The sequence below is a fragment of the Pseudomonas sp. GL_093 genome, from assembly GCF_057837605.1.
Genome location: NZ_CM174448.1, coordinates 3,260,484 through 3,318,154, shown reverse-complemented (window position 1 = coordinate 3,318,154; position 57,671 = coordinate 3,260,484). Strand labels below are relative to the sequence as shown.

Sequence of the window (57,671 nt, the reverse complement as noted above, 5' to 3'; positions counted from 1 at the left end):
GAAGAGTCGCATGCGCTATGACCCTCGCAGCATGGCGGCGGCCCAAGGCATGGTGAGCCACATTTTCCGACACTACGGCTGGGATACGCCGGACAGCCCCTGCAATTATTTGCTCCTGAGCTACGAGCCCGAGGCGGCCATCACCTTGGGCACCGCTTACACCGACCAGTTTCTTTGCGGCTATGCACCCATCAATCGAGTCGTCTACGGATTGCGCCTGACGGGTAACGGACACGAGTTCGACCTGTTTGGTGTTGTTCGCGCCTTGCAAGAGTTTGCCGACGAGGGCTTACCTGTGCGGATTCTCGGATTTCCTGCGTTCCTTTCCCATGCGCTACAGCACATGGAAAACACCAGCGCACCGCATCTCAAGCTGCCCGCCCAGTCATTGGTGTTTCTGGGTGGTGGCTGGAAAACCCAGGCAGCACAAGAGATTCCCCTGCTTGAGTTGTATGCCCGAATCAATCGGCAATTGGGTATCGACCTGTCCCGCTGTCGGGATGGTTACGGTGCCGTCGAGCATGCCGTGCCCTATATCCAATGTGCCCGCCATCATTTTCATGCCCCCATTTACTCGAAGGTTTTCGTGCGCAACCCATCCGATTTCACTGTCCAGCCATACGGCCAGCGCGGCTTGCTGGAGTTCGTCTCCCCGTACATTTCGTCAAGCCCTGCTCACGCTGTGGTCATGGGCGATCTGGCGACATTACACCCAGGTGCAAGCTGCGGATGCGGTCTGACGACCGATTGGTTCGAGCTGCACGGACGCGCTGGCACCACCGCCAGTCGCAGCTGCGCCATGGCGGCTTCCGAATTGCTGGGAGGGGCTTGATATGTACCTCATCAATGGCCAGCTGCGTGACGACGTCACCCCGGAAAGCGCCCTCGACCGTCTTCAAAAACAATTACCCGGGTTGCTTTCTGCACCGATCGACAGCGAGACCGTCATCGAAACCGCGGCTCGTTTCGCCACCCAGCTACAGACTCGCAGTCTGAACCTGCCCCTCGACGACGATCAATGTCAGGGGCTTATCGATTTCTGCCAGCACAGCAACCTGAGCACGAAGCTTGAGCGAGAACTGGGTTCGCAACCTCGTTCGCTGAGGCGTATCGACTACCGGCAGCCACACTTTGAAAGCTGGCACCCGTTGGGACTGGTGGTGCATGTGACGCCGGGCAATGCGCCGATGCTCGCGTTCTGTGCGGTTCTCGAAAGCCTGCTGGCCGGGAACATTAACTGGTTACGCCCCAGCGCCAGCGATGCGGGTTTGACTGCGCAATTGCTGGCGGCCTTTGTGAAGTGCGACACCAGTGGCAGGCTTGCCGAATTCGTCGCGGTACTGCCTGTGGGCACTTCCCGGATAGCCGAACTCTGTGCTCAGGCCGATGGCGTGTCAGCCTGGGGCGGTGAAAAGGCGCTCAAGGCGATTCGTCAGCAGATCCCCGCCGGATGTCGCTGGATCGATTGGGGGCACAGGATCAGTTTCGCTTATCTGTCGCCTGACGCGGCCAGCCCTTCGACGCTGGATGCGTTGGTGGATGAGGTGTGCAGTCTGGATCAACAAGCGTGTTCCAGCCCGCAATGGGTGCTGGTGGACAGCAACGACCCGGCCATCCTGCTGGATCTGGGCGAGCGTTTGAGCGAAGCCTTCAAACGTCGCGCGTCGCACTGGCCGGCGCTAGTGCCCACGGACCAGGAAGCGTGCGAAATCACCACCCGCACCGCCATGGCGCAACTGGATTATTGTTTTGCGAACCAGACCGGCCAGGTATGGGCCGGCCACGGATGGCGGATCATCTGGGAACACCATCAGACGCTCGCGCCGTCGCCGCTGTTTCGTACGGTGCTGCTCAAACCCGTGCCGCAACACTTGATCACCGAGACGCTGTTGCCCTGGCGCACGGTCCTGCAAAGCTGCGCGCTGATTTGCTCTGCGGCAGAAACGCCAGGCCTTGCTCGAGCGCTGGTCAACGCTGGGGTCACCCGTATTGCAGCGTGTGGCGGGATTCACGACGGCTACGCCGGTGAGCCGCATGATGGCGTCTACGCGCTGCCGCGTCTGAGTCGCCGCCTTTCGGTGAGTCTGGCACCTGATGTGCTGACGGGCCGGGCAACGCTCGACCCGGTCCCGCCCGCCCTCGACACCGCCCATGAGCCGATCATGGACAAAAATGCTTTCACGACCCAGCCGATGGGCACCGCGGCGCAATTGTATTTTCGCTCTGGAGGAAGCAGCGGCACTCCGGCCCTCGCCGGTTTCAGCTATCGCGACTTTCAACGGCAAATGCGCGCAGCAGCCGACGGCCTGTTCGCCGCCGGGCTTGATCCTTCACAGGACCGGGTCATGAACCTGTTTTACGGCGGCAGCCTGTACGGAGGGTTCCTCAGTTTTACCAAAATACTGGAACAGATGGGCGTCACTCATTTCCCCATGGGCGCACCCCAGGACGATGACTTCAGCGAGATCGCCCAACTGATCGTCGACCAGCGTGTCACCGTGCTGATCGGCATGCCGAGCACCTTGCATCGTCTGTTTTTCAACGAGCAGACCCGGCTCCGCGCGTACGCAGGTATCAGCAAAGTGTTCCTCGGTGGCGAGCATTCGGGGCAAACCAGTGTGAGCCTCATGGAAAGCTGCGGGGTCTCGATGATCCGCTCGGCGATCTATGGTTCCGTCGACGCCGGTCCCTTGGGGCATGCGTGCGCAGCCACCGCGAACGGGGTGTTTCACTTGATGTGCGACACCCAGCATCTGGACATTGTGCAGATCGAACAGGATGAACCGGTTCTGGCCAATGAGATCGGTCGCCTGTTGTTTACTTCACGAGCGCGGCAAGGCCAAACCGTGCGCCGATATGACGTGGGCGACACCGGTCGCTGGATACCCGGAGCCTGTCCGTGCGGGCTGGACTCACCCCGATTCGAACTGCTCCAGCGCCACGGCAAACTGGTGCGAATGGGCACGGAGTTCATTTCGCCGTCGGCTCTGCAGGATAGCGTCGGCGCGCCCATTCAGATTGTTCTGGACCACACCTCTGATGGTGTCGAGCGACTCAACGTTCTAACGGATGCAGACATCAACCAGGTTCGCAACGCATTGCTGAGCCATGAAGCGCTGGCTAATGCCGTAAACGCCAATCTGTTAACTGTCGAAGTTCAAGTGTGCACGGAGCAAGCGTTCACTCGAAACAAACACAGCGGCAAAACACCGTTGGTTATTGATAAAAGAAAATAAAAAGACCGCCGACTACTCACAACTTGTTTTTAACCGTCTACACGACTGATATAAAAAAGAGAACCCAGTGAAAACAACTTATTCGCTCGAACAACTGCTGCCTTATATACGGCAACATTCAAACTTCTACCGCCAGCAACTGGAACACTTACCGCCGCAGGGCATTACGTTACACGATCTACCGCTGACCAACGTGGCGGACTATTGGGCTGACAGCCATGACTTGAGTCATTGGCCGGTCCTGACCGGAAAGGTCGACGATGCGCTGGTGTTCAAAACCGGCGGATCGACCAGCCAGGGCAAACTGACGGTGTACACCTATAACGAATGGCAGGAACTGGTCAGTACGTTCGGAGTCAGTTTCTCCTCTCAGCTGAACGACGGCGACCGTGTCGCCAATCTGTTTTTTTCCGGTGATCTTTACGCCAGTTTTCTGTTTATCCATGACTCACTCGCGCACGTCAGGCGATCGATCTGCGAGTTTCCATTTACCGGGCACGTCGAGCTGGACGTACTGGCCGATGCGATTGATCAGCATCGGATCAACGTGCTCGTCGGCGTACCGGCACAGCTGCTGCGATTCGCTGCCTACCTGAACCAGCATCGACGAGTACTGTGCGGGGTTGATACGTTGCTGTATGGCGGCGAAAGCCTGTTTGCCCCGCAGTTGGCAATCCTCACCGACGTGTTTCCCAACGTGCGCATTGCTTCCATTGGCTACGCCAGCGTAGACGCCGGCCTTATCGGGGCCAGCGACCGCGACTGCGCCTTGGGCGAGCATCGGGTGTTTGAACCACAAACCTTGCTGGAGATCGTCGATGAACTCACCGGTGAAGTCATAGAAGAATGCGATCGCACCGGATTATTGGTGGTGACCAATCTGACTCGCCGGCTCATGCCACTGCTGCGTTATCCGGTGGGCGACCGCGCGTGCTGGCGCGAACCCGGCGCAACCCCGAAGCGCAAATTCGCCCTCAAGGGACGTAGCGCACACAGCCAGCGAGTGCGAGTCGGGGTGCTGTCGCTGCTGATCGATGACATCCAGCAGATCGTCCAGCGCATTGCCCACAACGACCAATGGCAATTGCTGATCGAACATGACGGATACAAGGATATTTTGAGTGTGAAGTGGGTTCCCTCAGCGCTATCAAAGGCCACCGTACCGGTGTGCCGAGCGTTGTACGAGGCGCTGGTTGAACACTATCCCGCCATCGAGGAACTGAGCCGCGAGGGTCTGTTGGAGTTGCGAGTATTGTCCTGTGCGGTCACCGCATTGAAGCTTCACCCACGCTCCGGCAAACAACTGCGGGTCCTGGACTTGCGCGTGTATGACGCACCGTCGCCGGAGCCCGCATGATGCCGCATCTGATTTTTCGACCCTATCGGCCATCCGACGCACGTGCCGTGAGCCAGTTGTTTCGCGAGGTCTATGGCGATCATTACGTTCAGCCGGATGTTTACTTGCCGAATATGATCAATCAGAACAATGCCGAGGGGCGCTGGAAGTCGATGCTGGCGGTGGACGACGTACGCGTTCTAGGGCATGCCGCGTTGTGCCATGACACCCCTGCGGACACCACCGAGCTGGCCCTCAGTGTGGTGCATCCCGCCGCGCAGGGGCAGAGTATCGCGACCGGTCTGGGACGGGAGTTGCTGTCGCGGTCAGGTTCCATGGGGTTCAACAGCGTCTCGATCAAACAAGTGACCCACCATCCCTACACGCAACGCATGGCAGCAAACATCGGCTTCCACAGCACGGGTCTGCTTCCTGACTACGTCCCTTCGCCCTTCGCTGAGCCGCTGCCGGAAACCATCGTGATGGGTTGTTACGTCGTCGAAGGACATACGCGTCCACTCCCAGACATCCCATGGCCTGACAGCTGCCGGGGGTTTATGCAGCATGTGTGTTCCGTGTTCGGGACTTATCCGGACACAACGCCGTTGTCTTCCCGGCCCTTGCAACTCACGCAACACCATCAAAGATTCGACATGGTCATTCAACGTTTGACCAAACGTCTGCTGGACCAGATCCGGCAATTGCCGAGGCACTGGCTCATTTCGGCCAAACTTCAGTTGTCACGGCACTTTTCCGGGGACTTGCGCAATTTGGCAGCCCTTGGCTTCGCCTTTACCGGGCTGATGCCTACATCAAACACCAATGGGTGGTTCGCACTGTTTCATCGAGGGGCGCAGTCTCGACACCTCAACCTGCACTGCCCGCACATGCAACGCTTGCATGACGATTTACAGCAAAACGCCAACACGCAGAGTAGCGCCGAAGCACTGAACAGAACCCGCTCAGCCGCGTGAGTCTTTTCGATAAAAGTCATTGCCCGGCTGCGCGCAAAGCTCCACCAACCAATCAACAAACACCCTCACCCGCCGGGACAACTGGCGGTGTGGCGGGTAGAGCGCCGTCAGCGGCATCCCCGGTGTCGGCACTGTCCTGAGGACTTCACACAAACGGCCTTCGCTCAGCTGGCGGGCGACGTGGTAATACGGGGTCTGGACCAGACCATATCCCGCCTCACAAGCGGCCAAATAACCATCGGCGCTGTTGACCGAGACTTGCTTGGGTAGATTTATGGCCTGAACCTGATCATTGACCATGAATTCCAGCCCATAACGCTTGCCATTGCTGCTGGAGAAGTACTCCACCATCTGATGGCCTTCAAGGTCAGCCATACACAGGGGCGTTCCGAATCGCTTCAAGTAGTCGGGGCTGGCACACGTGACCTGGTCCAGCATGGCCAACGGCCGCGCCACCAGTGAATCGTCCAGTGAGTCGCCGCCCCGCAGCACGCAATCGACGCCTTCGCGAATCAGGTCGACAGGCCGGTCATTCAAGCCGATTTCCAACTCGATCAAAGGATATCGAGCAGTAAATTGCGGCAATGCCGGGATCACCATCAAGCGTCCCACGCCCGCCGGCATGTCCACGCGCAACAGCCCCTTGGGGTTATTGCGTGCAGCGCTGAACACCGCTTCGGTTTCCTCCAGGTCCGCCAGCAACCGTACACAACGAGGGTAATAGGCCGCACCGTCGAGCGTCAGGCTGATCTGCCGCGTCGTGCGTTGCAGCAGCTGCACACCGAGATGCGCCTCCAGCTGTTTGATCAGAATGGTCACTGAGGCCCGAGGCAATTGCAGGCTGTCCGCCGCCTTGGCAAAGCCGCCCAGTTCGACGATTCGAGTGAACACGCGCATGGCGTTAAAACGGTCCATTGTTTTTGCTTACCGGCTGATTATTTAGAAATTACGAACAGTGATAGCAGTTTTAGCCGGTTTATCTTGTTTCTGTCGAGGTCAACAATAGGTTTCACATTCACAGGGAGCTGATTTCATGCAAACACGTCAACTGGGCAAAAACGGTCCGCGAGTGAGCGCGATGGGTCTGGGCTGCATGGGTATGACCGATTTCTACACGACTGGCGTGGACATCCGCGAAGCCACGGCCACTCTGCACCGCGCGCTGGAGTTGGGAATCAACCTGCTCGACACCGCTGACATGTATGGCCCGCACACCAATGAAGAACTGATCGGCAAGGCCATCGTCGGCAAGCGCGACCAGGTGTTTCTGGCCAGCAAATTCGGGATCGTCCGCGACCCGGGCAATCCGGTTGCGCGGGGCGTCAACGGCCGACCGGATTACATTCACGCCTCTATCGACGGCACCCTCAAGCGCCTCGGTGTCGAGACCCTGGATTTGTACTACCAGCACCGCATCGATGCGCAGGTGGCCATCGAGGAAACCGTCGGCGCCATGGCCGACCTGGTGAAAGCCGGCAAGGTTCGGTACCTGGGTTTGAGCGAGGCCTCGGTCGCAACGCTCGAGCGGGCACACAAGGTTCATCCGATCAGTGCACTGCAAAGTGAGTATTCGTTGTGGAGCCGTGATCAGGAGGAAAACGGTTGTCTGGCCGCGTGTCAGCGCCTGGGGGTCGCCTTCGTCCCCTACAGCCCGTTGGGTCGAGGCTTTCTCACCGGAGCGCTGAAAAGCCCTGATGATTTCGCGGCAGACGACTACCGTCGTTTCAGCCCGCGTTTTCAAGGCGAGAACTTCGCGAAGAATCTGCTGCTGGTGCGGCAAGTGCAGGACCTGGCCGCCGAAAAAGGCGTGACCGCCGGCCAACTGGCGCTCGCGTGGGTGCTGGCTCAGGGCGATTACGTGATCCCGATTCCGGGAACCAAACAGCGTAAATACCTGGAAGAAAATGTGGCCGCGCTGGACGTGAAATTGAGTCGCGAAGAGTTACTCGCTCTGGAAGCGATATTCCCGGCCAATGCCACCGCAGGTTTACGTTACCCGGAGGAAGTCATGAAGTTGCTCGACCGGTAAATCATTGCCTGTCGACCTGCTCACACCCGTGGCAGGTCTGACAGGCGATGCTGTCATGCTCGCGTGTTGATCGACTTCTTCTTGACGGTCTGATCGGCAGCGTCGCCGTAGTCCTTCAAATTCTGCAGTACATAGATAGCTTGCTTGTACTCGGGAATCAGGTAATTGGCGTACTTGTTGCCTTTGAGGTTGTTGGTCTCGATGCCATTGAGTTGAGTGGCGAAGTACTCCAGCGCATCGAACTTTTGATCAGGTTCCGCCTGAACACCAAAACGATCGAACTTGTCGCCGGCGTTGGCAAACATCGCGGCCGTGACGCCGCTGATCAGCCCCCTCTCGACGAGAAAAGCACTCAATTTGCCCAACTGGGTGGACGTGACATTCTCCGGATCAAAGCCCTTGATCTGGCTGTGAAGCTTCATCTGATCCATTTTGATGACGTTCAAGGCCAGCGGGTTTTTTCCCACCGCTTGCAACATCTGGTTGGCCTTGAGGCTGCGAGTGTTCTGCGGCTGCGGGGCATTGTCGCCACGAATCGTCCAATTGGCGATGGGGCCGATGCTCATATCCAGGTTCCTTTTGTATGCCGATATTCAGGTACAGCGGTCATCATTAATCCCTGTTGACCTGACTGAAGTGGGCAGGAGTATCGACGCGGCATTGCCCCCTCTCAAACAACTATTTCTGCTTTTTTACAATTCTTCTACATTTACGATACAAATCGCCAAGCGCCTTGTTCCAGAGGGCTGCACATGCGTTTCGAAATGGGTAAATGCAACGCCCATGGAGGCCGTGGCCAGCCAGCCTGCCTGGCTGTATCAATCAAACCTGACAATCTTGTAATCCTGCGCTCATCCGGCTGACAGCTTTGATCTACGATCATCTTGTTGCCCAGCCTCGTATCACTTCGAAACAATCCCACGATGCCTGGTTGGAAAAACCGGTCAAAATGCGTCTTTTTTGGCCGCAACCCGAGACGAGCCCCCCATGCGAACCCACCTGCGTCTGGCCGCCCTGAGCGCCCTCTTCATCTCCTCCCTGGCCCAGGCCGCCGACCTGATCCCGATTGAAGTCCACCGCGATGCCAATTGCGGCTGCTGCAAAAAATGGATCAGTCATCTAGAGGCCAACGGCTTCAAAGTCGAGGATCACGTCGAAGCCAACATGAGCGAATTCAAGCAACAGCACGGCGTGCCTCCGCGTCTGGCGTCGTGCCATACCGGCTTGATCAACGGCAAATTCGTCGAAGGCCATGTTCCCGCCGATCAGGTGCTGGCCTTGAGCAAGCGCGACGATCTATTGGGTGTTGCCGCCCCCGGCATGCCCATGGGTTCACCCGGCATGGAAATGGACGGCATGAGCGATGCGTATCAAGTGATCGGCCTGAAGAAAGACGGCACTGACGTGGTGGTGGCGGACTACCCTGCCCATTGATGTTCGGTGCGTACATCGGGCTGTTCTTCGCCGCATTCGGCGCAGCCACCTTGTTGCCCCTACAGTCCGAAGCGGTGCTGGTGGGGCTGTTGCTCAGCGGCAAGTATTGGCTCTGGTCACTGCTGGCCGTGGCGACGTTGGGCAATGTTTTGGGGTCGCTGCTGAACTGGTGGCTGGGTCGCGGCATCGAGCGATTTCGCGACCGGCGCTGGTTTCCGGTCAGCCCGCGCCATCTGGAAAAAGCCCGGGTCCATTATCAGCGCTACGGTCATTGGTCGTTGCTGCTGAGCTGGGTGCCCGTGATCGGTGATCCGCTGACCCTGGTGGCCGGCGTGATGCGCGAGCCGCTGGGGCGATTCCTGCTGATCGTGGCCCTTGCCAAAGGCGCCCGTTATGGTGTGTTGACCATGGCCACAGTGGGCTGGATGGGTTGAACGATTATCCACGGCGATTGCCTGTGTTTAATGTCGCCCTAATCATGCCGATCCAGCATCGGCCGATTTCCAATGGAGTTCACCCATGTCCCTCACCCGCTCGCGCTGGCTGCCCGGCCTGCTGCTGACCGCTGCGTTGCCTGTCATCGCCCACGCTGAAGGCCCGGAATATGGCCCGGAACTGCAAGGGTTCGAGTACCCCTACACGGTCAAGCATTTCGCCTTTGAGTCCCAGGGCAAATCCCTGCAAATGGGTTACATGGATGTCGCCGCTCACGGCAAGGCCAATGGACGCAGCGTGGTGCTGATGCACGGCAAGAATTTCTGCGGTGCCACCTGGGACAGTTCGATCAAGGCCTTGAGTGAGGCCGGTTACCGGGTCATCGCCCCGGACCAGATCGGTTTCTGCACCTCCAGCAAACCGGACAACTATCAGTACAGCTTCCAGCAACTGGCGACCAACACCCAGCAACTGCTCAAGGCCCTGGGCATTCAGAAGGCCAGTGTTCTCGGGCACTCCACCGGCGGCATGCTCGCCACTCGCTATGCGCTGCAATACCCCGATCAAGTCGAACAACTGGCACTGGTCAACCCCATCGGCCTGGAAGACTGGAAAGCCCTCGGCGTGCCCTATCGCACGGTTGATCAATGGTACGAACGCGAGCGAAAACTCACGGCCGACGGCATCCGCACCTATGAACGCAACACCTATTACGGCGGCCGCTGGAAACCGGAATTCGATCGTTGGGTAGACATGCTCGCCGGGCTGAATAAAGGACCGGGGCATACGCAGGTGGCGTGGAATTCGGCGCTGATCTACGACATGATCTTCACCCAACCGGTGTACTACGAGTTCAAGGACCTGAAGATGCCGACCCTGCTGCTGATCGGTACATCCGACACCACCGCCATCGGCAGCGACATCGCACCGCCCGAGGTCAAGGCGAAACTCGGTCACTACGACGTCCTCGGCAAGCAGGTGGCGAAACTGATTCCCCGGTCGACGCTGGTCGAATTCCCCGGCATGGGCCACGCGCCGCAAATGGAAGAACCGGCGCAATTCCACCAGGCCCTGCTCGCCTGGCTGAACAAAACCAACCCCGTTCATTGATGAGGTAAGGCTGATGGCAGTGCAGATTGCGGTGATTGATGACTGGCAGGACGTGGCCCGTGACGTGGTGGACTGGTCGGTGCTGGACGACATCGGCCAGGTGAACTTCATCCATGACTACCCTGCCGACAACGAAACCCTGGCGGCACGGTTGGGTGAGTTCGAGGTGATCTGCGTGATGCGCGAGCGCACCCGGTTCGATGAGGACCTGCTGCGGCGCTTGCCGAAACTCAAGCTGCTGGTCACCGGCAGCATGCGTAACGCCGCCCTGGACCTGAAAGCCGCCGCCGCGCAGGGTATCCAGGTCTGTGGCACCGACAGTTACAAGCACGCCGCGCCGGAACTGACCTGGGCGCTGATCATGGCGGCGACCCGCAACCTGGTGGTCGAAGCCAACGCCCTGCGCGCCGGTTTATGGCAGCAAAGCCTGGGTGGCGACCTGCACGGCAAGACCCTGGCGATCCTGGGGCTGGGCAGCATCGGCACTCGTGTTGCCCAGTTCGGTCAAGTATTCGGCATGCGGGTGATTGCCTGGAGCGAGAACCTGACCGCCGAACGCGCAGCCGAAGTCGGCGTGACCTACGTCAGCAAGCAGGAACTGTTCGAACAGGCCGATGTGCTGTCGGTCCATCTGGTGCTCAGCGATCGTAGCCGTGGCTTGGTGGACGCCCAGGCGCTGGACTGGATGAAACCCACGGCGCTGCTGGTCAACACGGCGCGCGGACCGATTGTCGATGAGGCCGCGTTGATCAAGGCGTTGCAGAAACGGCGACTGGCCGGTGCTGCGCTGGACGTCTTCGAGCAGGAACCCTTGCCGCCTCATCATCCGTTCAGAACCCTGGACAACGTGCTGGCCACGCCCCATGTCGGGTATGTCAGCCAGCAGAACTATCACCAGTTTTTCTCGCAGATGATTGAGGATATTCAGGCTTGGTCTGCGGGAGAACCAATCCGTCTACTGAGCTGATACCGAGTCATCGTTCTTCGCGAGCAGGCTCGCTCCCACAATAGATTTTCAGCGACCATAGATTTTTGTGTCCGGCCGAATACCAGTGTGGGAGCGAGCCTGCTCGCGAATGGCCTCCCCACCGATCTAACTGCCCTTCACCGCTACAAACACCGCCGTCTCATAGGGCACCGTCACCACGTCTCTGCCACGCAGGTCAGGCTCCGCCGCAATTAGCGCCCTGATCTGCTCATCAACCTTCGCCCGCTCCTCCTCTGGTAATGCCGCCACAAAACTGGTGGAGCGCACGCGGTTGAAAATCACATCTTCCGGCGAGCCTGTATGCCTATGGCTGAAACACTGTTCCGCCAGCGGTCCGAATGCCACATGCGGAAACGCCTGTCGCCAGGCTCCGGTGTAATAGCGCGGCGTATCGCCCTCCAGCGCATTGACGATCGCATCCAGTTTCGGCACCCAGCTCACCCGGGTATCCCGCAGGTTCCACACCAGCCCCAGCTTGCCGCCGGGTTTGAGTACACGGGCAATTTCGGTCAGTGCTTCGGTGCTGGCAAACCAGTGAAAGGCCTGGGCGCAGATCACCACGTCCACCGAAGCATCCGGCAGCGGCAGGTCCATGGCGGTGCCGCTGACGGCCAGCACTTCGGGGAAGGCTTCGGACAATTTCTCGAGCATCTGCGCCACCGGCTCCACCGCAATCACTTGCGCGCCGGTCGCCACCAGCCGACCGGTGAACTTGCCGGTACCGGCGCCCAGATCAACCACGGCTTTGTCCGCGTTCAAACCAAGGGTACCCGTCAGCCAATCGGCCACTTGCGGCGGATAATCCGGACGACCGCGAACGTAGGTATCAGCGCCGGTTTTATAGCCGGCGGCCGCCGAGTGATGGACCTGATCTTTCATGGCAGTGCTCCAGATCGACAACGAATGCTGTCGAGCATAGCGCCTCGATTTGAGCTTTCCTTGCACAGACCGCCAGAAAGAAATGAATAATTGTTCACCCTGCGGTGTTCACCTTTCATCCCCCCTGAGAGTTCACCATTTCAGCTTGCGTGATAACACTTTGCGCCGCATGTTGCCGGGCATGGCACGAACTGAAGCGAATTAACCTGTGGAGCATCACCCATGAACACCCGTTTCGTTGTGTTAACCGTCCAGTTGCTGCTGGCAGTCGCCTTGTCCAGTTCACTTGCATTCGCCAATGGTGGTGGCGATGACGCCCCCGCAAGACCGAATTGCCCCAAAGGACAGGTCTTCGACTCCCGGTCGCAAAAATGCCTCAAGCAAACCAGCAGCCTGGTACCGGACGCCGACCGCACCGTTTACGCCTATCGCCTGGCCAAGGACGGTCGCTACGAAGAAGCCCTGGCCCTGCTCGACACCCTCAAACAGCCAAACACCGCCGAGGCGTTGAACTATCGCGGCTACGCTACGCGTAAACTGGGGCGTACCGACGAAGGCATCGGTTATTACCTGCAATCGGTCAAACTTGACCCGCACTACGCGCAAGTTCGCGAATACCTGGGCGAAGCGTATGTGGTCAAAGGTCGGCTGGACCTGGCGCAGGAGCAGTTGCAGCAGATCAAAACCATCTGCGGCAGCACCACCTGCGAGGAATACCAGGACCTGGCCGAAGCCATCAACGATTCATCGAAAACCTGACACACCGAGCAGACGGAGGTCGCCATCGCCAGCGATCAGGCAATACGGGCAGAACTGGGCCAGCACCTGGCGCGTTTATGGCGCTACGGCCTGCTGTTGTCCCGGCAACGACATGTCGCCGAAGACCTGGTGCAGGCCACCTGCGTGCGGGCGCTCGAGCGTGCCGGGCAGTTTGTCCCGGGCACCCGCATGGACCGCTGGTTGCTGAGTATTCTGCACTCGATCTGGCTCAACGAAGTTCGCTCCCGAAGAGTGCGTCATGGACAGGGGCTGGTGGATGCCGACAACGCCTTGTCGTTCGATGGTGAATACGCGGCGCAAACCCATGTCCTCGCGGCTCAGGTGATCCGGCGTGTGGATGCCTTGCCCGAAACCCAGCGGGAAACGGTGTTTCTCGCCTATGTCGAAGGTCTGTCCTACCGCGAGGTGGCCGACGTGCTGGACGTGCCCATCGGCACCGTCATGAGTCGCCTGGCCGCTGCACGGGCGAAACTGGCCGAGTACCCGCCATTGCACGCCGTGCCGAACCCTTCCACTGGAGAACGTCGATGAACGATCACGCACGCCCGACGGTACCCTCGGATGAGCAACTGGTGGCCTACCTCGACAACCAGCTCGACAGCGAACAGCGCACCCGCATCGACGCGGCCATTGCCGAGGACCCTACGCTCAATCTGCGCCTGCAATGGCTGGCCCGCAGCAGCCTGCCGTTCAAGGAGGCCTACGACGAGTTGGGCCGACAGGCGCCCGTGGACCGCTTGCAATCGATGCTCGACACCTTGCCTTCACCTGAACGCCCGGCCATGAATCGGCGCTGGTTTCTCGCGGCGGCCGCCGGGTTGGTGGTGAGTGGCGTGTTGGCGGACCGGCTGTTCCTCGGTTGGCAGTTGAGCCAGCAAAAGGAAAACTGGCGCGGGCTGGTGGCCGAGTACATGTCGCTTTACGTGCCGCAAACCCTGGACCACTTGCCCACTGACGAAGCCGCTCAGCGCGCGCAACTGCGGACCATCGATGCACGTCTGGGCCTGAATCTTGTGCCGGCGCAACTGGCCCTGCCACGCTCCGAGTACAAGCGCGCGCAAATCCTCGAGTACGACGGCGTCGCCATTGCCCAAATCACCTACCTGGACCCGACGCACGGCCCCATGGCGCTGTGCGTCACCCGCTCCAACAGCGGCAGCCGGCATTTCGCCCAGGAGCGCCGGTACGGGATGAACATTGTCTATTGGGCTGACATGCAACATGCCTGGATGCTGATCGGGCATAACCCGGTGGCGGATCTGGAGGACATGGCGAAATTGTTGAGAGGCCGGCTGAGCGCGTGATCCGTTTTGTCACTATGCTCGGTGTCTCATTTCCAAGGAGGAAAACCCACCCATGCCTATTTCTTCACGCACAGCCTTGCTGGTCATCGACGTACAGAACGACTTCATCCCCGGTGGCCAGTTGCCGGTACCCGAAGGTGACCTGATCGTACCGCTGATCAACCGCCTCGGCGCCCGGTTCACCCAAGTCATCATTGCCCAGGACTGGCACCCGGCCGGACACGCCTCGTTCGCCTCCAGCCACCCGGGTCGCGCACCTTACGACGTGATTCAACTGCCTTACGGCGAACAAACGCTCTGGCCGGACCATTGCGTGCGAGCCACACCCGGGGCCGAGTTGCACAAGGATCTGGACCTGCCCCACGCCCAATTGATCATCCGCAAGGGCTGCAACCCGGACATCGACAGTTATTCGGCTTTCCTGGAGGCGGATCGTACAACGACCACAGGCTTGGCCGGGTACTTGAAAGAACGCGGTATCGACACGGTTTATCTGGTTGGGCTGGCACTCGATTTCTGCGTGATGTTCTCTGCACTGGATGCGCGGGCGGCAGGGTTTAACGCGTTTGTGGTGATGGATGCGTGTCGGGCGATTGATCTGGACGGCTCATTGGCCGCGGCGATCGAGCGGATGCAGGTGGCTGGGGTTGGGTTGATTTCAGCGGAGGAAGTGCCGGGTTAAGTCTCTGTAGCAGCTGCCGAGCCTGCGAGGCTGCGTTCGGCGGCGAAGCCGTCGCAAACTCAGGTATCGCGGTCTTTCAGGTAAATCGTGTGCACAGAATTGGCGAGGACTTCGTCCTCGGACGCAGCCTCGCAGGCTCGGCAGCTGCTACACAGAGTGCGTCAGGCTGAGGTGGGCAACCACAACCGGAACCGTGCCCCACCCAGCGGCGACGCTTCGACGGTGAGCGTGCCGCCCTGAGCTTCCAGCGCTCGACGACTGATTGCCAACCCCAGACCAAACCCGCCAGTGGCCCGGTCCCGACTGCGATCCAGTCGATAGAAAGGTTCAAATATCCGCTCACGCTCCTCATCCGGAATACCGATCCCGTCATCGTCCACCCAGATTTCAGCCCCCTTGGCACACACCTGCACACCAATCTGAATGCGTTTTTCGCAGTAACGCATCGCATTGCGTAGCAGGTTCTGAATAGCGCGGGCAGTCAGTCTTGGGTCGAGGGCGAAGCGTTCGAGTTGTCCGTGCAAGAGCACATCGATAACGATGTCCGGGGATTCCAGCTCTTCGTCGACGCTGCCGAGGATGCTGTCGATAAATTCATCCAGCGACACCTCGACCCGCTCCGGCAGCCGCGCCGGGTTTTGCAGGCGGCTGTAGGACAACAGTTCCAACACCAGTTCATCGAGTTCGCGAATGTGCGCGACCAGACCTTGCAGACGCTCGCGGCTGGCGGCGGGTAAATCGTCGGACAGTGCCAGCGCCAGGCCGAAATCCAGTCGTGTCAGGGGCGTGCGCAATTCGTGAGAGACGGCATTGAGCAGGTCCCGCTGCTGGTTGAGCAGGTTCTCGATATCGCCGGCCATTGTGTCGAAGACATTGGCCAGGCTGCCGATGTTGGAGCTTTTTGAAATCTGTGTACGCTCGCTCAAGTGGCCCTTGCCGAAGCGTTCAGCCGTACCTTTGAGGCGCTCCAGGTCGTGCCAGTGCGGGCGCAGCCACAGCAACAGGCAGGCGAGCATGGTCGCGCCGATCAGCACGTTGATGCTCCAGTACAACAGGCTGACGTCCATCGGGTCCGGCGGCACGACCATCTCCACCACCGTCCGCTCGTTCAGCGGCGACACCGCCAGGGTGCGCCAGCCCCAGTCGCCAATGCGCACGACGTGCTCGCCACGCTGCAGACGTTTGCGCTCATCAGGGGTGAAATCGGCGTCGTCGTTACCGGTCAGGACGATGTGCAGCGGCTGGAATTCCTTGTCCATCTCCGCGGCCAATGCCGGCCACTGCTCCGGGGGCACCGCGTGAAACTGTTTGACGATGAGGGTTTGCAGCCCGCGCGAATAATCGAGGTTGTAGGTGACAAAGCGCTCCTGGAAGACCTTGATCACCACGTCAGGCACCAGATAGATCGCCGCGCTGTACGAAACGATGGTCACCAGGTACAGGCGAAACAGGATTCTGAACATTGACTCAGCATTCCCACTCGGAACGGCTGAACAGGTAACCCTTGCCCCACACGGTCTTGATCTTGCGCGCCTCGCCGGCGTGGTCGTCGAACTTGCGCCGCAGCTTGGAAATCGCCACGTCCACCGAGCGGTCGGTGCCGTTGAACTCGATGCCGCGCAGGCGTTGCAGAATCTGGTCGCGACTGAGCACCTCGCCGGCATGCCGGGCCAGCACCACCAGCAGGTTGTATTCACCGCTGGACAGTTCGACCAATTGCTCGCGCCAGGTCACGGTGCGCTCGGACAGGTCGATGCACAGATTGCCCATCAGAATGCGGTCGTTGGCGGTCTGCGGCTCGGTGAGGCTGCTGCGCCGCAACAAAGTCCGCACCCGGGCCAGCAACACACGCGGTTCACAGGGTTTGGTGACGTAGTCGTCGGCGCCCATTTCCAGGCCCAGCACCTGATCGTGGCTGTCATCGCGGGCGGTGAGCATCAGGATCGGCAACGTGGCCGAATCGGCGCGCAACAAGCGGCAGACTTGCAGGCCATCGAGCCCCGGCAGCATCAGGTCGAGGATCACCAGGTCCGGCGGATTGACCCGCGCACGCTCGCGCACATGGTCACCACGGCTGATCACGCTGACGCTATAGCCGTTGCGTTCCAGGTAACTGGCAATCAGTTCCGAGAGCGCGGTGTCGTCTTCGACCAGGAGGATGTTGGGCATGTGGGGTGTTCCAGAAAGTGCAGTGGCGTTTGATAGACCGCTTTCGCGAGCAAGCTCGCTCCCACAGGGGAATGCATTTCAAATGTGGGAGCGAGCTTGCTCGCGATGGCGGCACAACAGTCGCAGAAAAAATCAAGTCGCCAAGGATATACGCCCTCGTCCATGCCTGAGTAAAACCCTTACACAATTTCACACAGCGCCTACAAAGCTTCACCGCTACCCTCGTCGCCTCCCCGTAGGATGCTGGGGGTCATTATTGGGGTATCACATGTCAAAGAATCTGCTTGCCAGGCTCAGCCTGATTGCACTGGCGCTGACGCTGAGCGCTTGTGACAAGGCCTCGACAGCCGAAGAACAGGCGCCTCTGGCCACGGTTCGGATCGAAACCATCCAAGCCAGCCCCCTGTCGATCACCAGTGAACTGAGCGGGCGGATTGCCGCGCCACGGATTGCCGAAGTGCGCGCCCGGGTGGCCGGTGTGGTGCTGCAACGGACGTTCCGTGAAGGCAGCGATGTGAAAAAAGGCGAAGTGTTGTTCCGTATCGACCCGGCGCCGTTCAAGGCTGACCTAGACAGCGCTGAAGCGGCGCTGCGCAAGGCTGAAGCCAATGCGTTCCAGGCGCGCCTGCAAGAGCAGCGTTACGCGCAGTTGATCGAAGGCAATGCCATCAGCGGCCAGGATTATGACAACGCCCGGGCCAGTGCCCGGCAAACCGCTGCCGACGTCGCCGCGAACAAGGCCGCCGTGGAACGGGCGAAACTCAACCTGGGTTACGCCACGGTCACGGCGCCGATCTCCGGGCGCATCGGCCGTGCGTTGGTGACCGAAGGCGCACTGGTCGGGCAGAACGAAACCACACCGCTGGCATTGATTCAGCAACTGAACCCGATCCATGCCGACCTCACCCAATCGACCCGCGAACTCAACGACCTGCGCCGGGCGTTCCGTTCCGGCCAGTTGCAGCAGGTCGGTCAGGACCAGGCCAAAGCCACGCTGATCCAGGACGACGGCAGTCTCTATCCGTTGCCGGGCAAGTTGCTGTTCGCCGACATCACCGTCGACCCCGGCACCGGCCAGATCATCCTGCGCAGCGAATTCCCCAACCCGGACCTCGACTTGCTGCCGGGCAGCTTCGTGCGCGTGCGTCTGGAGCAAGCGGTCATTCAGCAAGGCATCAGCGTGCCGCAACGGGCCATCCAGCGTGACAGCGCCGGCATCGCCCAAGTGCTGGTGCTCGACGCCGAACAGCGAGTCGGCCAGCAACCGGTCGAACTGGGCGCCGTGCAGAACGATCGCTGGATCGTCACCGCCGGACTCAAGCCCGGTGACCGCATCGTCACAGAAGGGCTGCAACATGCCCGTCCCGGCGAAAAAGTGCAGATCGACGACACCCCTCTTCCACTTGCCCAGGCTTCTGGTCAGTAAGCAGGACGCTTCTTTATGCCGCAGTTCTTTATCGATCGCCCGGTGTTCGCCTGGGTGGTTGCCCTGTTCATCCTGTTGGCCGGCGCCCTGGCCATTCCGCAGTTGCCGGTGGCGCAATACCCCAACGTCGCGCCGCCGAAAGTCGAAATCTACGCCACCTACCCAGGTGCTTCGGCACAGACCGTGGACGAAAGCGTGGTCAGCCTGATCGAGGAAGAACTCAACGGCGCTGACCACCTGCTGTATTTCGAATCCCAGAGCAGCCTCGGCAGTGCCACCATCACCGCGACGTTCCAGCCGGGCACTGATCCGGAAATGGCTCAGGTCGATGTGCAAAACCGCCTGAAAGTGGTCGAGTCGCGCCTGCCTCAAGCGGTGACGCAGCAGGGTTTGCAGGTGGAGAAAGTCTCCGCCGGTTTCCTGCTGCTGATCACCCTCACCTCCAGCGACGGCAAGCTCGACGACGTGGCGCTCAGCGATTACCTGGCGCGCAACGTGATGAACGAGATCAAGCGCCTGGACGGCGTCGGCAAGGCACAGCTGTACGGTGCCGAACGGGCCATGCGAATCTGGATCGACCCGCAAAAGCTGATCGGTTTCAACCTGACCCCGGCTGACGTCAACGCCGCCATCGTCGCGCAGAACGCACAAGTGTCGGCCGGCAGCATCGGCGACTTGCCGACCCGCACCACCCAGGAAATCACTGCAACCATTCTGGTCAAAGGTCAGTTGTCGACACCGGAAGAATTCGCCGACATCGTCCTGAAAGCCAATCCCGATGGCTCAACCGTTCGCATCAAAGACGTGGCGCGCGTCGAGATCGGCAGTCAGGAATACCAGTTCTCCACCCGCCTCAACGGCAAACCGTCGACCGCCGTCAGCGTGCAATTGGCGCCGGGCGCCAATGCCTTGAGCACTGCCACGTTGGTGCGGGCGAAGATGGACGAACTGGCGCGCTACTTCCCGGCTGGCGTGGAATACAAGATCCCGTACGACACCTCGCCCTTCGTCAAAGTCTCGATCACCAAGGTGGTTTACACCCTCGGCGAGGCGATGTTACTGGTGTTCGCGGTGATGTTCCTGTTCCTGCAAAACATCCGCTACACGCTGATTCCGACCCTGGTGGTGCCGGTGGCGCTGATGGGCACCTTTGCAACCATGTTGGCGCTCGGGTTTTCGATCAACGTACTGACCATGTTCGGCATGGTGCTAGCGATCGGCATCCTGGTGGATGACGCGATTGTGGTGGTGGAGAACGTCGAGCGAATCATGGCCACCGAAGGCCTGTCGCCCAAAGAGGCAACACGCAAGGCGATGAAGCAGATCACTGGCGCAATCATCGGCATCACGCTGGTGCTGGTCGCGGTGTTCATTCCGATGGCATTCATGCAGGGTTCGGTCGGGGTGATTTACCGGCAGTTCTCGTTGTCGATGGCGACTTCGATTCTGTTCTCGGCGTTCCTCGCCCTGACCTTGACCCCGGCGTTGTGCGCGACGCTGCTCAAGCCGATTGCCAAGGGCGAGCATCACGAGAAGCGCGGGTTCTTCGGCTGGTTCAACCGGCGTTTCGAGCAACTGACCGAGCGTTATCAGGGCTGGGTCGCCTATGCGCTTAAACGCACGGGCCGTTACTTGCTGATCTACGGCGTGCTGCTGATCGGATTGGGCGTGTGCTTCAGTCGACTGCCCTCCTCGTTCCTGCCTGTGGAAGATCAGGGTTACACCATCACCGACATTCAACTGCCACCGGGCGCGAGCAAGAACCGCACGGTGCAGGTGGTCGAGCAGATCGAAGCCCACAACGCCACTGAACCCGGCGTCGGCGACAGCACGGTGATTCTCGGTTTCAGCTTCTCCGGCAGCGGGCAGAACGCGGCGTTGGCGTTTACCACGCTCAAGGACTGGTCTGATCGAGGTAGCGACGACTCGGCCAGTTCCATTGCCGATCGCGCCAACATCGCGTTGAGCCAGATCAAGGACGCCGTAGCGTTTGCCGTCCTGCCACCGCCGGTAGATGGCCTCGGCACTTCCAGCGGTTTCGAGTTCCGCTTGCAGGACCGTGGCGGCCTCGGCCATGCCACGCTGATGCAGGCGCGCAGTGAATTGCTCGCTGCCGCCGAGAAAAGTCCGATCCTGATAAACGTGCGCGAAAGCGCGCTGGCCGAAGCACCGCAGGTGCAACTGGTAGTCGACCGCAAACAGGCCAACGCGCTGGGTGTTTCCTTTGCCGACATTGGCAATGTGCTGTCCACCGCCGTCGGTTCGGCCTACATCAACGACTTCCCCAATCAGGGGCGGATGCAGCGTGTGGTGGTGCAGGCTGAAGGCGATCAGCGCAGTCAGGTCGCCGATCTGCTGAAGATTCACGTGCGCAACAACGCCGGAAAAATGGTGCCGTTGTCGGCCTTCGTCCAGGCCAAGTGGACCCAGGGCCCGGCGCAATTGACTCGCTACAACGGCTACCCGGCGATCAGCATTTCCGGTGAACCGTCGCCCGGTCACAGCACTGGCGAAGCCATGGCGGAAATCGAGCGTCTGGTGGCGCAAGGGCCGGCAGGATTGGGCCAGGAATGGACCGGGTTGTCGTTGCAGGAGCGGTTGTCCGGCAGTCAGGCTCCGATCCTGCTCGGTTTGTCGTTGCTGATCGTGTTCCTGTGTCTGGCCGCGTTGTATGAGAGCTGGTCGATTCCAACGTCGGTGCTGCTGGTGGTGCCGCTCGGCGTGCTCGGCGCAGTACTGGCCGTGACCTTGCGCGGGATGCCCAACGACGTGTTCTTCAAGGTCGGATTGATCACCATCATCGGGCTGTCGGCGAAGAACGCGATCCTGATCATCGAGTTCGCCAAGAGCCTGTACGACGAAGGCCATGACCTGATCGACGCCACCCTGCAAGCCGCGCGCCTGCGACTGCGGCCGATTGTAATGACGTCGCTGGCGTTCATTCTTGGTGTGGTGCCGCTGGCGATTGCCACCGGGGCCAGTTCGGCGAGCCAGCAAGCCATCGGCACCGGGGTGATTGGAGGGATGATCACGGCGACGCTGGCGGTGGTATTTGTGCCGGTGTTTTTTGTGGTGGTGATGAAACTGGTGCGCAAAAGCCATAAAGACCTCTAACCAACAACACCGGCCTAATGTGGGAGTGAGCCTGCTCGCGATAGCGGTGTAACCGTCAACATGGATGTTGAATGTTACGACCTCATCGCGAGCAGGCTCGCTCCCACAGGATCAGCGTTTGCCTGATCGTCTGTGGTCACACCCGACCGCGCTGGGCTAAGGTGTTTGCAAAGCCCTGACGTATCGAGTTCACATGCCCTTCCTCGCCCGCACCCACCCTCGCCTGTCCGCCGCTGCCACCCTCGGCGTCGCAGTGGGCATTCTGGCGCCGGCCGACTCGATCATCAGCAAAATCCTCTTCGGCTGGAATGCCGGCGTCTGGACTTACCTGGTCCTGATGCTCTGGCTCACCGCGCGCGCCAAAGCGCCGGACGTGAAGCGCATTGCCGAGGTCGAAGACGAAAATGCCGGGTTGGTGCTGTTTGTGGTGTGTATTGCGGCGATTGCCAGCCTGGCGACCATCACTTTCGAACTGGCTGGCAGCAAAGACCTTGAAACCACTCGCAAACTGTTGCACTACGGTTTTACCGCGTTGACGGTGATCGGTTCATGGCTGCTGATCGGGGTGATTTTCAGCGTGCACTACGCCCGTCTGTTCTACACCTGGGGCGGCAAAGACCCCGCCCTGCGTTTTGCTGAAGGCCTGACAACCCCCAATTACTGGGACTTCCTGTATTTCTCTTTCACCATCAGCGCGGCGGTTCAGACGTCCGATGTTGGCGTGGCGACTCGGGATTTGCGCAAGATTGTCCTGGCGCAGTCGCTGATCGGCTTTCTGTTCAACACGGCCATTCTCGGGTTCTCGATCAACATCGCGGCGGGACTGTTCAACTGACAGATATACATCTGGTTATAAAAAATCGAATTAATGTTCGCCAGTTGTAAATAGAACCCACAAAACAACAACCCCCAAACACAAAACCAGCACTTTGTATAGCTGCTATATCTGACAGTTTACAAGGTATTGATATTGGTCTTATATGAAACATCCAGGCACTTCACATCGAAAGATGCGGCCTGGATTCGCTGCTAATTATATGGAGAGTGTAATCATGAGCAATACCGCCTTGAAAGCTCGCTGTGCCCCTTCAGCTATGAATGAAGTATTTACTGCAAATCTGGAAGATAGCTCTGACTTTATAGCCTCACTGACCGAACTACGAAGCTCGTCAACCCCAGGCCGAGGTGAAATTTGGGTCGTGATTGCGACTGATCGTACAGACAACAAAGCAAAAACGTTCACCATCACATTTTCAAAAGACATTCAAAGTAACATCGGGAAAATCACTGACGGTGATGATGAGGTCTCGCTTTTCTATAATAACTATGAAGACTTGGCCAACCCAACCCTTCAAAAAGCCAGAACAGGGACGATCCAATATACATTGGATCTCGAAAATATGACCTTCATTGGCAATTTCAATGCCGACATAGATAAATCTGATGGGACCGGAAATTATTTGTGCAGAGGGCACTTCGATACAGTTCTTAGTCGTTCCAGCCCGACGCTCATTCGTTAGACCAAAACAAGGGCCTCGGCATTCAACCCAGGCCCTTTTATACCTATTTACACGCCTGGGTATGCGTAACAGCCCTTTACCACTTGAATTGCACGCCCACAGTGCCTCCCATTGGCATTTCAATATTCTTACCATTCATGTATTCAATTTCTGCATGCGCCTGCCAACGTTCCGACAGATTGATTGCAATGCCCGCCCCGACCTCAGCCCTCGACCCTGAAAGATCATTGTTGAACACGTTATTGTTGACCTTGACTTCGTTGTTCGTCGAAAACTCATGGGCGAATGCCCCTCGAACATAAGGCTGTAATTTAGTACCGCCATTCAGCTGCAAATCACGCCCGACTGTGACCCCGGCTTTGCCGAGCAAGGAGCGTGTACGATCGCCTTCGGCCTGCAAACCATTATCCAGTTTGTAATCCTTGCCCTGAATTACCACCGCGGACCACTGAGTGAAAGGTTCAATGAAGTAGCCTTTTTCCAACTTGATATGGCGCCCCACTTCCACAGAGCCACCGATCGCGCTGTTGTCATAGTCGCCTTTGGAACGTTTGCCGTCAGTCATCCCGACCTTGGCATCGTTCTGGAACCGATTGAGTTTGAGCACGCTGTCGACATAGTAGCCACTGACGTCATCCATCCAGGTCAGGTAAGTACCCACGTAGTAGCTTTTAATCGTACCGGATGTGCCAAGGTGCAAATCCAGATCAGCGGAACTATGACCGGCCATTACCCCCAATAACCACTGCCCGTCACCCAAATGCAGGGGAGCATCGGCGCCCAATGTAAAACCTTGCTGGGATTGTCGGTAGCCATCGCCAAAAGCGTCACTGACGTTGTACTTGTTGCCATAGGCTCTGAGCCACGCGCCTGATTTGTCCGGGTTGAAACGCAGTTCCCCCATACGGCTGCGCAATGAGGTCAATTCACCGTACCAAACGGTTGGAGCGGTATTAAACAAAGCCGTCACTGCACGAGTGGAGGGGCTGATCGTGCGACTTTCAGGATCCAGGAACCAGTCATTGCCGGTTCCGCCCTGTTTCAACCCATAGGAAAACGTCCCCAGATCAACTTGACCCTCAGCATTGGCCAACGAGAATCGGGCATCCCCACCTGCGGTGTGAACAACCTGGATGGGCTGGCCGCTGGCTGGTTCGCTGCCGGTACTGGCAATCAGCAATTGATGATCACCGGTTGCGGTACCGGTGACATTTAGAAAATCACTTTGATTTGTCGTGAAGTTGGCCCCCATCTCAAACAAACCGCTTCCGGACAGGTTATGGACACTCAATTGGAAAAAATCGTTATCAGCACCCAGTTTCACCGTGCCACCGTTCAGCACAAGGTCACCGACCTGGCTGTTGCCCGTCAGATTCCACCTGGACGTGGCATCAATGCCAACCGTGCCGACATTATTCATGACACCGCTCAACTGCGAAGCCTGCTGTAGCGCGACAGTCGCAGTGCTACCCGCATCAGCGCTCACATCTCCTATCAGCGAAGCGCGGGTAAAACTCAATGCAGTATTGCTGTTATCAGACACCCGGACACTGCCTGTCAGGGCACTGTGCTCTACGTTAAGTGCAGCATCGCTCGCGCCCCTGACGTCCAGAATCGTTCCGTTACTACCGGTCAGTGTTGACCCATTGAGAACATCAATTCGAGATACGGGCGCCGATATGCCGGCGTTGTCGACTACGATGGCTGCGCCGCTCTTGCCTTCGACACTCGATTGATCCACTCGCAATTGACTGGCCGGTAAACCCGCACCTTCCAATCCCAATGTCACGCCGTTTTGTGCGCCAATAATGTGTGTGCCATTGACCGCAGACGCTGCACCACTGAGCAAAGTGAGACCGGTACTGCCGGTCCCCGTACCCTCTAGCGTCGACTTGTCCAGCGCAAGTGTGCTGAAGGCCGTTACGCGAGCGCCTCCCGTTACACCGATGACGCTGCTGCCTGTCAGTGTGGCACTGGAGCCAGTGTTCGTGCCGACAGCATGTCCCACCTGCAAGCCCAGCCGATTGCCGCTGATTGCACTGCCGCTGATCGTGGCAGTACTGTTGGCGAGTTCCAGTCCCGCACGTGCATTACCTCCAACTACAATCGTGTTGATCAGGCTGACCGTAGACCCGCGACTGGCCGAGATCTGTTGAGTCACTGCACCACTCGCATTCAACGTCGATTCAAACGCGGTGACATTGAGCGTCTGAGCCCCGTCGACGTTCAACGTAGCATTTTGAGAAAGAACCCATTGCTCCACGTTGTAGCCATTTGTAATTGTTTGAGTGCCGCCTACCAATGTTCCGGCGTTTACGGTCTGAGACATCAACAATGAAAAAAAACTCAGCGAGGAACCACCCAACCACATTTTCATCATCGTTATTTGGGTGGCATCTTTTTTTGACCACATAATAGAGTTTTCCGATTTTTTGTTCCCTGAAGAACGAAGAAATGAATGTGCGAACGACCGGATGCCGACCGTAAACGCCGGCACACTACAACTATGCGCAACCCTGGTATGTAGGAATAATCTGGAAAACAGTAGGAATATGTTACCTACTGTAATAGGAAAAATACCGGGAGAGCGTACTCCCCCGGCAAACACTCATTCAGAGTCCATTGGTTGGACTACCCTCACAGTAATTACCACTGTCATTCAGTAACGAAACTTCGTTGAGGAAACTCACTGATGGAGTCGGCACACCAAAAATGGTGACTTCATACCAGATTTTTATATATCCATTAGGCAAGCCGGAGCTGCGCGGTGGCTGAATGGGTTTCAATTTCGTCAAGTATGGCTGGATGTTCTCTACAAAAACACCACCTGTTTCGGAGCCGCTGATTGGGTAATCCTTACTGAAATCGGTACCCGCAATGGGTACCAGGCCTTGTGCATCCTCAGTACCCACAGATTTTAACGTTACGACTGTGCCTGTCGGCATGTAAGTCGGATCAATCGTAACCGTCACTGGCAACTCAAAATTGGGGAAAGCCAGGTACCGGCATGACACGAATCCATTGAACAAACGGACTGTTGGTGGGGGCAGAGAAACCCGAACGTTATCGATGATCACTTCTGTGTCAGGCGATTTGATCACATTACGGCCACCCGTCTCTTCGATCGTCCAATAAGCGATTTTTGTACCTGGACCTGCTGCATCAATCACGGCAGGATCGATCGTAAAGGTCAACGGCGTTGCTGGACCGGCCGGTAGCAACTGACTGTCTACCGCCACCCCGTTGAACCAAAGCCTTGCAGTTTCATCGCCGGTTGGTGTCCAGGTTATGGGGGCAGTAATCATGGGTGTACTAATGTCCGCGTCCTCACCTCGGTCATCCGCAATAATGTGGTTTGGCGTGTTACTCGGACCTACAACGGTAACCTTGGTCATATTGGGGTTTTCCCTTCCAGGGAAAACCGGATTTACCGGACCTCGGTAGCTAAAATCGAGGGCGGAATCGGTGTTGGTAGAGGGCCGTAACGGTTCCAGGCCACGAGAAAATTGATAACTGGCGACAATCGGCACTGCCGCTGTAGCACTGCCCCAAAGTGCCAACAATCGGCTGGTGGAGATCGGGAACTGCAGGGTTCTTGGTGCCGTCCCCAAGGGCTGACTACCCAGAGAAATCGGCAATGTTCCATTGGTGACTGTCGGGATAATCCGATCGTTCTCCTGGCCGTTAGTGGTATATGGCACATTCACAAAAACAGGGGTTTCAAGATCCTCAAGATCAATGACATCTGGCGAAATACCCTTAGGAATTACACAATCGATCAACGAAGGTGGCGGAAGACGTCGAACATTAAATGAGCCCGAAAGAGCGGGGTCACTTTCATTACCCACCACATCACGCAATACGTACCAGATAAAATAAAGCGAATCGAGTTTTGGAAGCTGATCCCGTGGAATATTCACAGTGGACGAGGTCAACGCTTGACTATGGACAGGTGTACCAGCTCCATAGTTAGTGTCGATATAGACATCAATCACATCATCCGGACGATAAAACTCATAACCTGTATTGACGGTTAGAGAAAGCTGCGTGTTATCTCTCAGCCAATCATCGTCAATCGTCCCGCGCGCCGGCAGGTTTTGGAAAAGAACTGCGTCCGGCTTAAACTTGGTACCGGAAGTTTTATCCTGTTCAGGAGCAGTACGATCAATCTCCGCCGTCACCCATGGCAAAAAATCCGGATTACCATCACTGCCTTTATAAAAGATAAACTGATACTGGTAAGTCGTTGAGATCTTTGTCCGATCATCATCGACAAGCGCAGTGGTAGCCACCGGAACATCAAGAAACTCTGGCCGGCTTGTTACTCCCCCAAAGTCATCCTCGCCAACTAATACGGGAGTTCCTGACGTTCCTTTGCGCTGGAAAAGCGCCCATCCATCAAGGTCGTGAGGAACAGCGATTGTTTTAGTGTCGAATCTTACAGTCATCGGCCCCGGATCCAGAATCGCTTTTGGAATCAGATCGTCGACAATCTTTCCAACAATTATTGGAGCATCGGCCATAATGCCTACGTTAACCGTAGACGTGCGCAACGCCAAACGAGCACGCTTGGCGATTTCCTGGGATGTTAACTTTTTTGCTTTACCGAATTTCTCTTGAATAGTCATTTTTCTTCTCCGAACAAAATATCCAAGTCAAATCAATCCCGGCACGCTAACAGCTCGACGAGAACAGCACGAAAACTCATCAATAACTTTCACCAGGAGACAGACCACTTTTCTAGCAATCACAACGGCACAACAAAAACCAATGAAAGGACAATCGTTTTCTATCTCATGGTGCACCACCACAGGGAATGCTCTCACCACTTATAATTCGATCTATTTTCACAAGGCCATCGTAAGATTTCGCAACCGGCACACCGCTTCTAACAATCGTATATCGCGCAATGCCTGAATCATTATCAAACATTGGTCTTACGTAGGGATCGAAAGGTATATCAAAGACAAAACCATTCTCCGCATCGCTTTCACTTAATGTTCTGCGTAGCTCGTGTAATGGGGTTAACGCCGGCGGTGAGCCATTGAGTGTGGAAAAGCCCTGCCATTCCAACACAAACTCGTCAAATTCTCTGAAAATGAGTTCAGCCGATATTTGCAGTCTGATTTTCTCCCAAACAGGCGGGCTTTCCGGGTAACGAGGCGTGCAGTTTATATACCCCCAAATACTGGCATCCGGAAAGCCGGGACTTTTAAGGGACGGTACGAAAGTATGATCAATCGTCAGTGTCTTTATAGGAGATGGATCTTCATTCCCATCAAACCCTTCAAGTACATACTGAATAAAAGCGACCCCATCCACGCTCATTCTTTGCGGAGTCAGTGGAAACGTAAACTCCGGTTTGTCGTCTACCTGTGTGTATGTCTGCGTATATATTTCTTCTTCAACACTGTTTTGTGTCCAATAGATGTGAAGAATCGTAAAACGCCCAGGCCGATCCGGAAAACGATCCCATCGAGGAATCCTGATAGTCGTCCCATTGATCAGTTGCTCCCAGGGGATCCGGCCTGCTGGATCGGATTCGCTGACACCATCTATCCGCAAATCCGCAGCGGTGACTTGTTCATTGGATCGTGGCATCGCAGATTCTCGCTCTGTGTAGTGTTCTCAGTGCCTATTTCTTGTTGAAGGCGTTTTCAGATATTGAGCGCCGATTCCCTTAAACTGCCTACTGTCAAATCTGACAGGTATTGCTACCGCCTGTCGGAAACCGCGTAAAGCTCTAGAGAAGACTTGCTTGACGACAGTCAGGTTTATCGTGTTTCCTGAAACCGGTTTCAGACGCTCCTACAAAAATAAGGTCAGTCCTTTGAACGATTTCTCCGCCGCCCAACGCAGCCGCGTGACGATGCTCGACGTCGCCGAACATGCCAAGGTCTCCAAGGCCAGCGTCTCGCGCTTCATCGGCGATGACCGCGCCCTGCTCTCCGATGCCATTGCCTTGCGCATCGAGCAGGCAATCGCCGAACTCGGCTATCGCCCGAACCAGATGGCCCGCGGCCTGAAACGCGGGCGAACCCGCCTGATCGGCATGCTGGTGGCCGATATCCGTAACCCTTATTCGATTGCCGTGATGCACGGGGTGGAAACCGCCTGCCGTCAGCACGGCTACAGCCTGGTGGTGTGCAACACCGATCGCGATGACGAGCAGGAACGCCAGCACCTGGCCCTGCTGCGCTCCTACAACATCGAAGGCTTGATCGTGAACACCCTCGGCCATCACCGCGATGAGTTGCGTGAGCTGCACCGGGAAATGCCGCTGGTACTGGTGGATCGCAAGGTCGAGCAGCTCGACAGCGATCTGGTCGGGCTGGACAATCCTGCCGCCGTTGAAATGGCCCTCGCCCATTTGCAAGAACGCGGCTATCGCGATGTGCTGTTGGTGACCGAGCCGTTTGACGGCACCAGTTCGCGGATCGAACGGGTCAGCAGTTTCAAGGCGCAGATCGAACAACGCCCTACCCTGCGCGGCACCCTCCTCGAAACCGGCAGCGAACTCACCGCCCAGCTGAAAACCTTCCTCGAAACGCCCGGCCCCGGCCAGAAAGCGCTGTTCTGCGCCAACGGAATCGCCGCGCTGGCCAGCACCCATTCGTTGCGTGAACTGAAGTGCAATCTGTTCGAGGACGTCGGCCTGATCGCCCTCGATGATCTGGATTGGTATCCGTTGGTCGGCAGCGGGATCACCGCCCTCGCCCAACCGACGGCCGAAATTGGCGCCAGTGCGTTCGAGTGTTTGCTCAAGCGTTTGCGCGGTGATGACGGGCCGGTGCGGACCCTGGATTTTTCGGCGAAGTTGATTGTGCGTGGGTCGACTCTTGGAGATTTTCAGTGAATGTTATGGCCTCATCGCGAGCAAGCTCGCTCCCACAGGGGATCTGTGGTGTTCACAAAACCTGTGGGAGCGAGCTTGCTCGCGATGGGGACCTAAAGAACGCCGCATCTTTCTGCCATGGATTTTTTTGAACAAAAATGAAACCGGTTTCAGAGGTATACAACAATGAATAAACCACCCGTTTCCATCAGCCTGTCGAGCTACGGCGCCGACCTTGTTCGCCAACGCGGCCAGGGATCGTTTATCGACGTGTTGGCCGCCGCGGGCGCCACGCGCATCGAATGGCGCGAGGAACTGCTGACTGTCGAAGACCCCACGCAACTGGCTGACGCCACTCAGGCCCAAGGCCTCGAAAGCGTGTATTCCTCGCCGATGGAATTGTGGCTGGCCGGCCAGTCCAAACCCAATCCCGAACTGATCTCTGCGTTGCAGCGCGCGCAGGCATTCGGAGCCAAATGGCTGAAAGTGTCCCTGGGTTATTTCACCGACAACAGCGACCTCCAGACCTTGTCCCGTGTGCTGGGCAAAAGCGCTGTGCAGTTGTTGGTGGAAAATGATCAAACCCTGCACGGTGGCCGCATCGAGCCATTCCAGCGCTTTTTCACTGAAATCGAGCAACACAACCTGCCGGTCAAAATGACCTTCGACATCGGCAACTGGCACTGGCAAGACCAGTCCGCCGCCAGCGCCGCGCGGTTGCTAGGTCGTCACGTCGGCTATGTGCACTGCAAAGCCGTCACGCGCCGGGCCGACGGAAAACTGGTCGCCATACCGCCGGCCGCCAGCGACCTGCATCTGTGGGAACAACTGCTGCGGCACATGGCCCAAGGCGTGATGCGGGCGGCGGAATATCCGCTGCAAGGCGACGACCTGGTGCAGTTGACTACCGAGCATGTCGCCACCCTCGCCCGCCTCGGTCAAACCCGGTTGGAGAGCGCTCATGTCTGAGATCGATATTCTCTCGTTCGGCGAAACCATGGCGATGTTCGTCGCCGAACACAACGGTGATTTGGCCGACATTGGCCAATTCCACAAACGCATTGCCGGGGCTGACAGCAATGTCGCCATTGGCTTGTCGCGGTTGGGTTTTAACGTGGCCTGGCTGAGCCGGGTGGGCGCTGATTCGCTGGGACGGTTCGTGATCGACACCCTGGAAAAAGAAGGTCTGGATTGCCGCAACGTTGCCATCGACACCGAGCACCCGACTGGTTTTCAACTCAAGTCACGCACCGACGATGGCAGCGATCCGGTGGTCGAGTATTTCCGCCGTGGGTCGGCGGCGAGTCATCTGTCGCGGCAGTCGATCGCGCCTGAATTACTGAACGCCCGGCACTTGCACGCCACTGGTATTCCGCCGGCGCTGTCCGAAACGGCTCGGGAAATGTCTTTCGAATTGATGACCCGCATGCGCGATGCCGGGCGCAGCGTGTCCTTCGACCCGAACCTGCGCCCGAGCCTGTGGGCCAGCGAGCAACAGATGATTAGCGAGATCAACCGCCTCGCCGCCCTCGCCCATTGGGTGCTGCCGGGGTTGAGTGAAGGCCGCTTGCTGACCGGTTTCGAAGACCCGGCCGACATTGCGGCGTTTTACCTCGATCAAGGCGCCGAAGCCGTGGCGATCAAACTGGGCCCGCACGGGGCGTATTACCGCACTCATCTGGACCAGGGTTTCGTGGCGGGCGTGCCGGTGGAAACGGTGGTCGATACCGTCGGTGCCGGCGATGGATTTGCCGTCGGCATGATCAGCGCCCTGCTGGAAAACCACAGCTTTGCCGACGCCGTGAAGCGTGCCAACTGGATTGGCAGCCGTGCGGTACAGAGCCGTGGGGATATGGAGGGGTTGCCCGATCGATCCGAAATGATCGCCGAATTTGAGGCCGCCTTCGCGAGCAGGCTCGCTCCCACATTGGATCGCATTCCAACGTAATTCCCCTGTGGAAGCGAGCCTGCTCGCGAAGAGGCCATAACAATCACTGAAGATTTAACCCGTTACCTGCTGCGACAAAAACAACAAGCTCAGGAGCACCACTATGAAAACCGCAACACTCGCCGCCCGCCGCTGGTGGTACATCATGCCGATCGTGTTCATCACCTACAGCCTGGCGTACCTGGACCGCGCCAACTACGGGTTCGCCGCCGCCTCCGGGATGGCCGCCGACCTGATGATCACGCCGGGACTGTCGTCGATGCTTGGCGCGCTGTTCTTCCTCGGCTACTTTTTCTTCCAGGTGCCGGGCGCGATCTACGCCCAGAAGCACAGCGTGAAGAAGCTGATTTTCGTCAGCCTGATTCTCTGGGGTGGCCTGGCCACGCTGACCGGGATCGTCTCCAACGCCTACTGGCTGGTCGTGATTCGCTTCATGCTCGGCGTGGTCGAAGCCGCGGTGATGCCGGCGATGCTGGTGTACCTGTGCCATTGGTTCACCCGTGCCGAACGCTCGCGCGCCAACACGTTCCTGATCCTCGGTAACCCGGTGACCATGCTCTGGATGTCGGTGGTGTCGGGGTATCTGGTGCAGCATTTCAGCTGGCGCTGGATGTTCATCATCGAAGGTTTGCCAGCGGTGCTTTGGGCATTTATCTGGTGGCGTCTGGCCGATGACCGTCCCGCCCAAGCCAAGTGGCTGAGCGATCAAGAGAAGCAGGATCTGCAAAGCGCTTTGGCGGCCGAACAGGTCGGCATCAAAGCGGTGAAAAACTACGCCGAAGCCTTCCGTTCGCCGAAGGTGATCATCCTGGCCTTGCAGTTTTTCTGCTGGAGCATTGGCGTCTACGGTTTCGTGCTGTGGCTGCCGTCGATCCTCAAGGCCGGTGCGCAAATGGACATGATCGAGGCCGGCTGGCTCTCCTCGCTGCCGTATCTGGCGGCGGTGATCGGCATGCTGCTGGTGTCCTGGGGCTCGGACAAGTTGCAGAAGCGCAAACGCTTTGTCTGGCCGCCACTGCTGATCGCCTCAATTGCGTTTTACGGTTCCTACGCTTTGGGTGCGGAACACTTCTGGTGGTCCTACACCTTGCTGGTGATCGCGGGTGCCTGCATGTATGCGCCGTATGGACCGTTTTTCGCCATCGTCCCGGAAATCCTGCCGGCCAACGTCGCGGGTGGCGCCATGGCGCTGATCAACAGCATGGGTGCGCTCGGTTCGTTTGGCGGTTCGTATCTGGTGGGCTACTTGAACAGCTCCACCGGCTCGCCGGGTGCTTCTTATCTGTTGATGAGCGGCGCGTTGATGCTCTCGGTGGTGCTGACGATTTTCCTCAAGCCCGGCGCCAGCGACCGGGTCGTGGCCAAGGCCGTTGTGCAACGGTCGACGGCTGCTCATTCCTGAATTGAAGTTGAGATGATGACGATGAAAAAGCAGGTTGTGCTGTACAAGAAACTCTCGCCGCTGCTGATGGCTCGCCTGCACGAGCAGACCGAGGTGACGCTGATCGACAACCTCAATGCCGACGGCCTGGCAAAACTGCGCGAGGCCCTGCCCCGTGCCCACGGGTTGCTCGGTGCGAGTCTGAAACTCGATGCCGGATTATTGGACCTGGCACCTGACCTGGAAGCCATTGCCAGCGTCTCCGTGGGGGTCGACAACTACGACATCGACTACCTGACCGAACGACGGATCCTGCTCAGCAACACTCCGGACGTGCTCACCGAAACCACGGCCGACACCGGTTTCGCGCTGATCCTGGCGACCGCCCGGCGCGTGGTGGAACTGGCGAACATGGTTCGCGCCGGTCAGTGGAAGCGCAACATCGGCCCGGCGCAATTCGGTACCGATGTGCACGGTAAAACCCTGGGCATCATTGGCATGGGGCGGATCGGTGAGGCCCTGGCCCAGCGTGGGCATTTCGGTTTTGGCATGCCGGTTATCTACCACAGCCACTCACCGAAACCGGCGGTGGAACAGCGATTCGACGCGCAATACCGAAGCTTGCCGGAGCTGTTGCAGCAGGCTGATTTCGTTTGCCTGACCTTGCCGCTGACGGCTGAAACCGAAGGACTGATCGGGGCCGAGCAGTTTGCCCTGATGCGCCCCGAAACCATCTTCATCAACATTTCACGGGGCAAGGTGGTGGACGAGGCGGCGCTGATCCAGGCCTTGCGTGACGGGCAGATTCGCGCTGCGGGGCTGGATGTGTTCGAACGCGAGCCGCTGAACACCGACTCGCCGCTGTTGCAGCTGAACAACGTGGTGGCGACGCCGCACATTGGCTCGGCGACGCATGAGACACGGGAGGCGATGGCCACGTGTGCGGTGGACAATCTGCTGGCGGCGCTGGCGGGTGAGCGGCCGGCGAATCTGGTGAATACACAGGCGTGGAAAGCTTAAGAAATTCGGTGCCTGTCAGTCAGCCATCGCGAGCAAGCTCGCTCCCACATTGGTTGTGTGAACACTGGAGATCCAGTGTGGGAGCGAGCTTGCTCGCGATGAGGCCGGCAATGACAACGCAAACTTTCAGGCCCGACGCGCCTCCAGAAGGTCAGCCGCACACAACGCAATCCGCCGGCACGCATCCGCCAGCTTCAGCTGATCCACCACCAACCCCAGTCGAATATGCCCCGCCGCACTCGGCCCGAACGCTTCACCCGCCAGCACTGACACGCCATAACCCTCCAGCAGCCGCTCGGCAAAACTCTGGGCACACAATCCGGTCTGGCGCACATCAATCATCACGAACATCCCGCCATCAGGCCGGATCGGCCGGATGCCCGGGCAATCACTCAGGCTCGCGCACACCAGGTCGCGACGCTGGCGATACTCCTCACGCATCAGCGCCACTTCCGGCAGATCCTCATCCAGCGCCAATTGCGCGGCGTTCTGAATGAAATCCGGAATGCCAAACAGCATGCACAACGACAGGTGCACCAAGTGTTCGGCCAAAGGTTTCGGCCCGATCACCCAGCCCACTCGCCAACCACTCATGGCATGGGATTTGGACAGGCTATTGATGGTCGCCGTACGCTCGGCCATGCCCGGCAGGCTCGCCGGGCTGATGTGCTCGCCTTCGTACAACAGATCGCTGTAGACCTCGTCGCTGATCAGCCACAGGTCGTGACGAACACACAGCGATGCCAGTTCCTGCCAGACCATCAACGGCAAACTGGCGCCGGAAGGATTGTTCGGACTGTTGAGCAAAATAGCGCGGGTCTTGGGGGTGATCAGCGCCGCGACATCCGCCGGATCGACCCGAAAGCCGTTCTCGGGGCGCACGGCCACCGGCACCACTTTGGCCGCGCAGGCACCGAACACACCTTCATAGGTCACGTACATCGGTTCGGCGACGATCACTTCATCGCCCGGGTCGAGCAGGCATTGCGCGACCGAATACACCGCACACTGCGCGCCCGGCAGCACGATCACATGATCCGCATCCACCGCTTGACCACTGCGACGTCGATGACGGTTGGCAATGCTATCGCGCAACCCCCGACTGCCACGTATTGCCGGGTAGTGGGTATCACCGGCCAACAAGCTATCGATGCACGCCTGAACGATGGGCTGCGGCGTATCGAAGTCGGGATCGCCGATCGATAGCAACAGCACATCAACACCCTGCTCGATTAATTCCAGTGCTCGGTCATGAATCTGCCAGGCCGCAGCGCCGTCACCGGCGATTCGTTTGGTCAAGGCTGAATAGCGCATGTAATTCTCCAGTCGCGCGGGTTCCAAGCCTCAACCCTATCTCAAATCACGAAACGCGCCACCATGGCATTTAAATCCACAGCCAGGCGCGACAGTTCGTGCGTCGCGGCGCTGGTCTGGTTGGCGCCAGCGGCGGACTGAGTGGCCAGGTCGCGGATGTTCACCAGGTTGCGATCGACTTCGCGGGACACCTGGGCCTGTTCTTCGGACGCGCTGGCGATCACCAGGTTGCGCTCGTTGATCAATTGGATCGACTGAGTGATCTGCTCCAGCGCAACGCCGGCGGCGCGGGCCATTTCCAGGGTGCTTTGGGTGCGTTGATTGCTTTGCTGCATTGAGGAGACCGCTTGGCCGGTGCCGTTCTGGATGCCGGCGACCATTTTTTCGATTTCCTGGGTCGATTGCGCGGTGCGATGGGCCAGCGCCCGGACCTCGTCCGCCACCACCGCAAAACCGCGCCCGGCTTCACCGGCACGGGCGGCTTCGATTGCAGCGTTCAGCGCCAGCAGGTTGGTTTGCTCGGCGATGGCGCGGATCACGTCCAACACCTTGCCGATGTCGCGCCCCTGAGCGGCCAGGCCTTCGATCATCACCGAGGTGTTTTGTACATCGTGGGTCATGGTCTGGATCGCGCCGACGGTTTCCACCACCCGGTCGCGACCTTCGCGGGCCGCCTGGGTCGACTGGTTCGAGGCTTCGGACGTCGACACCGCGTTGCGCGCCACTTCTTCCACGGCAGCGGTCATTTCGTTGACGGCAGTGGCGGCCTGTTCGATTTCGTTGGTCTGCTGTTGCAGACCACGGGACGCTTCTTGGGTGACCGTGCTGAGTTCTTCAGCGGCGGCACCCAGTTGGGTGGCGGAACCGGCGATCTGTTCGATGGTTTTGCGCAGGCTGGCCTGCATCGCGGACAAGGCACCGAGCAAACGGGCCGGTTCGTCTTTGCCATCGACCTCGATGACGTTGGTCAGGTTGCCGCCCGCAATGGTTTGCGCCGCCTGCAATGCACGGTTCAGCGGTGTGACGATGCTGCGGGTCAGCAGCCAGGCCAGCAGCACGGTCATCAGCGCCGCAATCACCGCCACCACGATGATGCCGGTAATCGCGCTGCGGTACTGCTCGCCTGCTTCGGCCGAGGCGGTTTTCGCATCGGCATTATTCAGCGCCACCAGTTTGTTCAGCTGCTCGCCCATCTGGTCCGTACCTTCCTTGATCCGGGTGTTGATCAGCGTGCGCATCTCATCGAGCTTGTTCTGCCGCGACAGCTCCAGCATCTGGTTCTGGGCTTGCATGTAGCTGTCCAGGGTTGCCGTGAAGGTCTTGTACAGCGCGGCTTCTTCCGGGGTGGCCGACAACGCTGCATAGCTGGATTGTGCGCTGCGAACCTTGTCGACCAGCACGCCGATACGCGTCTGGGCTTCCTGCAACGCAGCCGGATCACGGTTGACCAATACCCGGAACGAGAGAATGCGCAGACGCAGGACGTTTTCCGTCAGGTTGCCGAGAAAACCGACGCTGGGCAGCTGCTTGGTTTCCATGTCGATGGAGGCTTGGTGGATGGTCGTCATGCGGTTCACGGCAAACACACCCAGCACGATGACGAGCAAGGCAATGAAGGCAAAACCCAGGAAAGCTCGAGGCGCGATATTCAGATTACGCAGTGACATAGGATGATTCTCGGGTGATGGGGCTACGAGCATCCTTGCGTGATCGCTGAAGGGCGGGCGGCGGCGCACGCGCTTTCAGTTTGGCGCCACTGTTGGAATAGGTTTGTGTGGGCCTATTGGCTGTATCGGCTGGGGATGAGGTTTTTTGCGGGGAGTTGAGAAATATATTTCAGGAGGTTATGAGTGTTTCACCCATGAAACACTCTGGTTCCATGTAGCAGCTGCCGAGCCTGCGAGGCTGCGTTCGGCGACGGAGTCGTCGTGAAATCAGACGCTGTGGTGTGCCAGGAAAACTGCGTTCGCAGGGTTTACGACGACTTCGTCGCCGAACGCAGCCTCGCAGGCTCGGCAGCTGCTACAGGTGATCGTACGGCTTCAGGCTTTGCGAGCGGCCACCCGCCAAACCCGCGCAATATCACTCGCCCGCTCCCGCAACAACCGCGGAGCCTCGGCACACGCCTGCTCCAGCGTCATCGGTCCACTGGCCAAGGCAAATGCGGCATCGATGCCATGTTCGTACAGTGCTTGATAACCCTCCCCCAGTGTCCCGGCGAGGACAATCACCGGTACGCCGTGCTTCCGTGCAATACGCGCCACACCAAATGGCGTCTTGCCGCGCAGGGTCTGAGCGTCGAAACGACCTTCACCGGTGATCACCAGGTCGGCGCCCTTGACCGCATCGTCCAAACCGACCAGTTCGGCGACCACTTCAACACCGGCCTTGAACTGCGCCCCCAGAAACGCCTTGGCGGCAAACCCCAGGCCGCCTGCCGCACCGCTGCCCGGTTCGTCACGAACGTCTTTGTTCAGGACTTGCGCGCACCGTTCTGCAAAGTGCCCGAGCGCGCGATCCAGTTGCTGGACTTGCTCGGGGGATGCACCTTTTTGCGGGCCGAAAATCGCTGAGGCACCGTGAGGGCCGCACAGTGGATTGTTGACGTCGGCGGCGATGTCGAATCGCACCTCGGCCAGACGCGGATCGAATTCACTCAGATCAATGCGGGCCAGCTGTCCAAGCGCCAGACCACCCGGTGCCAGTGTTCGGCCGTGTGCGTCGAGCAGTTTGACGCCCAAGGCTTGCATCGCACCCGCCCCGCCGTCGTTGGTGGCGCTGCCGCCAATCGCCAGAATGACCCGTTGCGCCCCGGCATCGAGCGCCGCGCGGATCAATTCACCAGTGCCGAACGTGCTGCTGAAGCACGCATCACGCTTGCCCGGCGGAACCAGTTGCAGGCCACTGGCCTCGGCCATTTCGATAATCGCGGTGTGACTCTGAGGCAACCAGCCCCAGGCGGCCTCAACCGTCGCGCCGAGCGGCCCGCGAACTGGGGTGCTGCGCAGTTCGCCCTCGCACGCCGCCAGAATCGACTCGACGGTCCCCTCCCCGCCGTCAGCCATCGGGCATTTGACCAGTTGCGCATCAGGCCAAACCTGCGCCAACCCGAGAGCAATGGCATCAGCCACACCCTGGGCACTCAGGCTGTCCTTGAACGAATCGGGGGCGATGACGATTTTCATGCGAATTCTCCAGTTCCAATGCGCTCCATGCTGCCAGCAGGCAAGCACAATAACGCCGGTCCGCTGCACAAGCGGCCATGACGATTATTGTTCATTTCCACAAAACCTATCTGTCCCTACACATTCCTTGTAGCAGCTGCCGAGCCAGCGAGGCTGCGTTCGGCGGCGCAGCCGTCGTGAAATCATGCGCCGCGGAGCATCAGGTAAACCGTGCTTGCAGAATTTACGACGGCTGCGCCGCCGAACGCAGCCTCGCAGGCTCGGCAGCTGCTACGGGTTGGTGTTCGGTGCATCAGTTTGGGGGAGGAGTTGGACGCCGAGGTAAAGCGCCAGCATTCCGTCCAGTCTTAGCGGATCAACACCACTAAGCTCGGCAATCCGCTCCATCCGATAACGCAGACTATTGCGATGAATACCCAGCGCATCGGCACACGCCTGGCTCTGACCATCGTGATCGCACCAGCAGCGCAAAGTCGCCAGCAGTTGGCCGTTGCCATCCTTGGCGATGACTTTGCGCAGCGGTTTGAGCAACTCGTCCAGCGCGTCATCGTTGCGGTGCCGCCAGAGCATCACCGGCAACCGGTAACGGTTGAGCGTCAGCAAGCGGGAGTGCGGCAACACCTCTCGCCCATAGGCCAGCAAGTCACCGACGCGGCGGTAGCAACGACGCAATCCCGACAGTCCATCGGCCTGCCCGCCCACAGCGATGCGCAGAATGTTCCAGCCGAGGCCGTCGAGTTTTTCCAGCAGCCGATCGTTCTCGATCGCCTGCGCGGCCGGTCGGCACCAGAGCAACGAGGACTTGGCCGAACTCACGCACCAACTGTCCGGGTAGCGCGAGGTCAACCAGGCGCTGAGCGCCTCGACGGTTTGCCCCGGACCGTGTTCCATCCCTAACTCGAACAGGTACGGCACCCGCGTCATCTGCGGCTTGAGCCCCAGTTGTTGCGCTTCATCGATCAACCGCGGCGAATCCCCGGCCTCGCTGAGCAGCAACGCCAGCAGATCGTCGCAACGCTGGCGCCGCCATTGCTGTTCGGCCTGCTGATTACGTTGACCGACCAGCATCTCGGCGGTCATCCGCACCAGTTCGGCGTAGGTGCGCAATTGCTCGGGTTCACCGGTGATGCCCAGCACGCCGATCAAGCGCTGATCAAGCAACAGCGGCAAGTTGATGCCCGGCTGAACGCCTTTCAAATGAATCGATGTCTGGGCGTCGATCTCCACCACTCGCCCGTTGGCCAGCACCAGTTGCGCGCCTTCATGCCGGGTGTTGACCCGCTCAGGTTCGCCGCTGCCAAGAATCAGGCCCTGGCTGTCCATGACGTTGACGTTGTACGGCAGGATGGCCATCGCCCGGTCGACGATGTCCTGGGCCAGGTCGTGATCGAGTTCGAACATAGCGGGGATCCTTGAAAGCGTGATGGAGCGGATTGTTCACCCGCACAGGCCTTGGTGGCAAACCCTGTGCTCAGGCACAAAGACAATGACCCAAGCGGTGGCCGAGACTCACCGGGCGGTCAACGTTACCCTTGCATCGCAAAAAATCATAATAAAGAGAGAGCCCGCCATGTCACAGAGCGCCGCCGCTACCCAGGCCATCGTTGACGAAAAAAACGCCGTCTACAAACGCATTACCCTGCGTTTGATTCCCTTCATCTTCATCTGCTACCTGTTCAACTACCTCGACCGGGTGAACGTTGGATTTGCCAAGCTGCAGATGCTCGACGCACTGAAATTCAGCGAAACCGTGTACGGCCTCGGGGCCGGGATCTTCTTTATCGGCTACGTGTTGTGCGGCGTCCCCAGCAACCTGGCCCTGACCAAATTCGGGCCGCGCCGCTGGATCGCGCTGATGATGATCGTCTGGGGCTCGCTCTCGACCTGCTTGCTGTTCGTCACCACCCCGACCGAGTTCTACACCCTGCGCCTGTTCACCGGCGCGGCCGAAGCCGGGTTTTTCCCGGGCGTGGTGCTCTACCTTTCGCAGTGGTTTCCGACCTTCCGCCGTGGCCGCATCATGGCGTTGTTCATGTCGGCGATCCCGGTGTCCGGCCTGCTCGGCAGCCCGTTTTCCGGCTGGATCCTCAATCACTTTGGCGCAGGCCAGGCGGGTTTGGCGGGCTGGCAGTGGATGTTCCTGCTGCAAGGTATCCCAACCGTGATCCTCGGCGCCCTCGCCTACTTCCTGTTGAGCGACAGTTACGCCAACGCCAAATGGCTCACGCCCTTCGAGCGTTCGGTGCTGGAAGCCGACCACGCCGAAGACCTGGCCAACAAACCGAAAACCACCACCGATTCGCTGCTGGCGGTGTTCAAGAACCCGGCGATCTGGGCCTTCGGTCTGATCTATTTCTGCATCCAGAGCGGCGTCTACGCGATCAACTTCTGGCTGCCGTCGATCATCAAGAACCTGGGCTTCAGCGATAACCTGGTGATTGGCTGGCTCAGTGCGATTCCGTACCTGCTGGCGGCGCTGTTCATGTTGATGGTCGGCCGCTCGGCGGACCTGCGCAAAGAACGCCGCTGGCACTTGGTGGTGCCGATGCTGATGGGTGCGGTCGGTTTGCTGATCGCAGTGAACTTTGCGACTACACCGGCCATTGCCATCCTCGGCCTGACCATCGCCACCATGGGCGCCCTCACCGGCCTGCCGATGTTCTGGCCAGTGCCGACTGCGCTGCTCAGCGCGGGCGCTGCGGCGGGTGGTTTGGCGTTGATCAACTCCATGGGGCAGATGGCCGGGTTCCTGAGTCCGTATCTGGTGGGTTGGGTCAAGGACAGCACCGGGTCGACCGATGCCGCGCTTTACCTGCTGGCGGGCGTGATTGTTTGCGGGAGTTTGTTGGCGTTGCGTATGACGCGGGCGTTGCGGGTGTAAGGTTTGACGACAACAAAAAACGGCCCTTTCGGGTAATGCCGATCAGTTAAGGAACGACACAATCCGTAGCAGCTGGCGAAGCCTGCGTTCGGCTGCACAGCAGTCGTAAAATCAGACGATGCGGTGTTTCAGGAAGACCGCAACCTCAGGTTTTACGACTGCTGCGCAGCCGAACGCAGGCTTCGCCAGCTGCTACGGATCGCGTTTTTTGGCTTTACTGCTCGTCGCTACCCTTGCGGGTCGATGTTATCCAACGCCCGATTCACCGCCAGTTCGCCCAGCATGATGATCTGCGCAATCCCCAACAGTGAATTGCGACTCGCCCCCTCCAAATGGTCCACCAAATCCATGGTCATGACATTCGCTGATGCCAACGACTCGCAAGCATGGCCCAGCAGGGTTTCGGTATCGAGCTCCGGGTTGACGATGAACATGGTGCCAGGTGTGCGCGGGGTGGCTTTGATGTGGGCAGCCAGCTTGAGGTAGTGATCGAGGGCGCGGTCGGCGGCTTCGTGGAGTTTTTTGGAGTCGAGGGTTTCGTGCGGGGAAACGTCGTCGGTTTCTGGCGGATTGGGCGTTACTTTGAACATAGATGAAACTCCTTACGTCATTAAAAGGGAGCCATCACTCTCGCTACCAAACGAGGGTGGCGGCCATGCGCAGGTTGGTAGACCGGGACGTAAGGAAACCGGCGCGCCCGAAGACGCCCTGTGCATGACCACCATAATGCAGATACGAACAAACGCTGCGAATCATGATGCTTAGCACCTTACGATTACCCGGGGCTACCAAACCCCCATCGCTGTTGTTCAGCGACGGGTGAAACGATAGAGCCCAGGCCCAAGGCGCACAAGCCGGCGGATTCTGGCGTAGTCGTAGGCAGCGGCGCAAGGATGTGTAGCCCGAATCAGTATCTGGAGATGTCGATTAAACAACTCAGTCATTGCTCACTTTTCAATCGATAGGAGAGACAGATCTCCTGGGATAAATAGATCTGTCCCCTTAATCTCTCTTTAGCCTTACTCGAGACCGGCTAATGGGTGTCCCTGATTAGACCCTAATCACCGTGACCGTTGCGCGGTTAAAGTTGCAGACATAAACGCGGGTACCGTCCGGGCTGACGGCGAGCCCGTACGGATTCTCGAACCCAATGTTCGTCAGGACTTGATTCGTCGCCGTATCAATCACCGCAACCGTATGGCTAGTATATTTGCCGACATAGGTGCGGGTACCGTCCGGGCTGACGACGATCCCGTACGGAGCGCCCCCGACCCCGATGGTCGTCAGGACTTGATTCGTCGCCGTATCAATCACCGAGACCGTGTTGCTATTTATGTTGCTGACATAAGCGCGGGTACCGTCCGGGCTGACGGCGATCCTGCTCGGATAGTTTCCGACCGGGATGCTCGTCAGGACTTGATTCGTCGCCGTATCAATCACCGAGACCGTGTGGTTACCAGCGCTGCTGACATAAGCGCGGGTACCGTCCGGGCTGACGGCGATCCCGTACGGACTCCCGATCCCGATGTTCGTCAGGACTTGATTCGTCGCCGTATCAATCACCGAGACCGAGTTGCTAGCCACGTTGCAGACATAAGCGCGGGTACCGTCCGGGCTGACGACAACCCCCCTCGGAGTGTTCCCGACCGGGATGGTCGTCAGGACTCGATCCGCCGCCGTATCAATCACCGAGACCGTGTGGCTAGCAGAGTTGCAGACATAAGCGCGGGTACCGTCCGGGCTGACGGCGATCCCGTACGGATTGTTTCCGACCGGGATGGTCGTCAGGACTTGATTCGTCGCCGTATCAATCACCGAGACCGTGTTGCTATTTATGTTGCTGACATAAGCGCGGGTACCGTCCGGGCTGACGGTGATCTCGTACGGACCGTTCCCGACCGGGAAGCTACCGACCGGCCCCAGCCCCGTAACGGTTACGGTTGCGTTGGCGACCTGAGCACCACTCATAGCGCTCAGACTGTAAGAGCCGGGGATGAGAGCGCCTTTGATGCGGCTGACACTGAGCCTGCCGACAGCGTCGGTGATGAACTCGCGCTGGCCGCTGCCGCCATCGGAATACATGAAATTGGCCGGGAGATTCAGACTGAGCTTGCCCCCAGGGACGGGGGTGTTATTGCTGGTACTGAGAAGCAACTCAACGTTCTTCAGCCGGCCAGCCGGGGCGATGGTGTAGGGCGCGTTGATGAAGGTCGGCACGCCATGCTGTCCTGCGGCCTCACCCGTCACCTGCGCCGTCGCCGTTTTGGACGTGGCAATGACCACGCCACTTCTGACCTGCTCATAGATCACCCTCACCACGCTGTCGGCAATGACCTCGGCATTGGGCACCATCAATTTATAGGTGAACGGGAGCCCCGAAACGGTGGCTTCAACGGGATGCGGCACCGCCGGGCCGCCAGGCGGCGTTGACGTGTATTTCACGCGAATGATGTCATCGGATTGCCACTGCGGTGCATCGGCATACACCAACACGGTCAGATCCTTGCTACCGAGTTTGCTGAGGTCGATGGTTTTCGGGTCATCGCTGGGGTCATCCGGGTCTTCGGCAAGTCTGGGTGCCGCCAGCCGATTGGTCTTGAGATACACATCCACCAACAACGAAACCGACCACGGCGAATCCGTATCAGGTCCGTTTCCCACCTGATCGGTCACGGTGTACGAAAACACGAACCGGGGATGATCACCGGCGCGTTCGAAAACGGCTTTGTCGACGGTGACGCAAATCCTTGTCGGCTCGGCAGAAGGAATGGCCGGTGCTTCGTCAGGCGTGACGTACCGGTAGACGTCCTGGCCGTTGCAGTTCAACAAGATTCTGTCGTAGGCCCGGCAGTAAGGGTAAGAGAAACATACCTCCACACCCTCCTCCGCGAGGTCGGCGCCAATGCCGTTTTCTAGTACTTCCTTGGGCAGAATCAGTTTCAGTTCAGAGTGGCCATCGTCGCCATGCTTGCGGTCTTCGATACCGGGGCGGATGGCGTTGTACAAGATCTCCAGCGGTGGCGTGGAGGTGCCCATGTTCTGGCTGCCACGGGTCACCGTATAGGTGAGGCGGTTGACGAACTCGGGCCTCAGCAGATTTTTGGGAATGTACAGGAAGACAGAATCATCCGTGGATGCTGTCTGCGTACTGGCGATGTTTGGTTGGCCGTTCAGGTTCAGCGCAACGGTATCGTTCGGTGCCTGCCCCTGGTACGCATCCACCTTAACCCTGGCGCCCATGGGGGACAGGTCATAAATCCGTATAGAGACACCGCAATGTCCCCCCTCCACCGGTATCGTGCTTTCGAGCACATACGGCAGATACAGCACCAAAACGGTGTTGTCGGACGAAGTTTCAGCGAGTGTATTGGTGGATTCGGTGGTCATGAAAACGCTCCTTCGTGGAACGACCGGGAGGGTCCGGCGGTTGGAGCTATCACACAGGGATCAGGGGCGGACTGGCTACTGTCAGATCTGACAGTGGCGACGAGTGGTTACCCCGACCTTCATTCGAGGTGTTGAAGCGCCCGAACGTTTCTGGGGGTTAGTACCCGCTGGGTTTCTTACGCCATTTCATCACGGCTTGCACCGTCAATCCCAGACGACCAAGCTTTGCCTGGCGCACATAAATGCGCCCCCTTTTTCCGATGAGGAAACGGGTTTGACGGGTTCAACCGATCGGGTTTGGCGAGGGAAACACCCTGCAGTTTAGAACTGCAGGGTAAGCGGACATTTAGTTGACTCGCGATCGGCTAATGGGTGTCCCTGATTAGACCCTAATCACCGAGACCGTTGCGCTACCAGTGTTGCAGACATAAACGCAGGTACCGTCCGGGCTGATGGCGATCCCGCCCGGAGTGTTCCCGACCGGAATGTTCGTCAGGACTCGATTCGTCGCCGTATCAATCACCGAGACCGTGTGGCTATGCACGTTGCAGACATAAGCGCGGCTACCGTCCGGGCTGATGGCAACCCCCCACGGACGGTTCCCGACCGAAATGTTCGTCAGGACTCGATCCGTCGCCGTATCAATCACCGAAACCGTGGTGCTACCAGAGTTGCAGACATAAGTGCGGGTACCGTCCGGGCTGACGACAACCCCCGCCAGAGTGTTCCCGAACTGGATGTTCGTCAGGACTCGATTCGTCGCCGTATCAATCACCGAGACCGTGAAGCTAGCATGGTTGCAGACATAAGCGCGGGTACCATCCGGGCTGAAGGCAACCCCGATCGGTTCGTCCCCGACCGGGATGGTCGTCAGGACTCGATTCGTCACCGTATCAATCACCGAGACCCCGTGGCTAGCACTGGTACTGACATAAGCGCGGGTACCGTCAGGGCTGACGGCAACCCCCCTCGGAATGCCCTCGACCGGGATGGTCGTCAAGACTCGATTCGTCGCCGTATCAATCACCGAGACCGTGTTGCTACTCCAGCTGCAGACATAAGCGCGGGTGCCGTCAGGGCTGACGGCAACCCCCTCCGGATCGCTCTCGACCGGGATGTTCGTCAGGACTCGATTCGTCGCCGTATCAATCACCGAGACCGTATGGCTAATCTGGTTGCAGACATAAGCACGGGTACCGTCCGGGCTGAAAGCGATCCCGAGCGGACCGTCCCCGACCGGGATGCTCCCGACCGGCCCCAGCCCCGTAACGGTTACGGTAGTGTTGGCGACCTGAGCACCACTGGTGGCGCTCAGGCTGTAAGAACCGGGGACGAGAGCGCCTTTGACGCGGCTGACGCTGAGCCTGCCGGCATCGTCGGTGATAAAGTCGCGGTGGCCGCTGCCGTCATCGGCGTACCTAAAGTTGGGCGGGAGAATCAGACTGAGCTTGCCCCCGGGGATGGGGATGTTATTGCTGGTGCTGAGAAGCAACTCAACGTTCTTCAGCCGGCCAGCCGGGGCGATGATGTAGGGCTCGTTGGTGAAGGTCAGCACGTCATGCTCCGCGGCCTCACCCGTCACCTGCGCCGTCGCCGTTTTGGACGTGGCAATGACCTTGCCACTTCTGACCTGCTCATAGATCACCGTCACCACGCTGTCGGCAACGACCTTGCTGTTGGGTATGTCCCAAGAGAATTGCCCCGGCACCTGTTTAATTGGCAGAGTTTGTTCATGGGTGGCAACCGGACTGCCATCCACCAGAGCGGTGAACGTCAGGTGGATCTCATCCCCCACGTCCCAGATCGCATCGATCAGATGAATCAAGGCCCACAACGGCCCGCCGTTCAGCTTGGCGAGATCGACGATGGCCGGGTCGTCATTGTTCTCGGTCAGGATTTCTCGAAGTATTGGCATTGCCAGCGTTATACGATCGAGATGAACATCCGCATTAACAATATCCGACCAGGTCGGTGGCCCGTTCGGATTGGTCAAATTATCGACCACCCGAAACTTGAAGGTGAAATCCGTATCGTTCCCTCCTTGTTCCAACACCTCTCGGGCAATCGGAATAACGACGGTTTGCGGTGCCGCGGAGACTGGCGGTTCAACCTCCGGCACTAATTGATGCCTGACCACAACGCCATTGCAATCGACAAAAATACGGTCATACCACTGAGCATTCTTGTAGGTCACGGTCACCGACACATCGTCCGCCTGATCGGCACCGATACTCTCGTGGCTGACGTTAATGGCCAATACCGGCGGAACGTCACCCGGTGGGGAACTGCGGTAGAGCAGAATCAGGTCCTTGGTGAATTCTTCATTTTGGGAGGGGCGTTTGACACCAAATTTGATGTTGTTGCGGCCCCTCTGAAAACGTTCGGAGGGAATGGTCAGCGTTGTGTTTTCACTTTCCTTGCCTTTGGCGATGGTCACTTCATTTGCAAATTCATCGTTCAGGTAAAGCGTGATCAGGTCATTTTCTGTCTGCCCAATGTAGGCAAACAAAATCACGCTAAAACCATCAACCGCAGTGGCATGAGCAATGGAAGCACCGCCGTGCGCCACGGAGTCGGGGGGCACCAACTCGACCATTTTTGGCGCGTAAGGCAGTGTCAGCGAAAAGAGGTCAATCGTGTGTTCGTTTTCCATCGCACTATCTCCAGGGACACTGAGTTCACGGAAGCGGAATCAGGAACAGCTGGGGTGATGTAACGCGAAATTATTAACGAGCGGCTACTGTCAAATCTGACAGTGGCGACGAGTGGTTACCCCGCCCTTCATTCGAGGTGTTGAAGCGCCCGCCCGTTTCTGGGCAAAAATTGCTGCCAGGCGCTTCGTCGATAAATCAGATTGCCCCGCCCCACCGTTCTGGTATTTGATTGAGCCTTTCTCCCATCGGTAAAAGGATTTCGTCATGAGCTATCGCACGCTGGGTCATTCGGGTTTACAGGTTTCCACCCTGACTGGGCGTGGGAATGCGTCCCCTTTTCTCCTTTTCCGATGAGGAAACGGGTTTGACGGGTTCAACCGATCGGGTTTGGCGAGGGAAACACCCTGCAGTTTGGAACCGCAGGGTATGTGGACATTTAGCCTTGACTCGAGACCGGCAAATGGAGGCCCTGATTAGACCGCAATCACCGAGACCGTGTGGCTACCCTGGTTGGTACCGTGGTTGCTGACATAAGCGCGGGTACCGTCCGAGCTGATAGCGATCCCGAACGGAAAGTTCCCGGCCGGGATGTTCATCACGACTTGATTCGTCGCCGTATCAATCACCGAGACCGTGTGGCTACCAAAGTTGCAGACAAAAGCGCGGGTACCGTCCGGGCTGACAGCGATCTCGGACGGAGCGTTCCCGACCGGGATGTCCGTCAGGACTCGATCCGTCGTCGTATCAAGCACCGAGACCGTGTGGCTGTGATTGTGGCTGACATAAGCGCGGGTACCGTCCGGGCTGAACGCGATCCCGTACGGATAGTTCCCGACCGGGATGGTCGTCAGGACTTGATTCGTCGCCGTATCAAGCACCGAGACCGTCCGGCTACTCCAGTTGCAGACATAAGCGCGGGTACCGTCCGGGCTGACGGCAACCTCCCTCGGATTGATCCCGACCTGGATGGTCGTCAGGACTCGATCTGTCGCCGTATCAATCACTGAGACCGTGTGGTCAGCATAGTTGCTGACATAAACGCGGGTACCGTCCCGGCTGACAGCGATCCCCGTCGGACCGTCCCCGACCGGGATGCTCGTCAGGACTCGGTGCGTCGCCGTATCGATCACCGAGACCGTGTCGTGTGTAGAGTTGCAGGCATAAGCGCGGGTACCGTCCGGGCTGACGGCAACGTCCCACGGAGAGATCACGACCCGGATGTCTGTCAGGACTTGATTCGTCGCCGTATCAATCACCGAGATCGTGTGGCTACCATAGTTGCAAACATAAGCGCGGGTACCGTCCGGGCTGACGGTAACCCTCTTCGGAGTGTTCCCGACCGTGATGCTACCGACCGGCCCCAGCCCCGTAACGGTTACGGTTGCGTTGGCGACCTGAGCACCACTGGTGGCGCTCAGACTGTAAGAGCCGGGGATGAGAGTTCCTTTGACGCGGCTGACACTGAGCCTGCCGACAGCGTCGGCGATGAAGTCGCGCTGGCCGCTGCCGCCATCGTCGTACCTAAAGTCGGGCGGGAGAATCAGACTGAGCTTGCCCCCGGGGATGGGGGTGTTATTGCTGGTACTGAGAAGCAACTCAACGTTCTTCAGCCGGCCAGCCGGGGCGATGGTGTAGGGCGCGTTGGTGAAGGTCGGCACGCCATGCTGTCCTGCGGCCTCACCCGTCACCTGCGCCGTCGCCGTTTTGGACGTGGCAATGACCTTGCCACTTCTGACCTGCTCATAGATCACCGTCACCACGCTGTCGGCAATGACCTTGCTGTTGGGTATGTCCCAAAAGAATTGCCCCGGCACCTGTTCAATTGGCAGAGTTTTGTCATGGGTGGCAACCGGACTGCCATTCACCAGAGCGGTGAACGTCAGGTGGATCTTATCCTCCACGTCCCAGATCTCATCGATCAGATGAATCAAGGCCCACAATGGCCCGCCGTTCAGCTTGGCGAGATCGACGATGGCCGGGTCGTCATTGTTCTCGGTCAGGATTTCTCGAAGTATTGGCATTGCCAGCGTTATACGATCGAGATGAACATCCGCATTAACAATATCCGACCAGGTCGGTGGCCCGTTCGGATTGGTCAAATTATCGACCACCCGAAACTTGAACGTAAAATCTGAATCATCCCCACCTTGTTCCAACACCTCTCGGGCAATCGGAATAACGACGGTTTGCGGTGCCGCGGAGACTGGCGGTTCAACCTCCGGCACTAATTGATGCCTGACCACAACGCCATTGCAATCGACAAAAATACGGTCATACCACTGGGCATTTTTGTAGGTCACGGTCACCGACACATCGTCCGCCTGATCGGCACCAATGCTCTCGTGACTGACGTTAATGGCCAATACCGGCGGAACGTCACCCGGTGGGGAACTGCGGTAGAGCAGAATCAGGTCCTTGGTGAACTCTTCATTTTGGGAGGGGCGTTTGACACCAAATTTGATGTTGTTGGGGCCCCTCTGAAAACGTTCGGAGGGAATGGTCAGCGTTGTGTTTTCACTTTCCTTGCCTTTAGCGATGGTCACTTCATTTGCAAATTCATCGTTCAGATAAAGCGTGATCAGGTCATTTTCTGTCTGCCCAATGTAGGCAAACAAAATCACGCTAAAACCATCAACCGCAGTGGCATGAGCAATGGAAGCACCGCCGTGCGCCACGGAGTCGGGGGGCACCAACTCGACCATTTTTGGCGCGTAAGGCAGTGTCAGCGAAAAGAGGTCAATCGTGTGTTCGTTTTCCATCGCACTATCTCCAGGGACACTGAGTTCACGGAAGCGGAATCAGGAACAGCTGGGGTGATGTAACGCGAAATTATTAACGAGCGGCTACTGTCAAATCTGACAGTGGCGACGAGTGGTTACCCCGCCCTTCATTCGAGGTGTTGAAGCGCCCGACCGTTTCTGGGCAAAAGTGCTGCCAGGCGCTTCGTCGATAAATCAGATTGCCCCGCCCCACCGTTCTGGTATTTGATTGAGCCTTTCTCCCATCGGTAAAAGGATTTCGTCATGAGCTACCGCACGCTGGGTCATTCGGGTTTACAGGTTTCCACCCTGACCCTGGGCACCATGATGTTCGGCGAACAGACCAGCACCGAAGATTCCCTGCGGATCATCGACAAGGCCTGGGATCAGGGCATCAATTTCATCGACACTGCGGACGTTTACACCAACGGCCGCTCCGAAGAGATCGTCGGCGAAGCGATTGCCGGTAACCGCCATGAATGGGTGCTGGCGACCAAGGTAGGTTTCGGCCCGGTGGACGGCGTTCCGAACCGCAGCGGCCTGAACCGCAAGCACCTGTTCAATGGCATCGACGCCAGCCTGACGCGTTTGGGCACTGACTATCTCGACATCTATTACCTGCACCGCGAAGACCACAACACGCCGCTGGAAGTGACGGTGTCGGCGATTGGCGATCTGATTCGTCAGGGCAAGATTCGCTATTGGGGTTTGTCGAACTACCGTGGCTGGCGCATCGCCGAGGTGATTCGCGTGGCCGATCAACTGGGCGTCGACCGGCCGGTGATCAGTCAGCCGCTGTACAACATCGTCAACCGTCAGGCGGAAACCGAGCAGATCACTGCCGCGCAAAACTATGGCCTGGGCGTGGTGCCTTACAGTCCGCTGGCGCGTGGTGTGCTCAGCGGTAAATACGCGCCGGACGTGAAGCCGGATGCCAACAGCCGCGCCGGCCGCGCCGATAAACGCATTCTGGAAACCGAATGGCGCGTCGAATCATTGCGCATTGCTCAGCAGATCCAGCAGTACACCCAAGGTCGCGGCGTGGGCATCGTGGAATTCGCCATCGCCTGGGTGCTGAACAACAGCGCCGTCACCTCGGCCATCGTAGGGCCGCGCACTGAAGAACAATGGGATGCCTACACCAAGGCGCAGGCGGTGAAGATTACGGCTGAGGATGAGGCGTTTATTGATTCGCTGGTTGTGCCTGGGCATGCGTCGACGCCGGGGTTTAATGATGTGAGCCACTTTGTGTCGGGACGCAAATCGCGTTCGGCTTGAGATTGATCGCGAGCAGGCTCGCTCCCACAGGGTTCTGATGTCGATCACGGTCAAATGTGGGAGCGGGCTTGCTCGCGAAAGCGGTGTATCTGTCGACATTGATATTGAATGTGCAGGCCTCTTCGCGAGCAAGCCCGCTCCCACAGTGGGTCGGTGTTGATCGATCGGACAATATTCAGCACAAAAACCACGTATCCTCCGCACCCGTTTCACGTTCAGCTTCGCGAGGACAGTTTGTCTAAAGGTATCGCTCTATCGGTTTCAGCCTCGGTGCTGTTTGCCGTTATGTATTACTACACTTCGTTGCTCACGCCTTTGAGCGGCGTGGAAATCTTCGGTTGGCGCATGCTGCTGACCCTGCCATGCATGACGGTGTTCATGGTGGTCTCCGGTGAATGGAAACGCGTGGTCGCCCTTTTTCGGCGGCTGGTTGGCCAACCAAAATTGCTCGCCGGCCTGATCCTTTCCGCGACGCTGCTTGGCCTGCAACTCTGGTTATTCATGTGGGCGCCGCTCAACGGCTATAGCCTCGACGTGTCCCTGGGCTACTTCCTGTTGCCGCTGTCCATGGTGCTGACCGGGCGGTTCGCCTATGGCGAGCGACTGTCTTACCTGCAAAAGGTTGCCGTGTTTTTTGCTTCCCTCGGTGTGCTCAACGAGCTGTATCAGGTCGGCGGCTTTTCCTGGGCGACCTTGCTGGTCGTCATTGGTTATCCGCTCTACTTCATCCTGCGCAAACGACTGGCGACCGACAACCTCGGCGGTTTGTGGATGGACATGGCCTTGATGTTGCCCGTGGCGTTCTGGTTCGTTCAGGGCGGTGATCAAGGTTTCGCCGTGTTCGATCAACACCCGTGGTTATCACTGCTGATCCCGTTGCTCGGCGTCATTAGCGCATCGGCGCTGGTGGTCTACATCATCGCCAGCCGGTTGTTGCCGTTCAGCCTGTTCGGGTTGTTGAGCTATGTCGAACCGGTGCTGTTGCTCGGCGTCGCGTTGCTGCTGGGGGAAAGCATCAAGCCCGGTGAGTGGCTGACCTACATCCCGATCTGGTTGGCTGTTGTGGTGTTGGTGTTCGAAGGGTTCAAACATCTGGTCCGGCATCGACGGAAATCGATGTAGGACCGGCACGAAAAAGCCCGGTCAGCATTGCTGCTGACCGGGCTTTTTTTACATCTGAAACGGCTTAGTCGGTGGAGAGCACACCACGACGAACCTGGTCGCGCTCGATGGATTCGAACAGCGCCTTGAAGTTGCCTTCGCCGAAACCATCGTCGCCTTTACGCTGGATGAATTCGAAGAACACCGGGCCCATCAGGGTTTCCGAGAAGATCTGCAGCAGCAGACGCTTGTCGCCGGACTCGGACGAACCGTCCAGCAGAATGCCGCGCGATTGCAGTTGATCAACCGGCTCGCCGTGGTTCGGCAAACGACCTTCGAGCATTTCGTAATAGGTTTCCGGCGGCGCGGTCATGAAGCGCATGCCGATGCTTTTCAGGTGATCCCAGGTCTTGATCAGGTCATCGGTCAGGAAGGCAACGTGCTGGATGCCCTCGCCGTTGAACTGCATCAGGAACTCTTCGATCTGCCCGGCACCCTTGGACGATTCTTCGTTCAGCGGGATTTTGATCATGCCGTCCGGGGCGGTCATGGCCTTGGAGGTCAGGCCGGTGTACTCGCCCTTGATGTCGAAGTAACGGATCTCGCGGAAGTTAAACAGCTTCTCGTAGAAGTTGGCCCAGTAGGCCATGCGACCGCGATACACGTTGTGGGTCAGGTGGTCGATGATCTTCAGGCCAGCCCCGACCGGGTTGCGGTCAACGCCTTCGATGAATACGAAGTCGATGTCGTAGATCGAACTGCCTTCGCCGAAACGGTCGATCAGGTACAGCGGCGCGCCGCCGATGCCTTTGATCGCTGGCAGGTTCAGTTCCATCGGGCCGGTTTCGATATGAATTGGCTGAGCGCCCAGTTCCTGAGCCCGGGCAAACGCCTGCTGGGCATTCTTGACGCGGAACGCCATGCCGCACACCGACGGACCGTGCTCGGCCGCGAAGTACGAAGCAACGCTGTGCGGTTCGTTATTGAGGATCAGGTTGATCTGGCCCTGACGATACAGGTGCACGTCTTTGGAACGGTGGGTCGCGACCTTGGTGAAGCCCATGATCTCGAAGATCGGCTCCAGGGTGTTCGGGGTTGGCGATGCGAATTCGATGAATTCAAAGCCCATCAGGCCCATTGGGTTTTCGTATAAATCTGCCATGGTTGGCGCCTCATCATTTTCTTGTCAATTAACGGATCGTTAGTTGCTAGCAATGCTGAGACCGGCGGGTGGCGCGCAGGAGATGCCCCGCACGCTGCGGGCGAGGAAGTCACCGTAGATCAATTGAAACCCAAAACTCTTCATTGTCGACCCAAGGCTATTGCGGGCGAGGCTTCTGCTGCCAGAAGACGATTATTCTTATATGCGTAACCCGATTCTACACAGCGTAAATAGGTTTGTCCGCCTTCTGTATCAAATCCCCTTTTTCCCTGCTCGCGCAAGGGGTTTGTTGCACAGGAAAATCCCCGCGAGGATCAGCCCTCCTCCCAGGCACATCGCCAGGGTCAACTGCTCGCCCAACAACAGCGCACCGAGGATCACCGCAGTCAGCGGGTTCAGGGCGATGAACACGCCTGAACGCGTCGCGCCGATTTTGCGAATGCCGTCGTAATAGCCGATATAGGCCAGCGCCGAACCCAATACGCCCAGGTACATCAGGCTCAACCATTGCGTTGGTCCGAGGCTGGCGAGTGCAGCAACACTCAACTCACCGCGAACAGCACTGGTCACCCACAGCATCAGCGTTCCCAACAGAATCGAGTACGTCACCGTTTGCACCGGGCCTAGCGTCTGGTTCAGATCTTTGGAGAACAGCGAATAAACGCCCCAGCCGAGCACACAGCCGAAGATCAACAGATCGCCGATCCAGGCGTCAGCATTACCGGCCAGCAATTGCGGGTTGCGACTGACGATCACCAGGCTCGCTCCGGCAATACAGATCGCAATTCCGACAACTTTTGCTCGACTCAAGCGCTCCTTGAACAACAGCCACGACGCCAGCCCGATCACGGCCGGGTTCAACGCCACGATCAATGACGCCCGTGAGGCATTGATGTAGTGCAGCCCATAAAAGAAGCACAGGTTGTAGAAAAAGATCCCGAAAAAACCCAGCAGCGCCAATTGCAGCCATTGCCTGGGGCTGGGCCTTGCGAGGGGCACGCGGGCCAGTAGCAGAAACACCAGCAACGCCACGCTGGCCAGCAAGAATCGCAGGCTGGCGGCAAACAAGGGGCTGAGGCTGTCGGCCAAAAACCGCCCGGCGACAAAGGTGCCGCCCCAGATCATGGTGACGGCAGCCAGTTTCAGATAAACCGGGACATCCGAAGGGTTGGACAGGCTCTGCTCACAGGTCGTCATAGGTTTCCAGAACGAGAAATCGGGGAGATGACGTATCATTCGACTAATACCTTCTCATCGTAAAATGAGTAAACACTCATGACCCTTACCCAACTCGAGATCTTTTCTCTGGTCGCCGAGCTTCACGGTTTTACCGCGGCAGCCAATCGCTTGGGGATTTCCCAATCCGCGGTCTCTCATGCCCTCAAGTCGCTGGAACAGGAATTGGGCGTGGAGCTGCTGCGCCGGCATCAATCCCGGGTCGAACTCAGCGACATCGGCCAACAGCTTCTGCTGCGCGCCCGGGCGATGCTGGGCCTGGCCAACACCTTGCGCCAGGAAGCGGCCGATGCTCGCGGAATGAAACGCGGCACGTTGCGCATCGGCTCGTTTGGCCCGACCTCATCGATCAAACTGCTGCCGCTGATCCTGCAGCACTACCGCGCGGCCCACCCGGGCATTGAGGTCCATATAGATGAAGGCCCGGACCGACAGGTGATCCAGTGGCTGGAGGAGCGGCGGATCGATATCGGCTTCGTGGTATTGCCCGAGGAGCGGTTCGACACCTTTGCGCTGATCGAAGACCAAATGGTCGCGCTGCTGCCCGTCGATCATCCGCTGGTCCGTCGCGACAGCCTGACCCTGAGCGATTTGTGCAACGACCCCTTTGTATTGACCGAGGCCGGTTCGTCGGAACTGGTGTCGCGACTGTTCAGTGCCGCTCGGCTGACACCGAACATCCGTTATCGCTGTTCGCAACTACTGAGTACGCTGGACACCGTTGGCCGAGGCGATGCGCTGACGGTCGTCGCCGAAAGCTCATTGCCCGATGATCGCGACGGTCGCTACGTAAAAAAACCACTGTCGCCACCGGTCACGCGCCAGGTTGGTCTGGCGGTGCTCGACCAGCGCCAGTCATCACCCGCGACGCTGGCTTTTATCAAACTGGCCGAGCGCCTGAACTACCGCTAAGCGGCACACTAACCGAGGGCCAGTGGAGCAAAGTGATTACCTGACCACCCACGGCGTGAACTTCTTGCAAGGTTATCTATTCGGCCGGTCGATGCCCGGCGCGGACTTCATTAACGCATTAAGTCACCATTAACTAGCGACGCTCAGCGACGAGACAAGGAGATCGCACCCCAATTTGAATCAAAAGACTACTGTTGTTACATGAAGAAAAAGACAGGATTTACTCTTGGCCAATTAACTACTACAATTTTTCATGCCTGCGCTAGATTGGCAGGTGAGCCATTATCACCGAGTCGCTTCAAGGCTCTTGGCTTATAGCTTTGTTTGCGGTTGGTATCAGCCAAACACACTATTGGAGTAAAGATATTGTCCAGACTCGCTGAATTTCGTGCAGCTGAAAAGGCCCTTCAAGAGCAGCTCAAGCAGCTGGAAACCCTGAAGAATGATGCCGGGCTCAAGAAAGAAATCGAATTCGAAGAAAAGCTCCAGGGGCTGATGAAAACCTACGGCAAGAGCCTGCGCGACATCATCGCCATTCTCGATCCGAACCCGGCAAAATCCGGTCTGCAACAGGCCACGCCTAAAACCCGCCGCGCTCGCGTGGTCAAGGTTTATCAGAATCCGCACACCGGTGAACTGATTGAAACCAAGGGTGGCAACCACCGCGGCCTGAAAGCCTGGAAGGAACAATACGGTGCAGCTACCGTTGATTCCTGGCTGCGTGGCTAAGCACTCGCGGTGACAAAAAAGCCCTGCCAATGCAGGGCTTTTTCATGGACGCCTTCTAAATGCAACGATTGGCGTCGATCAACTCGCTACTTGCTGAATAACTTTGTGCTTAATCCGTTTGGGTATCTAAAAATTTCAGAATGCGCTGAAACCGGTAGCCATTGAAATCTTTAACTAAAGTTTCAAGCTGTTACGGGCCGCGTCTATTTCATCCTGACTTGCTTTATAAACCTCAGCCTGCCCCGCGTAGGAAAGAACATAGGCCTTATCGCCATCCACGGCGGCAACCAATGTTTGAGAGAGCACATGCCTTCCGTTCTGCGTGATCGTGCAGGTAGTTTCCAGCGCTGATAAGCGGCTCAACGTCGTCGGGTGAATCTTGTTGCAGACACTTTGATAACCGCCTTGAAAGAAGTCCTTCTGCACCGACTTGCGCATCTCCAGCAATACGCCCTGCAGATTCACCTGATGAC

At 58.3% G+C, this 57,671-nt stretch carries 46 protein-coding genes (2 of these 46 cut by a window edge); 27 read left to right on the top strand and 19 right to left on the bottom strand.

The features are described 5' to 3' along the window. The 4 genes from AC3IUE_RS15365 to AC3IUE_RS15350 all read left to right on the top strand — a co-directional run. Positions 1-832 carry the 3' portion of a LuxE/PaaK family acyltransferase gene (locus AC3IUE_RS15365; protein WP_489268527.1) on the top strand. Its footprint begins 299 nt before the window's first position, so the window shows 832 of its 1,131 coding nt (coding positions 300-1,131); the start codon falls outside the window, past its left edge; it ends in the stop codon at positions 830-832. Position 833: 1 nt separating this feature from the next. Then, on the top strand, positions 834-3,236 hold the full coding sequence (locus tag AC3IUE_RS15360; RefSeq protein WP_489268525.1) for an acyl-CoA reductase: 2,403 nt from the start codon (positions 834-836) through the stop codon (positions 3,234-3,236). Between the two features lie 67 nt (positions 3,237-3,303). Continuing rightward, positions 3,304-4,593 carry a phenylacetate--CoA ligase family protein gene (locus AC3IUE_RS15355; protein ID WP_489268523.1) on the top strand — a complete coding sequence of 430 codons (1,290 nt, stop codon included), beginning with the start codon at positions 3,304-3,306 and terminating at the stop codon, positions 4,591-4,593. Continuing rightward, the gene (locus tag AC3IUE_RS15350) at positions 4,593-5,546 is read left to right on the top strand and encodes a GNAT family N-acetyltransferase (protein WP_489268855.1); all 954 of its coding nucleotides are present in this window, start codon (positions 4,593-4,595) and stop codon (positions 5,544-5,546) included. Before AC3IUE_RS15355 ends, AC3IUE_RS15350 begins: the two co-directional genes overlap by 1 nt. Here the strand turns inward: AC3IUE_RS15350 and AC3IUE_RS15345 are convergent. Next, complete coding sequence (locus tag AC3IUE_RS15345) at positions 5,535-6,461, bottom strand: LysR family transcriptional regulator (protein ID WP_461998320.1); 927 nt, start codon at positions 6,459-6,461, stop codon at positions 5,535-5,537. The two genes, AC3IUE_RS15350 and AC3IUE_RS15345, sit on opposite strands and share 12 nt — an antisense overlap. Before the next feature lie 118 nt (positions 6,462-6,579). On the opposite strand from AC3IUE_RS15345, the gene AC3IUE_RS15340 reads away from it, so the two are divergent. Continuing rightward, positions 6,580-7,575, top strand: coding sequence for an aldo/keto reductase (locus AC3IUE_RS15340; RefSeq protein ID WP_489268520.1), 996 nt, complete (start codon positions 6,580-6,582; stop codon positions 7,573-7,575). Between the two features lie 53 nt (positions 7,576-7,628). Here the strand turns inward: AC3IUE_RS15340 and AC3IUE_RS15335 are convergent, their stop codons facing one another. Beyond that, a complete protein-coding gene (locus AC3IUE_RS15335) occupies positions 7,629-8,141 on the bottom strand; it encodes a hypothetical protein (RefSeq protein WP_056739921.1) in 513 nt (170 codons plus the stop codon). 421 nt (positions 8,142-8,562) lie between these two features. Between AC3IUE_RS15335 and AC3IUE_RS15330 the strand changes: the two genes are divergently transcribed. The 4 genes from AC3IUE_RS15330 to AC3IUE_RS15315 all read left to right on the top strand — a co-directional run bounded on the left by AC3IUE_RS15330 (position 8,563) and on the right by AC3IUE_RS15315 (position 11,521). Further along, entirely contained in the window at positions 8,563-9,009 is a 447-nt protein-coding gene (locus AC3IUE_RS15330) for a DUF411 domain-containing protein (RefSeq protein WP_461998318.1), read from the top strand. After that, positions 9,009-9,443 (top strand): YqaA family protein, encoded by a 435-nt coding sequence (locus tag AC3IUE_RS15325; RefSeq protein WP_489268518.1) that lies wholly within the window; start codon positions 9,009-9,011, stop codon positions 9,441-9,443. The genes AC3IUE_RS15330 and AC3IUE_RS15325 overlap by 1 nt, the downstream gene beginning before the upstream one ends. An 85-nt stretch (positions 9,444-9,528) precedes the next feature. Then, on the top strand, positions 9,529-10,554 hold the full coding sequence (locus AC3IUE_RS15320) for an alpha/beta fold hydrolase (protein ID WP_489268516.1): 1,026 nt from the start codon (positions 9,529-9,531) through the stop codon (positions 10,552-10,554). Positions 10,555-10,567: 13 nt separating this feature from the next. After that, positions 10,568-11,521 (top strand): D-2-hydroxyacid dehydrogenase family protein, encoded by a 954-nt coding sequence (locus tag AC3IUE_RS15315; protein ID WP_489268515.1) that lies wholly within the window; start codon positions 10,568-10,570, stop codon positions 11,519-11,521. A gap of 126 nt (positions 11,522-11,647) precedes the next feature. Here the strand turns inward: AC3IUE_RS15315 and AC3IUE_RS15310 are convergent, their stop codons facing one another. Beyond that, the gene (locus AC3IUE_RS15310; RefSeq protein WP_489268513.1) at positions 11,648-12,421 is read right to left on the bottom strand and encodes a class I SAM-dependent methyltransferase; all 774 of its coding nucleotides are present in this window, start codon (positions 12,419-12,421) and stop codon (positions 11,648-11,650) included. 222 nt (positions 12,422-12,643) lie between these two features. Between AC3IUE_RS15310 and AC3IUE_RS15305 the strand changes: the two genes are divergently transcribed. The 4 genes from AC3IUE_RS15305 to pncA are packed head-to-tail and all read left to right on the top strand — an operon-like array spanning position 12,644 to position 15,187. Next, positions 12,644-13,180, top strand: coding sequence for a tetratricopeptide repeat protein (locus tag AC3IUE_RS15305; RefSeq protein WP_489268511.1), 537 nt, complete (start codon positions 12,644-12,646; stop codon positions 13,178-13,180). A 54-nt stretch (positions 13,181-13,234) separates the two neighbouring features. Continuing rightward, positions 13,235-13,732 carry a sigma-70 family RNA polymerase sigma factor gene (locus tag AC3IUE_RS15300; RefSeq protein WP_221174556.1) on the top strand — a complete coding sequence of 166 codons (498 nt, stop codon included), beginning with the start codon at positions 13,235-13,237 and terminating at the stop codon, positions 13,730-13,732. Then, on the top strand, positions 13,729-14,505 hold the full coding sequence (locus AC3IUE_RS15295) for an anti-sigma factor family protein (RefSeq protein WP_489268509.1): 777 nt from the start codon (positions 13,729-13,731) through the stop codon (positions 14,503-14,505). Before AC3IUE_RS15300 ends, AC3IUE_RS15295 begins: the two co-directional genes overlap by 4 nt. A 52-nt stretch (positions 14,506-14,557) precedes the next feature. After that, positions 14,558-15,187: a bifunctional nicotinamidase/pyrazinamidase gene (gene pncA / locus AC3IUE_RS15290; protein WP_489268507.1), complete on the top strand. Its 630-nt coding sequence runs from the start codon at positions 14,558-14,560 to the stop codon at positions 15,185-15,187. A 161-nt stretch (positions 15,188-15,348) separates the two neighbouring features. On the opposite strand, the gene AC3IUE_RS15285 is transcribed toward pncA, so the two are convergent. Together AC3IUE_RS15285 and AC3IUE_RS15280 are read right to left on the bottom strand one after the other, a co-directional pair. Beyond that, a complete protein-coding gene (locus AC3IUE_RS15285; RefSeq protein WP_056739903.1) occupies positions 15,349-16,650 on the bottom strand; it encodes an ATP-binding protein in 1,302 nt (433 codons plus the stop codon). A 4-nt stretch (positions 16,651-16,654) separates the two neighbouring features. After that, complete coding sequence (locus tag AC3IUE_RS15280) at positions 16,655-17,356, bottom strand: response regulator (protein ID WP_008155184.1); 702 nt, start codon at positions 17,354-17,356, stop codon at positions 16,655-16,657. Between the two features lie 268 nt (positions 17,357-17,624). Here AC3IUE_RS15280 and AC3IUE_RS15275 point away from each other — a divergent pair, with 268 nt between their 5' ends. The 4 genes from AC3IUE_RS15275 to AC3IUE_RS15260 all read left to right on the top strand — a co-directional run bounded on the left by AC3IUE_RS15275 (position 17,625) and on the right by AC3IUE_RS15260 (position 23,416). After that, entirely contained in the window at positions 17,625-18,782 is a 1,158-nt protein-coding gene (locus AC3IUE_RS15275) for an efflux RND transporter periplasmic adaptor subunit (RefSeq protein ID WP_489268504.1), read from the top strand. 15 nt (positions 18,783-18,797) lie between these two features. Then, a complete protein-coding gene (locus AC3IUE_RS15270) occupies positions 18,798-21,896 on the top strand; it encodes a multidrug efflux RND transporter permease subunit (RefSeq protein ID WP_489268502.1) in 3,099 nt (1,032 codons plus the stop codon). A gap of 193 nt (positions 21,897-22,089) precedes the next feature. Then, entirely contained in the window at positions 22,090-22,731 is a 642-nt protein-coding gene (locus tag AC3IUE_RS15265) for a DUF1345 domain-containing protein (RefSeq protein ID WP_489268501.1), read from the top strand. Positions 22,732-22,948: 217 nt separating this feature from the next. Then, positions 22,949-23,416 (top strand): hypothetical protein, encoded by a 468-nt coding sequence (locus AC3IUE_RS15260; RefSeq protein ID WP_489268499.1) that lies wholly within the window; start codon positions 22,949-22,951, stop codon positions 23,414-23,416. Between the two features lie 76 nt (positions 23,417-23,492). Here the strand turns inward: AC3IUE_RS15260 and AC3IUE_RS15255 are convergent, their stop codons facing one another. The 3 genes from AC3IUE_RS15255 to AC3IUE_RS15245 form a co-directional block, all read right to left on the bottom strand. Continuing rightward, positions 23,493-25,913 (bottom strand): autotransporter outer membrane beta-barrel domain-containing protein, encoded by a 2,421-nt coding sequence (locus tag AC3IUE_RS15255; protein WP_489268497.1) that lies wholly within the window; start codon positions 25,911-25,913, stop codon positions 23,493-23,495. Positions 25,914-26,028: 115 nt separating this feature from the next. Beyond that, positions 26,029-28,044 carry a hypothetical protein gene (locus AC3IUE_RS15250; RefSeq protein ID WP_489268495.1) on the bottom strand — a complete coding sequence of 672 codons (2,016 nt, stop codon included), beginning with the start codon at positions 28,042-28,044 and terminating at the stop codon, positions 26,029-26,031. A 166-nt stretch (positions 28,045-28,210) separates the two neighbouring features. Next, positions 28,211-29,017 (bottom strand): hypothetical protein, encoded by an 807-nt coding sequence (locus AC3IUE_RS15245; protein ID WP_489268493.1) that lies wholly within the window; start codon positions 29,015-29,017, stop codon positions 28,211-28,213. Between the two features lie 229 nt (positions 29,018-29,246). Between AC3IUE_RS15245 and AC3IUE_RS15240 the strand changes: the two genes are divergently transcribed. The 5 genes from AC3IUE_RS15240 (at position 29,247) to AC3IUE_RS15220 (ending at position 34,600) form a co-directional block, all read left to right on the top strand. Next, positions 29,247-30,272, top strand: a complete 1,026-nt coding sequence (locus AC3IUE_RS15240) for a LacI family DNA-binding transcriptional regulator (protein WP_489268491.1) — start codon at positions 29,247-29,249, stop codon at positions 30,270-30,272. Between the two features lie 165 nt (positions 30,273-30,437). Continuing rightward, positions 30,438-31,220 (top strand): sugar phosphate isomerase/epimerase family protein, encoded by a 783-nt coding sequence (locus AC3IUE_RS15235; RefSeq protein ID WP_489268489.1) that lies wholly within the window; start codon positions 30,438-30,440, stop codon positions 31,218-31,220. Further along, positions 31,213-32,199: a sugar kinase gene (locus AC3IUE_RS15230; RefSeq protein ID WP_489268487.1), complete on the top strand. Its 987-nt coding sequence runs from the start codon at positions 31,213-31,215 to the stop codon at positions 32,197-32,199. The genes AC3IUE_RS15235 and AC3IUE_RS15230 overlap by 8 nt, the downstream gene beginning before the upstream one ends. Positions 32,200-32,302: 103 nt before the next feature. Continuing rightward, positions 32,303-33,601, top strand: coding sequence for an MFS transporter (locus AC3IUE_RS15225; protein WP_056739880.1), 1,299 nt, complete (start codon positions 32,303-32,305; stop codon positions 33,599-33,601). A gap of 21 nt (positions 33,602-33,622) precedes the next feature. Beyond that, entirely contained in the window at positions 33,623-34,600 is a 978-nt protein-coding gene (locus AC3IUE_RS15220; RefSeq protein ID WP_489268485.1) for a 2-hydroxyacid dehydrogenase, read from the top strand. A gap of 126 nt (positions 34,601-34,726) precedes the next feature. On the opposite strand, the gene AC3IUE_RS15215 is transcribed toward AC3IUE_RS15220, so the two are convergent. From AC3IUE_RS15215 to AC3IUE_RS15200, 4 genes are all read right to left on the bottom strand, one after another. Then, entirely contained in the window at positions 34,727-35,914 is a 1,188-nt protein-coding gene (locus AC3IUE_RS15215; RefSeq protein WP_056739878.1) for a pyridoxal phosphate-dependent aminotransferase, read from the bottom strand. Positions 35,915-35,955: 41 nt separating this feature from the next. Next, positions 35,956-37,581 (bottom strand): methyl-accepting chemotaxis protein, encoded by a 1,626-nt coding sequence (locus AC3IUE_RS15210; RefSeq protein WP_489268483.1) that lies wholly within the window; start codon positions 37,579-37,581, stop codon positions 35,956-35,958. Between the two features lie 375 nt (positions 37,582-37,956). Then, positions 37,957-39,099 (bottom strand): glycerate kinase, encoded by a 1,143-nt coding sequence (locus AC3IUE_RS15205; protein WP_489268481.1) that lies wholly within the window; start codon positions 39,097-39,099, stop codon positions 37,957-37,959. 270 nt (positions 39,100-39,369) lie between these two features. Further along, the gene (locus AC3IUE_RS15200) at positions 39,370-40,500 is read right to left on the bottom strand and encodes a sugar diacid recognition domain-containing protein (protein ID WP_489268479.1); all 1,131 of its coding nucleotides are present in this window, start codon (positions 40,498-40,500) and stop codon (positions 39,370-39,372) included. A gap of 169 nt (positions 40,501-40,669) precedes the next feature. Here AC3IUE_RS15200 and AC3IUE_RS15195 point away from each other — a divergent pair, with 169 nt between their 5' ends. Then, complete coding sequence (locus tag AC3IUE_RS15195; protein WP_489268477.1) at positions 40,670-41,980, top strand: MFS transporter; 1,311 nt, start codon at positions 40,670-40,672, stop codon at positions 41,978-41,980. A gap of 227 nt (positions 41,981-42,207) precedes the next feature. Here AC3IUE_RS15195 and AC3IUE_RS15190 read toward each other — a convergent pair whose 3' ends face one another. The 4 genes from AC3IUE_RS15190 to AC3IUE_RS15175 form a co-directional block, all read right to left on the bottom strand. Continuing rightward, positions 42,208-42,570, bottom strand: a complete 363-nt coding sequence (locus AC3IUE_RS15190; protein ID WP_489268475.1) for a DUF6124 family protein — start codon at positions 42,568-42,570, stop codon at positions 42,208-42,210. A 460-nt stretch (positions 42,571-43,030) separates the two neighbouring features. Further along, positions 43,031-45,367 (bottom strand): YVTN family beta-propeller repeat protein, encoded by a 2,337-nt coding sequence (locus AC3IUE_RS15185; protein WP_489268473.1) that lies wholly within the window; start codon positions 45,365-45,367, stop codon positions 43,031-43,033. A 382-nt stretch (positions 45,368-45,749) separates the two neighbouring features. After that, on the bottom strand, positions 45,750-48,020 hold the full coding sequence (locus AC3IUE_RS15180) for a beta-propeller fold lactonase family protein (RefSeq protein WP_489268471.1): 2,271 nt from the start codon (positions 48,018-48,020) through the stop codon (positions 45,750-45,752). 474 nt (positions 48,021-48,494) lie between these two features. Further along, positions 48,495-50,780 (bottom strand): YVTN family beta-propeller repeat protein, encoded by a 2,286-nt coding sequence (locus tag AC3IUE_RS15175; RefSeq protein ID WP_489268469.1) that lies wholly within the window; start codon positions 50,778-50,780, stop codon positions 48,495-48,497. Between the two features lie 264 nt (positions 50,781-51,044). Here AC3IUE_RS15175 and AC3IUE_RS15170 point away from each other — a divergent pair, with 264 nt between their 5' ends. After that, positions 51,045-52,058 carry an aldo/keto reductase gene (locus tag AC3IUE_RS15170; RefSeq protein ID WP_489268467.1) on the top strand — a complete coding sequence of 338 codons (1,014 nt, stop codon included), beginning with the start codon at positions 51,045-51,047 and terminating at the stop codon, positions 52,056-52,058. A 234-nt stretch (positions 52,059-52,292) separates the two neighbouring features. Beyond that, entirely contained in the window at positions 52,293-53,180 is an 888-nt protein-coding gene (rarD, locus tag AC3IUE_RS15165) for an EamA family transporter RarD (protein ID WP_056740099.1), read from the top strand. A 64-nt stretch (positions 53,181-53,244) separates the two neighbouring features. Here rarD and hppD read toward each other — a convergent pair whose 3' ends face one another. Both hppD and AC3IUE_RS15155 read right to left on the bottom strand, forming a co-directional pair. Beyond that, a complete protein-coding gene (gene hppD, locus AC3IUE_RS15160) occupies positions 53,245-54,321 on the bottom strand; it encodes a 4-hydroxyphenylpyruvate dioxygenase (RefSeq protein ID WP_046047435.1) in 1,077 nt (358 codons plus the stop codon). A 252-nt stretch (positions 54,322-54,573) separates the two neighbouring features. Beyond that, the gene (locus tag AC3IUE_RS15155) at positions 54,574-55,518 is read right to left on the bottom strand and encodes a DMT family transporter (protein WP_489268853.1); all 945 of its coding nucleotides are present in this window, start codon (positions 55,516-55,518) and stop codon (positions 54,574-54,576) included. 78 nt (positions 55,519-55,596) lie between these two features. Here AC3IUE_RS15155 and AC3IUE_RS15150 point away from each other — a divergent pair, with 78 nt between their 5' ends. Next, complete coding sequence (locus AC3IUE_RS15150; protein WP_489268464.1) at positions 55,597-56,469, top strand: LysR family transcriptional regulator; 873 nt, start codon at positions 55,597-55,599, stop codon at positions 56,467-56,469. Between the two features lie 366 nt (positions 56,470-56,835). Continuing rightward, positions 56,836-57,198 (top strand): histone-like nucleoid-structuring protein, MvaT/MvaU family, encoded by a 363-nt coding sequence (locus tag AC3IUE_RS15145; protein ID WP_008155126.1) that lies wholly within the window; start codon positions 56,836-56,838, stop codon positions 57,196-57,198. A gap of 174 nt (positions 57,199-57,372) precedes the next feature. Here AC3IUE_RS15145 and AC3IUE_RS15140 read toward each other — a convergent pair whose 3' ends face one another. Next, positions 57,373-57,671, bottom strand: partial view of a DUF4946 domain-containing protein gene (locus AC3IUE_RS15140; RefSeq protein ID WP_191623506.1) — the 3' portion only. It continues 226 nt past the right edge of the window; the window shows 299 of its 525 coding nt (coding positions 227-525); its start codon lies beyond the right edge, outside the window — the gene reads right to left on this strand; its stop codon occupies positions 57,373-57,375.

Coding starts and splice junctions, on each gene's coding strand:
- AC3IUE_RS15360 (WP_489268525.1), top strand. CDS start 834: ATGTACCTCATCAATGGCCAGCTGCGTGACGACGTCACCCCGGAAAGC.
- AC3IUE_RS15350 (WP_489268855.1), top strand. CDS start 4,593: ATGCCGCATCTGATTTTTCGACCCTATCGGCCATCCGACGCACGTGCC.
- AC3IUE_RS15345 (WP_461998320.1), bottom strand. CDS start 6,461: ATGGACCGTTTTAACGCCATGCGCGTGTTCACTCGAATCGTCGAACTG.
- AC3IUE_RS15340 (WP_489268520.1), top strand. CDS start 6,580: ATGCAAACACGTCAACTGGGCAAAAACGGTCCGCGAGTGAGCGCGATG.
- AC3IUE_RS15335 (WP_056739921.1), bottom strand. CDS start 8,141: ATGAGCATCGGCCCCATCGCCAATTGGACGATTCGTGGCGACAATGCC.
- AC3IUE_RS15330 (WP_461998318.1), top strand. CDS start 8,563: ATGCGAACCCACCTGCGTCTGGCCGCCCTGAGCGCCCTCTTCATCTCC.
- AC3IUE_RS15325 (WP_489268518.1), top strand. CDS start 9,009: ATGTTCGGTGCGTACATCGGGCTGTTCTTCGCCGCATTCGGCGCAGCC.
- AC3IUE_RS15320 (WP_489268516.1), top strand. CDS start 9,529: ATGTCCCTCACCCGCTCGCGCTGGCTGCCCGGCCTGCTGCTGACCGCT.
- AC3IUE_RS15315 (WP_489268515.1), top strand. CDS start 10,568: ATGGCAGTGCAGATTGCGGTGATTGATGACTGGCAGGACGTGGCCCGT.
- AC3IUE_RS15310 (WP_489268513.1), bottom strand. CDS start 12,421: ATGAAAGATCAGGTCCATCACTCGGCGGCCGCCGGCTATAAAACCGGC.
- AC3IUE_RS15305 (WP_489268511.1), top strand. CDS start 12,644: ATGAACACCCGTTTCGTTGTGTTAACCGTCCAGTTGCTGCTGGCAGTC.
- AC3IUE_RS15295 (WP_489268509.1), top strand. CDS start 13,729: ATGAACGATCACGCACGCCCGACGGTACCCTCGGATGAGCAACTGGTG.
- pncA (WP_489268507.1), top strand. CDS start 14,558: ATGCCTATTTCTTCACGCACAGCCTTGCTGGTCATCGACGTACAGAAC.
- AC3IUE_RS15285 (WP_056739903.1), bottom strand. CDS start 16,650: ATGTTCAGAATCCTGTTTCGCCTGTACCTGGTGACCATCGTTTCGTAC.
- AC3IUE_RS15280 (WP_008155184.1), bottom strand. CDS start 17,356: ATGCCCAACATCCTCCTGGTCGAAGACGACACCGCGCTCTCGGAACTG.
- AC3IUE_RS15275 (WP_489268504.1), top strand. CDS start 17,625: ATGTCAAAGAATCTGCTTGCCAGGCTCAGCCTGATTGCACTGGCGCTG.
- AC3IUE_RS15270 (WP_489268502.1), top strand. CDS start 18,798: ATGCCGCAGTTCTTTATCGATCGCCCGGTGTTCGCCTGGGTGGTTGCC.
- AC3IUE_RS15265 (WP_489268501.1), top strand. CDS start 22,090: ATGCCCTTCCTCGCCCGCACCCACCCTCGCCTGTCCGCCGCTGCCACC.
- AC3IUE_RS15260 (WP_489268499.1), top strand. CDS start 22,949: ATGAGCAATACCGCCTTGAAAGCTCGCTGTGCCCCTTCAGCTATGAAT.
- AC3IUE_RS15250 (WP_489268495.1), bottom strand. CDS start 28,044: ATGACTATTCAAGAGAAATTCGGTAAAGCAAAAAAGTTAACATCCCAG.
- AC3IUE_RS15245 (WP_489268493.1), bottom strand. CDS start 29,017: ATGCCACGATCCAATGAACAAGTCACCGCTGCGGATTTGCGGATAGAT.
- AC3IUE_RS15235 (WP_489268489.1), top strand. CDS start 30,438: ATGAATAAACCACCCGTTTCCATCAGCCTGTCGAGCTACGGCGCCGAC.
- AC3IUE_RS15230 (WP_489268487.1), top strand. CDS start 31,213: ATGTCTGAGATCGATATTCTCTCGTTCGGCGAAACCATGGCGATGTTC.
- AC3IUE_RS15225 (WP_056739880.1), top strand. CDS start 32,303: ATGAAAACCGCAACACTCGCCGCCCGCCGCTGGTGGTACATCATGCCG.
- AC3IUE_RS15220 (WP_489268485.1), top strand. CDS start 33,623: ATGAAAAAGCAGGTTGTGCTGTACAAGAAACTCTCGCCGCTGCTGATG.
- AC3IUE_RS15215 (WP_056739878.1), bottom strand. CDS start 35,914: ATGCGCTATTCAGCCTTGACCAAACGAATCGCCGGTGACGGCGCTGCG.
- AC3IUE_RS15210 (WP_489268483.1), bottom strand. CDS start 37,581: ATGTCACTGCGTAATCTGAATATCGCGCCTCGAGCTTTCCTGGGTTTT.
- AC3IUE_RS15205 (WP_489268481.1), bottom strand. CDS start 39,099: ATGAAAATCGTCATCGCCCCCGATTCGTTCAAGGACAGCCTGAGTGCC.
- AC3IUE_RS15200 (WP_489268479.1), bottom strand. CDS start 40,500: ATGTTCGAACTCGATCACGACCTGGCCCAGGACATCGTCGACCGGGCG.
- AC3IUE_RS15195 (WP_489268477.1), top strand. CDS start 40,670: ATGTCACAGAGCGCCGCCGCTACCCAGGCCATCGTTGACGAAAAAAAC.
- AC3IUE_RS15190 (WP_489268475.1), bottom strand. CDS start 42,570: ATGTTCAAAGTAACGCCCAATCCGCCAGAAACCGACGACGTTTCCCCG.
- AC3IUE_RS15185 (WP_489268473.1), bottom strand. CDS start 45,367: ATGACCACCGAATCCACCAATACACTCGCTGAAACTTCGTCCGACAAC.
- AC3IUE_RS15180 (WP_489268471.1), bottom strand. CDS start 48,020: ATGGAAAACGAACACACGATTGACCTCTTTTCGCTGACACTGCCTTAC.
- AC3IUE_RS15175 (WP_489268469.1), bottom strand. CDS start 50,780: ATGGAAAACGAACACACGATTGACCTCTTTTCGCTGACACTGCCTTAC.
- AC3IUE_RS15170 (WP_489268467.1), top strand. CDS start 51,045: ATGAGCTACCGCACGCTGGGTCATTCGGGTTTACAGGTTTCCACCCTG.
- hppD (WP_046047435.1), bottom strand. CDS start 54,321: ATGGCAGATTTATACGAAAACCCAATGGGCCTGATGGGCTTTGAATTC.
- AC3IUE_RS15155 (WP_489268853.1), bottom strand. CDS start 55,518: ATGACGACCTGTGAGCAGAGCCTGTCCAACCCTTCGGATGTCCCGGTT.
- AC3IUE_RS15150 (WP_489268464.1), top strand. CDS start 55,597: ATGACCCTTACCCAACTCGAGATCTTTTCTCTGGTCGCCGAGCTTCAC.